The organism is Streptosporangium sp. NPDC023615 (assembly GCF_040640155.1).
In the GTDB taxonomy this organism is placed as follows: Bacteria; Actinomycetota; Actinomycetes; order Streptosporangiales; family Streptosporangiaceae; genus Streptosporangium.
Genome location: NZ_JBFABE010000009.1, coordinates 1 through 56,693, shown reverse-complemented (window position 1 = coordinate 56,693; position 56,693 = coordinate 1). Strand labels below are relative to the sequence as shown.

Sequence of the window (56,693 nt, the reverse complement as noted above, 5' to 3'; positions counted from 1 at the left end):
CGTACGGCTGGCCGGGATCCATCCCGAGGACCCGGCCTGCCTGGCGCCGCTGTTCCTGCGGCGCCACGACCTGCGGCCGGGTGAGGCGATCTTCCTCGGCGCCGGGGTGCTGCACTGCTACCTGAGCGGCTTCGGCGTGGAGATCATGGGTGGCTCGGACAACGTGCTGCGCGCCGGGCTGACCGGCAAGCCGATGGACGTGGAGGAGTTGCTGCGGGTCACCGATCCCTCGGTGCCGCCGCTGCGGATCGAACCGGAGGGCGGCCTCTACCGCACGCCCGCGCCCGAGTTCCGGCTCGGCACGGCCGTACCCGGTGCCGGCCTCACCCTCCGGGGCGGGGTGCCGCGCATCCTGCTCTGCACCGCCGGCGAGGTCGAGGGCGGCGGGCACGCCCTGCGCCCCGGCGAGTCCGCCTTCGTGCCCGCCTCGTACGGGCCGGTCGAGCTGCGCGGCTCCGGGACGCTCTTCTGGGCGGAGCCGGGCACGGACTGACCCGCCCGGGGTCGCGTCCCCGGGCGCGCGTCCCCATACCGGCCCGCTATGACGGGTAACCGCGAGGGCGGGCGGGGCGTCCCCACCCGCGAGTCTGGAGGTAATCGATGACACCGTCGGACGTCCTCGCGGATCCGGACCTTCGTCTGGAACTGATCCTGGTCGAGGTGCTGCACCACGAGGCCGAGCAGCTCGCCACCGGCTGAGCGGCCGGGCTCCGGCTCCAACGGGGGGAGCCGGGGCCCCGAAGGCCCGCGTGCGCGACGAGGTGTCATGACCACGCTGGGGGGCACGGACCGGGGATGTCGTCACCGCCTTCCGCCGTGCCCCGGCACGGCGACACCACGACCGGCCGTCTCGCCCGCGCCGTGGCCAGGACGCGCCGGGGAAGGGCGCTGCACCCCTCCGGCGTCACCCTGCGCGGGGTCCTGTCCGTCGAGGAGGAGACGTCCAGGCCGCTGGGGGTCGCCGTCCTCGACCGTCCGGGGCGGACGGAGGTCGTCGTCCGCCTGTCCAAGGCGACCTCGCTCCCCGGGGCCCTGCCCGACGTGCTCGGTCTGGCCGTACGCGTCCCCGACGGCATCGGACCGGGCCGCGACCTCGACCTGCTGCTCTCCACCTGCTGCCCGTTGCCGGTGCTGGACCGGCTGCCCTGGCCGCGTGCCGGTTTCACCACCGGGCGCTACTCCACCCTCGTCGCCTACCGGCACCGCAAGGGGAGCCTCCGCCTGGTCGCCGACCCGTCGGGCCCCGCGGTGCCGCCGGACCCGGCGCTGCTGACCGCCGGCCGCCGCCTCGTCCTCCACCTGGTGGCGCTGCCCTCGCGCGGGCGGTCGTGGACCCTGGCGACGCTGACGGTCGACGGCGGGCCCCCGCTCCCGGACGTCTCCTTCGACCCGGTCCTGAACGCCCACCCCGAACTGCGCCTGCCGGGCTGGCTGGCGCGGTTCCGGCGGCGGGCGTACGCGGGCTCCCGGGAGGGACGCGCGGGAGCCCCGCCGAGCTGACCTTCCCCCGCACGGGGCCGCCCCGTGCGGGGGGAGGGCGGATCTGCTTTCCTGGCGGGGAGCACCGGTCTCAGCGCCGGTCGCGCCCCCTCACGACCGGAGCAGAGCATGCCCATCATCCCGGTGGCCGAACGCACCTGGGCGGCCGTCACCCCGGCCTCCACCTACCTGTTCGGTGTGGAGACCGACACCGGCGCCGCCCCTGACACCGACGCCGGCGACGTCCGCGTCGTGCAGTGGTACTGGGGGCCGAGGCTGCCGGAGGCGGCCCTGGCCGAGGCCGCCCGGTTCCCGACGACGCGGCAGTGGTCGGGTTTCCTCGACCCGCGCGACATCGACGAGCTGCTGCCGGTGGACGGCGGGCGGCGGTGGGGGGTGCCGTCGTTGCAGGCCGTCTACGAGGGCGGGGTGCGTTCGGTCGAGCTGTCCTTCGTGGAGGCCGTCGCGGCGGCCGACGAGATCGAGCTGGTCCTGCGCGACGAGGCGTACGGCCTGAGGGTCGGGCTCCACGTGCGCTGCGCCGACGGCACCGACGTCGTCGAACGGTGGGTCACCGTGGCCAACGAGGGCACGGCCCCCGTGCGGTTCGGCAGGCTCGACTCCGGCAGCTGGGTCGTTCCCGAACGGCCCGCCTACCGCTGCACCACGGTCTTCGGCGGCTGGGGGCGGGAGACGCAGCTCCAGCGGGCCGAGCTGCCCGTCGGGGAGACGACGTTCACCAGCAGGACCGGGACCACGAGCCACCGCGCCAACCCGTGGATCATGGTCGACGCGGGCGACGCCACCGAGGAGAGCGGCGAGGTCTGGGCCGTGGCGCTCGCCTGGAGCGGCTCCTGGCGGCTCACCGCGCAGCACCGGCCCGAGGGCGACGTCGCCGTGACCTGTGGTTTCGGTCACGACGGGCCGCATGCGCACCTGGCGCCGGGCGAGCGCCTGCGCACCCCGTCGGCGCTCGGTCTCCACGGCGACGGCGGGTACGGTGCCGCGAGCCGGGCCTGGCACGCCTACGCCCGCGACCACGTGCTGCCCGCGCCGCGGGAGGAGCGGCCGGTCCTCTACAACTCCTGGGAGGCCACCGGCTTCGACGTCTCCGAGTCCGGCCAGCTCGAACTGGCCGCCAGGGCCGCCGCGCTGGGGGCCGAGCTGTTCGTGGTGGACGACGGCTGGTTCGGCGCCCGCGACCGCGACTCGCGCGGTCTCGGGGACTGGTGGCCAAGCCCCGGCCGCTTCCCCGACGGGCTCACCCGCCTCTTCGACGGGGTCCGCGCCCTCGGCATGGCCGCCGGGCTCTGGGTCGAACCGGAGATGGTCAACCCCGACAGCGACCTGTACCGCGGTCGTCCGGACTGGGTGCTGCACCACCCCCTGCGGCGCCGCGACACCATGCGCAACCAGCTCGTGCTCAACTTCGCGCGCGCCGACGTGCGCGAGTGGGCCGTCGGCTGGCTCGACGCCCTGGTGGGCGAGTACCACCTGGCGTACCTGAAGTGGGACATGAACCGCAGCTTCAGCCAGGCGGGCTGGCCCGAGGCCGGGGAGCGCGCGGACATGCTCTGGATCGAGCACACCGACGGCGTCCACGCCGTCATGGACGAGCTGCGCCGTCGCCGTCCCGGCCTGCGGATCGAGTCGTGCTCGGGGGGCGGCGGCCGGGTCGACCTGGCCGTGCTGCGCCGCACCGACCTGGTGTGGACCTCCGACAACACCGACGCCCGCGACCGGCAGACGATCCAGCACGGCTTCTCGTACCTGTACCCCGCCGGGACGATGTCGGCCTGGGTGACCGACAGCCCCAACCCGCACACCCGCAGGCGGGTGCCGCTGCGTTACCGCTTCCACGTCGCGATGGCCGGGGTCCTCGGCATCGGCGGGGACCTGACGGCGTGGAGCGCCGAAGAACTCGACGAGGCCGCCGGGCTCGTCGCGGCGTACAGGGCGATCCGCCCGGTCGTGCAGCACGGCCGCCTGTACCGCCTGGGAGGCACGCCCGGCCTGACCGCCTCGGCCGTGCAGTACGTCCTGGACGACAGGGTCGTGGTGCTCGCCTACAACCCGTTCACGCTGGACGCGCGGCCACCGAGGCGGCTGCGCCTGGCCGGGCTCGACCCCGAGGCCGTCTACGAGGTCGTGACGAGCGAGGCGGCGACGACCGCGCCGGTGGGCTCCCGCTGGCACGGCCGCACGCTGACGGCCCTCGGGCTCGTCCTGCCCTCCTGGCTCCCGAACGGCCCCGACTACCGCAGCGAGCTGCTGGAGTTGCGCCGGGTGCGGACGCCCTGACTCCTCCGCGTCTCGGCGGGGGCCGGTCGATGAACGTTTCAGCCCACCGCGCGCCGGCCCCCTCCCCCACCAGGGCAGGTCCTCACCCGCGCCGGGGCCGGGCGGGCGTGACCTGTACCGGCGTGATCACCGGTGTGATACTTCCGGTGCCCGCCCCCGGAGGGGCGGGCGGGGGTTTCCCGCCGAACGCCCTTCACCCCGCGAAAGAAGGACTCATGGCTAAAGTACGGACTCTGCTCGCCTCGGTGGTCCTGGCCGGTGGCCTGACCGTCTCCCTCGGCGCCGCGCCCGCCGAGGCCGCCACCCTCAGGAACGTCTACTTCTACGACTGGGACTGCCACCGGGTGGGGAACCTCGGCATCTCCAGCGGCTGGTGGACGTCGTACACGTGCAACCCCGAACACGGTTACTGGTTCCTGTACGCCTGATCCGCCGCAGGCTCCACGGCGCCGGCCGCGCGTCCTGCTCCCCCGGCGCCGTCCGCGCGTCCTCCGACGGCCGGACCCCTCCGGCACGAGCCGGCGCGCGCCGGTGACGGCGACGAGCACCGCGAGGCGGGGCGAGGCGCCGCAAAGCATGGCGAGACGGGGTGAGGCGGGGCGGGGCGGGGCACCCTATCCGCGGCCGGATATCTGCTGCACCGCCCAGCCGTTGCCGTCGGGGTCGCCGAAGAAGAAGAATCCGACGTTGTCGAGGGGGTCCGGTACGGGCCTCGGGTTCTCGCCCAGAACCTGTATCTCCCCGACCTCCACCCCGCGCCCGGCGAGTTCGGCCCGCGCCTTGTGGATGTCCGGGACCACCAGTTGCAACCCCTTGAGCGAGCCCGGCGGCATGTCGGCGACGGCCCCCCTCCCGATGACGATCGAGCAGCCCGACCCCGGAGGGGTCAGCTGCACGATGCGCACCTCGTCGCCGACCCTGGTGTCGTGGTCCACGGTGAAGCCGAGCCCTTCGGCGTAGAAGGTCTTCGCGCGGTCCACGTCCGAGACGGGGACCACCACCACTTCCAGCGTCCAATTCATGATCGTCTACCTTCTCGTCGCAGGTCCCGGGCCGGTACCGGCCCGAGGAGTCGTCATGTCCCGATCGCCGGGCACCGGCCCGGGGTCGTCGTGTCCCGATCGCCGGGCACCGGCCCGTCCGGGCGGCTCCGCGAGCACCTCGGTGAGCCGGTCGTAGCCCTCGGCGACACCGCGCGCCATCGGACGGCGGAGCACGATGTCGCGGCCCTCGCGGGTCGCGTAGAGCACCGTGCTGGTCAGCGTGGTCCTCGCGTCCCGCTCGACGAACTCGTGGGTGACCAGGGTCTCCCCGGGGTACGACTGGTCGTCGAACATCTCGGTGCAGACCAGGCGACCGGGCGGCGAGACCACGCGGTACACGCCGCCCTGCCCCATCTCCTCGCCGCCGGGGCCGCGGGACACGAAGCGCCAGCGGCCACCGACGCGCAGGTCGGCCTCGCAGACGACCAGGTTCCAGCCGCGTGCGCCGTACCACCGTCTGAGCAGCTCGGGCCTGGTCCACGCGTCGAACACCAGGCGCCGGGGAGCGTCGAAGACGCGGGTCAGCACGATCTCCCTGTCCGTCGGTGTCGTCACCTTCAGGGCTCCGGCGTCGTTCACGAGGGACTCCGCCGCTCCCCCTCGCGGGTGCCCTCCTCGGACGTGAGCTCGCCGAACAGCGCGTCGAGGCGCTGGTAGCTCTCCTCCCAGTACCGGCGGTAGTTCTCCAGCCAGTCGGTCGCCGCCTTGAGCGAGCCGGCCTCGAGCCGGCACGGCCGCCGCTGCGCGTCACGGCCGCGCGAGACGAGGCCGGCCCGCTCCAGCACCTTGAGGTGCTTGGACACCGCCGGCTGGCTCATCCGGAACGGCGCGGCCAGCTCCGTCACCGTGGCCTCCCCCGAGGCCAGCCGGGCGAGGATGGCCCGCCGCGTCGGATCGGCCAGCGCGGCGAACGTCGCGTCGAGCAGGTCCGTAGCCATGTACATAACCCCTTCGTTTAATAACCAAATGGTTTTATACATGGGTGCGCATCGATCGTCAACCGGGACGCGGGGGCGGGGCCCCGGCTCCCCTCGCCGGAGCCGGGACCGACGACCACGAGATCGCCCCGGCCGCCCCCCGGGTTACCGGCCATACCCGACCGGTATGGCGAGGCTCCACGCCGACCGGTCCGGGCGGGGTGCGGGGTGCCGCCCCGACGCGGCCGTGAGGGCCTGCCAGTGGACGACCGCGTCGCGCGGGAACGGTCTTCGTCACGGCCCGGCCGTGGCGGCCCGTCCCGTCCGCCCGCGAGCCCGGCGGCGCACGGCGTCCGAGATCTTGGGATACCCGTCCCTCCGGTCTACGCTTGAACGATGGACGAGCGCCAGTTCGTGATAGTCGGTTACGACGACGCCGAGCTTCTCGACATCGCGTGCGTCACCACGAGCCTGTCGATGACGAACGCGGTCGGGAGGGTGTCCCCCCCGTACCGGACGAGGACCGTCAGTCCCGGAGGGCATCCGATCGCGTGCAGCGGGGGCATGACGCTGCAGAGCCACCAGTCGCTCGAACGGCTCACCGGGCCGATCGACACGTTGATCGTCTCCGGCGGCTGGGGTCACCTGAAGGCCGCCGCCAATCCGCTGATCGTCGGCCACGTCCGGCGACTGGCACGCGAGAGCCGCCGGGTCGCGTCGGTGTGCACCGGGGCGAGCATCCTGGCGGCCGCGGGCCTGCTGGACGGCAAACGCGCCACCACCCACTGGCGGTTCGCCGGCGAGCTCGCCGCCCGCCATCCCCAGATCATCGTGGACCCCGACCCCATCCACATCCGCGACGGCGCGGTGGCCACGTCGGCGGGCGTCACCAGCGCCCTGGACCTGACGCTGGCCTTCATCGAGGAGGACCACGGCGCCGAGCTCGCCCGGTGGGTCTCGCGCATCCTGGTGACCTATCTGCAGCGGCCGGGCAACCAGGCGCAGATGAGCATGTTCACCGCCGCCCCTCCCCCGGAGCACGACCTGGTCCGCCACCTGGTCGGCCATGTCAGCGCGAACCTGGACGGCGACCTCACCACGACCGCGCTGGCGGACGCGGTCGGCGTGAGCCCCCGGCACCTCACCCGGCTGTTCCTCGCGCACCTGGGGCAGCCACCGGGCCGCTTCGTCCGGCACGCCCGCATCGAGGCGGCCGCCCACCTGGTGTCCACCACGTCCCTGCCGATGCCGAGCGTGGCGGCACGGTGCGGGTTCGGCACGGCCGAGGCACTCCGCCAGGCGTTCGTGAGCCGGTACGGGATACCGCCGTCGCGCTACCGAGCGGTCCACACCCGGTCCCCGGCCCCGGAGGGGGCCGGGCGCGCGGGGTCGCCGGCGGCGCGCGTCCCGGCCGGCCGGGCACCGGCCGCCGTGAAGGCGCCGGGTGCCGTGCCGACCAGTTCGGTGAAGCGGGTGGCGAAGCTCCCCGGAGAGGAGTAGCCGACCGCGGCACAGACCTCGGTGACGTCGAGGTCCACGCGGCACAGCAGCGCCATCGCGCGCTCGATGCGGCGCGCCGTCAGATAGGCGTGCGGTGACCGGCCGTAGGCGAGCCGGAACCGGTGGCCGAGATGCCCGGCCGGCATGTCCACGCCGCGGGCGAGCGCCTCGATGTCCAGCGGACGCGCGTACTCCCGGTCGATCCGGTCACGGACGCGGCGCAGTCGCGCGAGGTCGTCCAGGTGCCGCGCGGCGGTGAGCGCGCGCGCCCATCCGGGATGACACATGAGAGGTCTCCTTCGGTCGGTGTGCGCGAGCACCCGGGCTGCGTGGCGAGGCGCTCGCCGTGCTCGTCCCCACGGCGGTGATCACGGCCGGTACGGCGACCGGAGGGGGCGGCGCCCCTCCTGGACGCGCACCCGGACGGGTCAGCGCCCTTCCTGGATGCGCACCATGTTGCCCGCGGGGTCACGGAAGGCGCAGTCGCGGATACCGTACGGCTGGTCAGTCGGCTCCTGGACGACCTCGGCGCCGCCGGCCCGCAGCTTCTCGAAGGTGGCGTTGAGGTTCCCTGTGGCCAGCAGGATCCAGCCGTAGGTGCCCTTGGCCATCATCTCGGTGATGGTGCGGCGCTCGTCCTCGGTCATGCCGGGGTCGGCGGCCGGCGGAGCCAGGAGGATGGACGTGTCGGGCTGGCCGGCGGGGCCGACGGTGATCCACCGCATCTTGCCGTGCCCGACGTCGCTGCGCACCTCGAAGCCGAGGACGTCGCGGTAGAAGACCAGGGAGGCGTCCGGGTCGTCGTGCGGGAGGAAGCTCGTGTGAATCGTGATGTCCATGACCGTCACGGTATCCACGACCCGGTGAACGGTGCTTCTCGAATACTGACCGGTCCTGCCGGCGAGCGGAAGGCCCACGGCGTCCCCGAGGACGTCTCGACGACGCGTCCGCGAGCGCGTCCCCGGGAACATTCGTGAGCGTGCCCCCGGGAGACGTCCGCGAGGGCGTCCGCGGTGAGCGTCCGCGGACGGCTCGCCGCTCAGGCCGCGACGGGTGAGAAGGCGCCGGCGTCGCCCTTGCGGACCACGCTGGTGTCGCCGTTGACGCCGATCGGGATGTCACCGGCCAGCGTGATCCGGTGGAGACGCCGCGGCAGGTCGTCGTAGTCCGCGACGGCGTAGTGCTGGGTGGCCCGGTTGTCCCAGATGGCGATGTCGCCGTCGCGCCAGTCCCAGCGCACCGTGTTCTCCAGGCGGGTGATGTGCCGCTGCAGCAGGGAGAACAGGTCGTGGAAGTCGGTGCCGCCCAGGCCCGTGAACGACCTGACGAAGTGGCCGAGCAGCAGGGACGGCTCGCCGGTCTCCGGGTGGACGCGGACGACGGGGTGCTCGGTCTCGAACTCGTCGCTCCGGAACTGATCGCGGTACTCCTGTTCCCTGACGTCGATCCCGCCGATCCGCGGGTGCTGCGCCGCGTAGTCGTACAGGTTCGAGTGCACCGCGCGCAGCCGGCCCGCCAGCGCCTGCAGGCCGGGGTGCAGGCTCCGGTACGCCTCCACGGTGTTGGCCCACACCGTGGTCCCGCCGTAGGGCGGCAGCGTGACGGCGCGCAGCACGCTGATCGCCGGGATCCGGTCGACGAAGGTCACGTCCGTGTGCCAGCTGTTGGCCTTGCCCCGCTCGGAGTCGATCGGGAGCACGGCCTCACCGTCGCCGGTCACCGTCGGGTGCGGCCTGGTGACGGTGCCGAGCAGCCTGGTGAACGCGTGCTGGTCGGCGTCGGTGGCGTGCCGCTGGTCGCGCAGGAAGACCACCCGGTGGCGCAGCAGCGCGGCGCGCAGTTCGGCGACCGCCTCCGGGTGGGCGTCGCCGCCCACCCGGAGGCCGCCGACGACGGCGCCGATCACGCCGCCGACCTGGGTGACGTCGATGTGCCGGTAGGAGTCGCCGGTGACGACGGCGGTCTCGTGGTCGTGGAGCTGGGTCATTTCCCTGCACCTCTCGGTGGGCGATACGGGCGGGTCGTATCCCAGCGTGTGCCAGGCGAGGGGTAATGTCAACTATTCCTACAGGTTTAGTGGGTAATACTCCTCGTCCGGTCGGGGACGCGTCTTCCCCGTCACGCCCGGCCGATCGGTCTCGGGCGCTCCTCCCGTGAAAACCGTTCCGTGCCGGTGATGTTCCGCCGCGGCGGGGCAGAGGGTGGCGCATGGTGAACCCCCTGGACATCGCACTGGTCCTCCTCTTCCTGGTCGTCGCGGGCTTCGCCGTCCGCCGTTGGGCGCGGCAACACCGCTGACACGATGGGACCGCCTTTGACACAGCGGGACCACCGGCCTGTGACGGGCGGGGATCCGGCGGCCCGGGCCGATCCGACGAGGTCGAACGGAAGCCTGCCGCGGGCAGGCGTCGCCCGCACGGCCGAGTGCCGTCGGAGAGGGCCCGAAGCCGTCGCCTCCCAGGCCGGTCCCTCCCGTGCGATCACGCCCTCGGGGGCGCGAAGACCGGCGAGGAACGCCCACCTCGTCCGCGTCCCCGATCGGCAGGGCACCTGGACCCCGTCGAGTCGCTCAGGTCATCCGCGAACGGCACGGGAATCCACGAGCTCGCCTCCACCGATCGGGCACACGGGCCTGATCGAACCCGGACGCTTCGCGTCGCCGGCCGTCGGCCGAGCCCTTTGTCGGTGACCACTGCGATCATGCCGCTACCCGGCCGAAGGAGCGGCGATGACAGAGACCCCCGGAGACTTCCCCTGGCTCTCCGAAGACGGGGCGATGGACGAGATCTATTGTGTGTCCTTCGTCCGGGACCTCTCTCCGGAGGAGGTGCTCCGCCGGTTCGGCGTGGACGGGAGCACCGTTGAGGAGGTCACGTACGCCGAGCTCGAAGAACGCTCCGCGGAGAGCACGATGGGCGGCGGGGCCGGTTGGGTCGGTGCCGTGAGGACCGGTGACTGGACCTTGGTCGTCGAGCCGGAAGGATGGAGGCTCGCCGCCGATTCCGAGGTCATGGCTCGGGTCGGGCGGGGAACCGAGATCGTGTCGGTCTGCTGTCACGACTACGCCTCGGACGCCTTCGCCTACATCGTCGACGGGCAGCCGGTCGTCTGGTTCGATCCCATGATGCCGGGCGCGCGGTCGGGCAACGATCCGGACCGCTTCATCAAGGAGATGCGCGAAGTCGGCCTGGACCCCGACTACGACAGCGACCACTCCCCCATCGACTTCCCGATGGAGCGCTCGTTCGCCCTGGCGAGCAGGATCACCGCTCTCCCCTTCTCTCCGGAGATGCTGGAGCTGCGGTTCCTCGCCGCGGAACCCCTGCGGGACTGACGAAGAAACCGCGCGCCCCCGGCCGGGGAAGGACCCGACGGCCGCGGTTCGTGATTCGCCACCGAACGCGGCAACGCCAGTGACACAAGGCATCCCCGGCAGCAGGCGAAAACCTTCGGCCGCGCACAGGTCGGACGCACTTCACAGGTCTCACGTGGCCGGTCGATACCGGCCGCGCGAGATTGCCGATCGATCACGTCGGGCACACCGGCGAGGCGACTCTCACGACCACCGTGAAAGGATCTCTGCGCCCTTCTCCTGCAGCGTCCTCGTCCGCGCCACAATCCTTGTCGCCGTCATCGGCACGCTGCTCTTCGCCCCGCCGCAGCACATGCGGGCGACTCCTCCACCTGCGACAGAGGACCCGCGATCCTGTCGTCCCTCTCCTCGCCCCCGGCTTCCGTCGATTCGAAGGAAGCTACCGCCACAACGAGAAAACAACCCGTTTCATCTACTATGAGGGTCGCAGGATGAACAGGAGTGCATGAGTTCTGCGATCTGGTCGGGATGCTCGTCGAGCACGGCCATGAATGCCTCCCCCATCCGAGGATCGAGCTGGCTTCCTGCTGCCCTGCGTATCTCGGCCACGGCTTTCTCGAGGGTATAGGCCGGTCGGTAGTCACGGGCGGACATCATCGCGTCGAACACGTCGGCGACCGCCACGACGCGAGCGATCTTCGGGATCTCGTGGCCGACCAGACCCATGGGATAGCCATGGCCGTCGAAACGTTCGTGATGGTGCAGGATCCCTCGTAGGGTCTCACCGACGAGTAGGTCACGGGCGGTCGACTCATGGGTGCCGTCGAAGAGTTCCAGTGCCTGACGGACGATGCTCACGCCGTACGTGACGTGCGACTGGATGAGGGTGAACTCCTCGTCGGTGAGGGCCCCGGACTTACGGAGCACGATGTCCGGGATGGCGAGCTTACCGATGTCGTGCAGGAGCCCTGCGAGGCGTGCCGCCTCGATCTCACCGTGCCGCATCCCGAGCTGGCGGCCGATCATGAGAACCAGTTGAGAGATGCGTTCGCTATGCCGGCGGGTGTAGAAGTCCTTGACCTCCATCGCCGCCATCAAGGCCTCGGCGAGAGCGTCGGTGGCGTCTCCGGCCGTGCGCGGGCCGGTCGACCGTACGGCAGCGGACCCGTCCCCGGCGTCCGCCCGCGCCCGCCAGATCGCCAGCGCCTCCTCCACCCGCCCCTGTCCGACCAGCAGACCGGTCGACCGTACGGCAGCGGACCCGTCCCCGGCGTCCGCCCGCGCCCGCCAGATCGCCAGCGCCTCCCCCACCCGCCCCTGCTCGTCCAGCAGACTCGCCAACCGTACGGCAGCGAACTCGTCCCCGGCGTCCGCCCGCGCCCGCCAGATCGCCAGCGCCTCCCCCACCCGCCCCTGTCCGACCAGCAGACCGGCCAGAAGGGCGGCCGCGTGCCCCTCGCCGGAGTGCATGGCCTGGCGGTAAAGAAGCTCGGCATGGTGATGCAGCAGGCGATTTTGTGCGGCGCCGGCGACGCGGACCTGATCACCGGGGTCGGTGAGGTTCTCGACCAGGGCCTGCCAGCAGGTGGCGGGAACCTCCGCCAAGCGGCGTTGCCGGCCGGCGTGTTGCTGGAGATAGTCGGCGACCAGGTAGCCGGCAGCCTGTCCCATGGCGCCGGGATCGGCGACCGGAGCGAGTGCGGCGGCGGCGCCGTTCAGGGTGCCCGCCGCATAAGCAAGGGCGGTTTCGAACCAGTCGGCCGCAGCGGCCCCGCGCTGGCGCGCGTCACAGTAGCCGGGCGCGGCCACTCGCAGCAGATTCGCGCTGAGTGGCGACACGACGCCAAGGCGAGTCGCGTCGATCGCGGCGTTCAGTACTGCGGCGGCGTAAGGGTCGGCACCACACCACCGATCCACCAGTTGTGGGGCCGCCGCGATCGTCTGGGTCAGCCCGTAGTCGGCTGATCGAAGTGCCAGGGTGATCCGCTGATCTCCAGCGGCCGCCGCGGCGCGGGCGCGTTCGTACTCGCCGGCGCTGAAAGAGGCCGGCAGGTGAACGATGTCGGCCAGATCGAGAAGCTCACGTTCGACCGCGTACAGATCCGGCTGGCTGGACACGGAAAGCGCCGTATAGGTGGTGTAGCGTTCGGGCCACACCGTGGCGATCAACACCGCCCCCGCGCGCAGCAGAGTGCGCACAGTCGCAGCGGTCAGTCCGAGCGGCCCTCCCAGATAACGCTGCAGTTCGTCCAGCCACACCACCAGCCGGGCGGGTGCCTGCTCGGCGACCTGACGGACCTGCTCGGCATCGGCGGGATGAAGCAGCCACCATTGCGGCATCACCGCCCGGATCGCCTCGTACGCACAGCGGGATTTACCCACCGACGAACCTCCGACCAGCACCACCATCCCTCCCTGGTCACTGCTCTTGGCCAGCAGTGCCCGCACCCCACGCGGAGCCGTATCGGTGTCACGAGAGACGTAGACGGGCAGGTCGTCGAATGCGCCCGGGGCGTCGATCGCAGCGTGCACACCCAAGCGCCGGGGATCGGCCCGCTCGACCCGGATCAACTCCGCCGACCTCGTAACGGCAGCCGCCAGGGCCCGCTCCCGAGCCGCCTGCCAGGCTGGCCACCGCACACGTGGCACCATGCACGCCCGCAAGAACAACTCCAGTGTTTCCACACTCGGTCGTCCTTTGGCGAACACATCCGACACGGTGGACTTCGGGAGCTTGCCATCGGCCGCCTTGTTCAGATCGGCGTACGACCGCGTTCCGGCGAGCAGCTTGAGCCCGGCTGCCAGATCATCGACGGTTTGGACGGCCGTGGGGTCCGGTTCATCGGCCGGACCTCCCGGAAGGGACGACCACGACTTGGCGACCATGCGACACCCCCCGGCAGGAATTCGGTCCGCCATGGCCTGTCCGAGGCCTTGGCCCGGACGCGCCGAACCATCTGACCCCTCCTCGGCCCGGAATCAGCCATCTACGCGCCAGCCTGCCTCAATTCGACGTCCACGTCATGTGATGCGGGCTTTTCGTACGAGCCGGTACGGAAGTACTGCCGGAGGGCCACTCTTCAAGCTGTCGTGGATACAAGCAAGCCCGCTACACGACTGGAGCCGGACAGTGCAACCAAGCGAGTGGATCTCTCTGGCCATCGCCGCCATCAACCTGGTCACCGCCTCGATCGGCTGGGCCGGATACCGGCGGTCTCACATCACCACCGCACGCGACTCCGACCAGTTCCCGGGATTCGAACCGCGACGGGATCGCCGGAGGCCCTGACGTACGCGTGCACGATCCTTGTCGCTCGTTGCCCTCAGCGGCCCTGCGGGTGACTTCTCATGACGCAGGGAGACATCATGGCGATCGCGGAGGTAAGCGATAGCGTCCACGGTCCTTCTTCGGGACGTAGTGGTCGATCTTCTCACCGGGACCAAACCGTGCGTGGCCTGGAAGCGACCCGCAGGCACTTCGGTGGCGCTACTTCACACGGAGGGTGAATCGCGGCCGGCAGCGAGCGCACATGCGAACTCCGTCTCCGGATGGCGGTGAGCCTCCCGGCCCGATACCGGCCCTGCACGGCAACATGCCCACCGAGGACGCGAGCCGGCCGTTAGGGTTCGCAGATGCTGCTGACGATCCTGGGCGGATGCGGTGCGTGGCCGGGAGCGGGCCAGGCCTGCAGTGGTTACCTGGTGGAACACGACGGGTTCAGGCTCCTCGTCGACCCCGGATACGCGACCGTGCCACGGCTGCTGGAACGGGTCACCGCCGATCGGGTCGACGCGGTGTTCGTCACCCACGGACACCCCGATCACTGCGCCGATCTGAACCCGCTGTTGCGGGCGCGTGCGTGGAGTGACGATCCGCCGGCGCCGTTGCCGGTGTACGCGCCGCCCGGCGCCCTGGACGCGGTGCTCGCGCTGGACCGCCCCGGAATGCTGACCGACGCCCATGTCCTGCGCGAGTTCACGGCCGGCGACCGGCTCGACATCGGTCCGTTCCGCGCGCGGACCCGGCTGTTGCCGCACTCGGTGCCCAATGCCGGCGTACGACTGACGGCGGGCGGGCGGACGCTCGCGTACACCGGCGACAGCGGCCCGAGCCCCGAGGTGGTGGAGCTGGCGCGCGGCGCCGACCTGCTTCTGGCCGAGGCCACCTATGTGGACCGGGTCCCGGAGAGTTCGCGGCGCAGCCTGTCGAGCGCCCTCCAGGCAGGCCGGCAGGCCAGGGAAGCCGACGTGCCGCACCTGTTGCTGACCCACCTGCAACCGGGCACCGACGCCACGGCCGCACTGGCCGCCGCCGGGACCGAGCACGACGGCGAGATCGGCATCGCCGCTCCCGGCCTCGCCGTCGATCTTTCCTGAGCGGCGAACCGGCCGACTTCGTGCGCGGTCCCCGTCAGCGGAGGGGGTCGAGGTCGGCCAGGGCGGCGGGTTGCTTGCCGGTGGTGATCTGCTCGGCCAGCAGCCTGCCCGTGATCGGGCCGTGGGCCAGACCCCACATGCCGTGGCCACCCGCCACGTAGACGGTGGGAGCCACCGTCGCGCCGACGAGCGGACGTCCGTCCGGGGTCACGGGGCGGGGCCCCACCCAGGCGTCGGTACGCTCCTCCCAGCGCACACCCCGCAGGAGCGGCCGGGCGGAGGCGACGACGGCCTCCAGCCGGGCGGGCACCTGCGGGGCGTCCGGGTCGCGGAACTCCATGGTGCCCGCCACCCGCAGCCCGTCGCGGTACGGCGTGCACGCCACCCGCTCCTCGGGCAGGTAGACGGGGCCGGGGACGGGACGGTCGACCGGCACGGTGAAGGAGTAACCGCGACCGGCCCGCACCGGGACACGCACGCCCCACCGCCGGGCCAGGCGGGGCAGCCAGGCACCGGTGGCCAGCACCACCGCGTCGGCGGACAGCACGGTGCCCTTGGCCGAGCGGACGATCACCTTCCTGTCGTCGGTGCGCACCTCGTCGACCTCGACGGCGTACACGGTCGCGCCGCGTCGCATGACGGCCTTTCCCAGGGCGTGCACGAAGGCGCCCGGGTCGACGTAACGCTGGCCGTCGATCCGCACCCCCGCCGTCAGCGCCTCGCCGGCGAGCGGGACCTGCTCGGCCAGCCCGCGGCCGTCCAGCACGGTGTGCTCGACCCGCTGCCCGGCCGCCCGCAACCTGCGCAGCTCGCGCAGCAGGCTCTCGGCCTGACGGGGCGTACGGAACGCCGCGGTGATCGGCGCCGAGACGACGGGTGCGGACACGCCGTTGGCGGCGAGCACCTCGTAGGCCTCGACGCACTCGTCGTTGAGCGGCAGGCCGGCGCGCACGGCGCGGGTCCACGACCGCCAGTTGCTGTTGGCGGCGAAGCGGGCCAGAAAACTCCACAGGCCCGGGTCGAGGGTCGCGGGCACGTGCAGCGGCGCGGCCGGGTTGAGCAGCGAGCGCAGGCCGTAACGCAGGACGGCGGGTTCGTTGAGCGGGATGGCCAGGCCGGGCGCGATCCAGCCGGCGTTGCCCCAGGACGCGCCGGCCGCCACGCCGCCGCGATCGACCACGTCGACCCGGACGCCACGCTCCTGCAGGAACCACGCGGTCGACAGGCCCACGATGCCCGCGCCCACCACGATCACCGATTCCGGCCGGTCGCCGATCATGTCACCCTCCGACGGGTCGAATGCCGATGTCCTGACCAGCATGGCCCGGGCGGTGACCGGCGGCGTTGTGGGCGGACGACAATCGCGGCGTCACCGTTGTCGGTCCGGCACAACGCCGCAACCGGAAACGGTGACGGGTCTCGAACGGATCAATGGCGGGGTTCGTCCTCCAGGGCGGCCAGCATGATGGTCATGGCCAGGCGCCGGCGGGCGTCGTACAGGTCCAGCGGACCGAGTTCGCCCATTTTGCGCAGCCGGTTGCGGACGGTGTTGGGATGCACCGCGAGTCGCTCGGCGGCCAGGGTGAGGTCGCCCTGGCTCTCCAGCCAGGCTCGCAGCGTGGCGACGAAGTGCGTGCCGTGACGGGTGTCGTGCCGCAGCAGCGCGCTCACCGGCCCGCGGGCCGGAGCCCGGCCGGTTCGCGCGGCCGCGCGCAGCCTCCGCAGCAGGATGTCGTCCCAGGACTCGTCGTAGGCGGGTGGCGCGGTGCCGGGTCCGGCGCTCTCGTGCAGCGCCAGGCACTCGTCGGCCTCCTGACGGCCGGCGGCCAGGTCCGCCGCCTCGGCGGGCGCGCCGATCCCGGCCGCGACGCGCACCCGGGCGGGCAGTTCGGAGTGCAGGGCCGAGATCCACTGCCTGGCCGCCTCGGCCCGCTCGGCCGGCAGGACGGTGTAGAGGGTGTCGCCGAGCAGCGCGCTGCGCCCGGGCCGGGACCAGCCGAAGCCGGTGGTGGCCTGCTCGAGGGCCAGCAGCAGTGCGGCGTGGCGATCGTCGGGGGTGTACGCGCGGACCGCGATGACGCGTATCGCCTGCGGGACCAGCCCCAGCCGGCTGATCACCGTCGCGGCGTCGGCGCTGCCCTCCAGCAGCCGGATGACCAGGTCGGACTCCACCTGCCGCTCAAGGTCGGCGCTGGCCCGGGAGCGCAGCAGATGCAGGGCGACGGTGCGCGCGCCGTCGGCCAGCGCGCGGCGGTGGTCGCCCGTCAGCGGGCCGGCGCAGCCGACCCACACCGACCCCAGCAGCTCCCGGCCGGCCCGCACCGCCACCGCCATCCGCCCGGTCAGGCCGTGCTCGGCGTCGGCGGGGACGAACACCGGCTCGTCCGTCGCCGCCAGGCGGGCGAACACCTGCTGTTGCCGGAACAGCTCGCGCAGCCGTTCCGGGACGCGCCGCCCGAGGATGGTCTCCAGCCGGGCCGGATCTCCCCCCTGCTGGGAGCGGGAGTAGGCCAGTACCCGCGAGTGCCGGTCCTCGATGGTCACCGCACCGCCGATGACGTCGGCCAGGTTGTCGGCCAGCGCGAACAGGTCGGTGGGGCCGCGTCCCGAGGCGGTCTCGCGGCTCTCCAGCACCAACCCGTACACCATGCCGGCCAGCTGACTCCAGGAGACGGCGGGGTCGGCCAGCAGCACGGCCACTCCGTACCGGTCGGCGATCTCGGCGGCTTCTCGCTCGACGTCCGCGCCGCTCCTTCCCCCGCTCTCGCCGCCGGTATCGGTGCCGGTGCCGGTGCCGGTTCGAGCGGGGCGTACCAGGACGGCCTCGGCCTTGGCCGCGGCCGCCCACCGGACCGCCTCGGCGAGTGAGGAGGTTCCGACGGCGAGGAGCACGTCGCCCGCGACGTGGTGATCGGCGGCGTCCGGTATCGCCACGCTGCGCAGCCACGTCGAGCGCGACTCGGGACGGCCGCACAGCCGCACGCCGTACCCGCCGAGCACGTTCACCAGACGGTCCAATGTGATCATGTTCAGCTCCGGGTGGTCGAAAGGGGGCAGATCGCTCCGCCCCCTTTCACGGTGTCAGGCGGCCTCGTGCCGTCGTTGGCAGTCGATGCAGGTGCGCGCCAGCGGCCGGACCTCGAGCCGTTCGAACGGGATGGGCCCCTGGCAGTGGGCGCAGCGGCCGTAGGTGTCGGCCGCCAGCCTGTCGCAGGCCTGGGACAGCTCCGCGACGGTCCGCTCGGCGGCGGTGATCGAGACGACCAGCTCCCGCCAGGTGCCGTCGGCGCCGCTGCCCTCCTGCTCCTGGATCCGCAGGCCGTGCAGGTGCCTGCTGCGCTGCTCCAGCTGCTCGCGCAGATCCCGGTGCAGCGAATGGAGCTGCACACTGCTGAGGTGTGATGTCATGTGACTCTCGGTCATGATCATACGATCCTTTCCGTGATGGATCGGGAAGGTGCCGGGAAAGGAGCCCTCCCGCGGGGTCTCCTTTCGCTCCGCGACGCGTCAGCGGGCGGACAAGGCGAGGCCGGCCGCCGGGGCGGGCCGCAGGCACAGCCGCATCGGGCCGCGGACGGTGGCGTGCGGCGCCCCGGCCCGAGGGCTCCGGACGCGGGCGGGTCTGGACTGATGCGACGCCGGCCATGACGACGATCGGCTCCTGGCCGACGCCGACGGGAAAGACGGCGAGGCGAAGGCGGTTCGTACGAAGGGGCCGCTTCAGACGGAGACGGCCTGCCGCCTCTCCTGCCGCGGGGACGGTCGCAGGACGTCTTCAGGGCGCGACGGCACGCCCGGGCCGGTACCGGGAGAAGACCCGATGCGGGCGCGGGGGGTGCGTCGGGTACGCGTCGCCGGACTCCGCGGCGCGCGTGGCCGCGGAGCCCGACGGGAGGACATCGGTCAGGTCAGCGGCGGGCTGCGCGATCCCGTGGTGCGGTGGGCCAGTTGCTGAGGTTCGCGCAGCGCGTCCGTGTCCGAACCCGGCGACGGCAGCAGCACCGGCTGCGCGGATTCGCCGTGGCGTTCGCCGCGCATGGGCGGCCACAGGGACAGCACGTGGTGCTCACGGGCGCTGCCCGTCTGCGGCGGCAGGCCGGACAGGTCGGCGTCCCATGCGCCGAGCTCCCACGCCGGGCCGGAGGCCGAACCCTGCGCGACCGCCGGGCCGCCACAGCTCACCTTGCACGAAGCGCCGGCCAGTATCAGGGACAACAGAACCAGGGCCATCACGCCGGCGAACGCGATGGACCCCTGTGGAGCTCTCCACGGTCCCCTCATAGGGCCGACCATAGCTCACCCCACCGGAAAAGGCATTTCACGCATCACCGGTGGTGAGAGCCCCCGTGACGGCTCGGGAACGATGGCCGCCGGCACCCGCCACGCCCCTGCCCGGCCGGGAGGAGACCTGCCCACCCTTGTCCGGGGTCGTTGTCACTCGGTCGGTCACTCGGGAACATCACTCGGCGTTCCTTCGCCGGCCGGGGGCCGAACCTTTTGTCGGTGACCACTGCGATCCTGCCGCTCACTTGATCAAAGGAGGGGCGATGACAGAGATCCCCGAAGAATTCCCCTGGCTCTCCGAACACGAAGCGCTGGACGAGATCTACTGCGTGTCCTTCGTCCGGGATCTCTCCCCGGAAGAGGTCCTCCGCCGGTTCGGCGTGGACGAGAGCACCATGGAGGAGGTCACGTTCGACGAACTGGACGAACGCTCGGCGGAGAGCATGATGGATGACACGGCCGGTTACGTCGGCGCCGTGAGGGTCGGTGACTGGACCCTGGTCATCGAACCCGGAGGTTGGAAGCTCGCCGCCGACCCCGAGACCATGGCTCGGGTGTCGCGGGGAACCGAGGTCGTGTCGGTCTGCTGTCACAACCACGCCTCGGACAGCTTCGCCTACACCGTCGACGGACAGCCGGTCGTCTGGTTCGACCCGATGCTTCCGGACGCGCGGTCGGGCAACGATCCGGACCGCTTCGTCAAGGAAATGCGCGAAGTCGGCCTGGACCCCGACCACGACATCGACGGTGACGACTCGCACATCGACTCCCCGATAGGACGCTCGTTCGCCCTGGCGAGCAGGATCACCGCCCTTCCCTTCTCTCCGGAGATGCTGGAGCTGCGATTCCTCGGCGCGGAACCCCTGGGGGACTGACGGAGAAGAGGCGGAGTACGCCACCACAGGATGACCGTTTAGATAGTTTTGCGACCTCCGAAAAGAACGAGATCTTTGGAGTGCTCGCCCGTCACCCCGCGTGCCCTATACCCTTCGCGACGTCACGTTTCGGAGGAGTGTCCAAAGGGGGCCGGTGTGCCGTTGTCGTGGGGCGATCTCCCGGTCGGGAGGCTGCTCCGCCTTGCCGGAGCCGATTTCACCATCGACATCAATGTGATGGAATCAATGCTGAATCCCCTCCCGGAGACCGGCCCCGCCGTCATCACCTATGCCGTGGCCGAGGCGGATTCCGTCTCGGGAATGGTGGACTCCGTTCTCCGCGATCTGGAAACACTGGCCATCGGGCTTTTCCCGGCCTGGTTGCCCGGAGGGGAGAAGCTTTCCGGCCCCGGCGGTGGCGGAGTGACGGCGGCGAGGATCCTCGCGACGCGCCTCGCGTCAGGCAGCCGTCATTTCGGACCGTTCCTGGCCGACCTCGCCGCCCGGGCCATCCAGCACCGCGGCACGTTGGTCCCCGGACGCCCCGGCCCGAAGGGACGACCGTTCCCCGCGGAGTCGCGGGCGGCCGGTCTGGCCCGGGTCATCGCCTCCACGTTCGGCCGCGAATCGGCGGCGCTGGTCGTCTACGTGCCGGAGAAGCTGACCTCCCACGGGGAGACGACCCTGGTCGCCGGATGCGAATGGCTGGCACACCGGAGCGGCATGGGGATCTGGCTCGTCGGCCCCGAAGTACGCCGCGTCGAAACCTTCTGCCTGGAGGTACCCGCGGCGGTCAGGAGATCGGCCGAAGAGATGCCGGCACCGCCCCTCACCGCGACGGTGGGAGTGCCGCCGATCGCCGGAAGGCCGCACGCGGGGAGCACGGTGGAGCGGACGCTGGAGGCGGCCCTGGCGGAATGCGACTGGGCTCACGGCCGGACCTGGAATCAGACGTACCAATCCAATGACCCGTTGTTCATCGTGATTCGCACGGATCTGATATGGGTCCGGGAGAAGTGCGTCGTGGAACTCGACGGGCCGGAACACGCCACGTCCGCCCACATGGAGCGTGACCGGATCCGTGACCGGCACCTGGAACGTGACGGGTTCACGGTGTTGCGATTCACCAACCAGCAGGTGATGAGCGACCTACAGGGAGTTTTGCACCACATCAAGGAATTCCTCCGGGCGCGACGCCTCGGAACGAACGAAAGAGCAGGCTGATGTCCGAAGAAAGACTCACGTACCGGCAGGTCGCAGCTCTGCTCGTGCTGAGGGAGCTCGGAACCGCGTTGCCCCACAAGAATCTGAAGGACGAATGGGGCTTGGATCTCGACACCAAGAACCGTGCGGGTCTCGTCGACGCCAAGTTGATCGAGTCGGAGACCAAGGCCAAACGAGCTCTGTGGTACACGATCACACCGGCCGGTGAAGATCGCGCGATCGAGGAGGTACGCAAGGGAGTCCCAGTGTCCTCCCGGTCGGGCAAAGCTCTGGCTCTTCTGTACCTGCGGTCCCTCTCGGTGCCCGAAGCGGCGGCCCCGATCATCGAGGAACCCGTTCGGGCACCGGTGACGACGCTGTCGCCGGAGGAGGTGGAGGACCGCATTCGCACGGCCTACGCGAAGATCACGCCCGGTGCCGGACGGTGGGTCTCGATGACCGAGCTGCGAGCCGCCCTGGCCGACATCGATCGGGATGTCCAGGACGACGTCCTGCGCGCCATGATGCTGGCGGGGCGCGCGGACATCGAGCCCGTCGCGATCGTGAGCGACCTGAGGCCCGAGGACCACGCCGACGCGATCGTCATCGGCAGCACACCCAACCATCAGTTCCGCGTCGGAGCGTGACGATGGTCACCGAGTGGTACGCGCTGAAAAGCCTCAAGAGCTTCTCGACCGTCAACGCCAGCGAGGACGTCTGGCAGCCGGTTCCGTTCCACGTGCCCGGGATGCACCCGGCCGCTTCCCACGTTCTTCGCTCAGGACTGGACGCCGCCGCCGACTCTCCCGTGACCAGCCCGATCGGGGTGGTCCTCGAGGGTGGCGCCGGAAGCGGGAAGACGCACCTGATGAGCTGGCTGCGTGAGCAGACCGTCCAGCGCGACGGCTACTTCTTCCTCATGGGCGTCCTGGACGCCCGCAACTTCTGGGAAAGCGCCGTCGTGTCCATCCAGGACGGTCTGGCCCGGGTGGGCATGGACGAGGAGACCCAGCTCAAGCGGTTCCTGCGCAACCTGACGGGCCTGATGCAGCTCCCGCGGAAGACCCAGCAGACGATCATCGGTAACCAGCCTCTCACCCGCGACGACCTCGATCGGTTCATCGAGGCCCTGTACGGGATCGATCGCCGGGTCGGCAGAGACGCACAGGACGTCGCCCGGGCCCTCGTGCTCCTGGGGGCCAACGACGACGCCCTGGTGGACATCGGCGAGTCCTACATCTGCTCGATCGAGGACGGCGAGAGCTACCGGCTGGGATGGGGCTTCCGGAAGGTCCGCAAATCCCCGCAGGAGATCGTCCGTGACATCTCGCGGCTGCTGGCGCTGACCGGCCCGAGCGTCATGGCCTTCGACCAGCTCGACGCGTTCATCACGCAGAGCAGCCTCTTCGCCGAGGGCGGCTCCAGCAGTCCGGCGTCCTCGGCGGTTCTCCAGTTCGCTCACGGGCTGACCAACCTCCGCGAGGTGTCCAGCCGGACCCTGACGGTTCTCTCCTGCCTGCCGGAGACGTGGACGATCCTTGAGGATCTGGCCGTCAGAAGTTTCAAGGACCGCTTCCGGAAGGCCACGTTCCTCCGGCGCATCCCGACCCCCGAGGTCGGGGCGGAGCTCGTCACCGTGCGGCTCGCGGAGCACTTCAAGGAGATCGGCTTCGACCGGCCGTACCCGACGTGGCCGATCAAACCGGAGGCGTTCGCGCAGGCTCCGTTCTACACCCCGCGTGAGGTCCTGGCACGTCTCCACGAGCACATCCAGCGGTGCCTGCACCAGGACGGCGAGATCACCGAGCTGGACAGCCTGGACGCGCTCGTGAACAGGGACGATCCTCCCCCAAGGCGTAGGCCCGAGGAGGAAGCGCTTCGGGCGATCGACATCAAGTTCGCGATGCTGGCCGACTCGGCCGACGTCGGTGGAGCGCTGGACGCCGAGCTGGAGGACACCGTTCTTCCCGGCCTGATCTCGGCGGGCCTCCAGGCCTGGATCGTGGAGCAGCGCGGGACGTCCGCGCGCTACCGGGTCGACCCGCCGATGGGCCGGAAGACCTCCCTTCACGCCGGTCTCAAGCAGGTTCTGAACGAGGCGACCGAGGACGAGATCCACTGGGCGTTCCGCGGCATCGCCGCCACGCACCATCTCGCGGCGCTGACGCGACTCCGGAAGGCGGCGCTCAAGGCCGGTCTCGCCGAGGAGAGTCCCAAGCGCCGGTTGATCATTGTCCGGAACATCCCGTGGAACTCCGGGCCGGTCACCCAGGAGGCGGTCGCCGGCTTCCACGCCAGGGGCGGCCGGGTGATCGCGGCCGACGAGGAGGATCTCAAGGTGCTGTGCGCCCTGCGGGATCTGTTCGCGGAGAGTGTCGCGCACCTCGACCAGTGGATCGCCAGCAGGAAACCCGTCGGCGGCCTCAGGTTCCTCAAGGACGCCCTGGGTGACTGGCCGGATCCCACCGCTCCCCAGGAGCCTCGGGCCCCGAGGGCCCCCGAGGAGCCACCCGCGCGGGCGAAGCCGCTTCCGGCCCACGAGACCGGCGCCTTGGACGGCTCCGCGGAAAGCGGGCCGGCCGGGGTGCCGTCGCTGACCGTGGGGCACTCGGACGATGACGGGCAGCCGGTCTCCGTCGAGTTGGAGGCGCTCCGCAAGCACGTTTCGATCTTCGCGGGGTCCGGCTCGGGAAAGACCGTCCTGATCAGGCGGATCATCGAGGAGTGCGCCCTTCAGGGCGTGTCCTCGATCGTGCTCGACCCGAACAACGACCTCGCCCGTCTCGGCGACGCCTGGCCACAGGAGCCTTCCGCCTGGGGCCCGGGTGACGGGGACCGGGCGGCTCGTTACATCGCGGAGACCGACGTCGTGGTCTGGACGCCCCGCAGGGAGAAGGGTCGTCCCCTGGCCTTCCAGCCGTTGCCCGACTTCTCCGGCGTCCGGGACGACGTCGACGAGTTCAACGAAGCCGTTCACGCCGCCATGGCGGCGCTCACCCCGCGGGCGAAGGCCGAAGGCGGCACCAGCAAGTCCCAGGTCGCCCGGGCGGTGCTCATGGAGGCGATCGTCCACTTCGGAAAGTACAGGAACGACGGCCTCGACGGGCTGATCCATCTGCTCGCGGACTTCCCCGAGGACATCAGCCGGATCAGCGGAGCGGCGAAGATCGCGGATGGGCTCGCCCAGGTGCTCCGGGCCGCCGCCGTGACCGATCCACTGTTCGGAGGAGAAGGTGAGCCGGTCGATCCAGGGCGGCTTCTCACTCCGGCCGCGGGGAGGCGTGCCCGGGTCTCGGTCATCAGCTTCGTGGGGCTCCAGGGGGACTCCGAGCGGCAGTCCTTCGTGAACCAGCTGCAGATGGCGCTGTTCGCCTGGATCAAGAAGAACCCCGCCGGTGACCTGTCCCTCGGCGGGCTCTTCGTCATGGACGAGGCGCAGACCTTCGCCCCCTCGGGCGCCATGACCGCGTGCACGCAGAGCACACTCGCGTTGGCCGCCCAGGCCCGGAAATACGGGCTCGGGCTGGTGTTCGCGACCCAGGCGCCCAAGGGCCTGCACAACCGGATCCCGGGCAACACCGCGACACAGCTCTACGGCCTGCTCAACGCGGACGTACAGATCGAGGCCGCGAAGGCGATGGCCCGCGTCAAAGGCGGCAGGATCGACGACATCGGTTCGCTTCGCAGCGGCCAGTTCTACGTCGCACCCGAGGGCGCGGGGTTCACGAAGGTGCGCACACCCCTGTGCCTGACCCATCACCCGAGGGCGCCGCTGACGACCGAGGAGGTCATCGCCCGGGCGAACCGATGACCTCCCAGGCCGGCCGTACTCGTCCGGGGCTGATCAGGAGGCGAAGACGATGGACCGGATCCTCACGTGACGGGAACCGCAGTCACCCGGTCGGTGATCCGGGACGAGGAAAGGGGCGCCTCCCTTTCGGGTAACACCCTTGCCGACCAGCTGAGACCTGGCCTGAGCGCCCCGCGTCCGGAAGCGCCCGCTAGCATCGGGGTCCCCCGGTCCCGCGTCGCGGATGCATCCACCGCGACGGACGCCCGGCCGACTCGCGACGGAGCCCGCGTGCCCACGATCGACCCCCGCCGTCTCCTCGTCCTCCGTGCCTTCGTGCTGTCCGACTCGGTCACCGCGACCGCGGCGGCGCTGCACCTGACGCCGTCCGCGGTGTCGCAGCAGCTCGCGGCGCTCGAACGCGAGGTCGGCCACGCGCTCGTCGTACGCACGGGGCGCAAGCTGGCGCTCACGCCGGCCGGGCGCATCCTCGCCGGGCACGCCGAGGAGATCAACTCCCAGCTGAAGATCGCCGAGGCCGACCTGGCCGCGCACGCGGGCGGTGTCCTCGGGCAGCTCCGCATCGGCGCCTTCCCCACGGCGATCAGCTGGTTGGTGGCACCCGCCATCGTCGAGCTGCGCCGCCAGGCGCCGGGCGTCGACGTCACGGTCGTCGACGCGGAGGCGCACATGAGCCACCGGATGCTGATGCGCGGCGACATCGACGTGACCGTCAGCCTGGAGTACGAGTCCGCCCCCGAGCGCGATTCCCCCGACATCGTGAAGTTCTCGCTCTACATCGAGCGGTTCAAGGCCGTCCTCCCCCGCGCGCACCCGCTGGCAGGCGAGGAGGGCATCGGGCTCACCCAGCTCACCGAGGAGGGCTGGATCATGCCCTCGCCCGGTAACCCGTGCCGCACGATGGTGCTGCAGGCGTGCGCCGAGCTCGGCTTCCACCCGCCGATCACCCACGTCTCGGACGACTACCGCGCCGCGCTGGCGCTGGTCGCCGCCGAGGCGGGGATCTGCCTGGTGCCGGAGTCCGCGCTCTCCGCCCGCGACGCCGGCTGGGTGACGATCCTGCCGACACGCGGCATCGCGCCGCTGCGCAAGGTGATCATGACGACGCGGCGCGACAACCAGGGCCACCCCGTCGTACGCGCGGGGCTGGAGGCGATGCGGGCCGTTGTCGCCGAGCCCGACTCGGAGATCTACGGCCCGCTCGCGCGGTCCGACACCTTCAGCGTCGAGTGACGGCTCTGACCGACGGCGCGTTCTCGCGGAGGAAGGCGTCGACGTGCCGGTGGTACTCGTCCGGCCTGTCGCGGCGCACGCAGTGGTGGGCGCCCTCGATCACGACGACGTCGAAGCCGGGCGCGACGGCGGTGAGGCGCTCACGGGAGTGCTTGTCGACGATGACGTCGCCGGTGCCGGTGACGAGCAGCGCCGGTACGCCGGCCGGACCGACCGTGATCTGCCGCGCGGTCGGCGTCCAGATCCGGCGCTTCTCGTGGACCCGCTGCTCCATGTAGTCGATGTTGACGGCCTTCATCGCCTCGGCGAGCGGGCGCAGCTCCTGCTCCGCCCAGTGGGGCTTGAGCTCGCGCTGCATGTCCATGAGCTCCTCGACCGACGCCGTGCCGGCGTAGTCGAAGGGGTCCTTGGTGGTCTGCTCGACGCTGAGCCACGGGTTGGGACCGGCCTCCGGCACCCACCACGGCGGGTCCTCGAGCACGACGCCGGCCACGAGGTACGGGGCGTCGGCGGCGACGAAGGCGGCGATCCGCGCGCCCATGGAGTGCCCGACGACGAGCGTCTTGCGCCCGGTCTCGTCGAGCATGTCCTTGAGGATGTCGATCGCGTCCTGCACCATCACGTCGGTGGACGGAACGCCCTCGTGCTCGGGCAGGCGGCTGGGCGACTTCCCGTGGCCCCGGGCGTCCGGCGCCACGATGTGGTAGTCGCCGCACCAGCGGTCGACGGCGTCGCCGTAGCACGCGCCGGACTCCACGGCGCCGTGCAGGATGAGAATGGCGGGCGCATCTGCTGCGTCCCGCCCGTACTCTCGGACGAACAGGTCGGTTCCCACGTGTCCTCATTCAGTACTCTGTCGTGCCGGCCTCCAGCCGGCTCACGACGGGGTGGCCGTTCGGTGAGTCATGGTCGTGATCGTGGCACGCCCGATCGGCGTCGCGCAACGCTCCCGCGGGTCAGGCCGGCAGCCCCGCCTCCGGCGTCGCCTCGACCAGCGCGCGCGTGCAGGGGTGCCGCGGGGAGCGGAAGATCTCGTCGGACGGGCCGGTCTCGACGACGCGGCCGCGCTGCATGACGGCGACGCGGTCGCTGTAGAGCCGGATCACCGCCAGGTCGTGGCTGACGTGGAGGAACGAGATTCCCTGGTCGCGCTGCAGGTCGGCCAGCAGGTTGAGGATCTGGGCGCGCACCGACACGTCGAGCGCCGAGGTCGGCTCGTCCGCGATGATCAGGTCCGGCCTGAGGGCGAGCGCGCGTGCCACGGCGACGCGCTGGAGCTGTCCGCCGGAGGCCTCGTGCGGGTAGCGCCCCAGGTAGTCGGCGCCGAGGCCGACCGACTCCAGCAGCGCGACCAGCTCGGCGGTCGACGTCGTCTCGCCGTGCGCGTGGAAGACGTTCTCCAGTGTCTGCCGCACGGTCTGCAGCGGGTTCAGCGACGCCAACGGGTCCTGGAAGACCATGGCGACGCCGCGCCGCAGCCGCCGCAGTCCTCGCCGGCCGAGGCGGCCGACGTCCTGCCCGTCCGTACGTACGGTGCCGGACGTCGGCACCACCAGGCCGTTGGCCATCCGCGCCAGCGTGGACTTGCCCGAGCCGGACTCGCCGACCAGGCCGAGCGCCTCGCCCCGCTCGACGTGGAGCGAGACGCCGTCGACGGCGAGGAAGCCCTTGCGCCCGCGGCCGAAGCCACCGGCGGTGCGGTAGCGCTTGCTGACGTCGGTCATCTCCAGGATCGGCTCGCTCACCGGGCGACCTCCTGCTGTGCGGGGAGACGATCGAGATGGCAGGCCGCGAGGTGCGGGCCGCCGCCCTCGCCGGCCGGGCGGGCGGTGGGCAGCGGTACCTCGACGACACAGCGCTCGCCGACCAGGTCCGCGAGGCCGCAGCGCGGCGCGAAGGCGCACCCCGGTCCGGCGTCGCGCAGCGATGTGGGCACGCCGGGGATGGCGCGGAGCCGGGTCCGCTCCCCCGCGGCGCCGAGCCGGGCGTCCAGCCGTGGCGTGGCCGCGCGGAGACCGGCGGTGTACGGGTGGGCGGGCCGGTCGAAGATGTCGCGGAGGCTGCCGTACTCGGCCTGGCGGCCGGCGTACAGCACGAGGACGTCGTCCGCCGCGCTCCCCACCACCCCGAAGTCGTGGCTGATCAGGAGCATCGCCATGCCGTACTCCCGCTGGAGCTCGCGGAGCAGGGCCAGGATCTGCGCCTGCACCGTCACGTCGAGCGCGGTGGTCGGCTCGTCGGCGATGAGGAGCGCCGGCCGGTTCACCAGGGCCATCGCGATCACCGCGCGTTGCCGCATGCCGCCGGAGAACTCGTGCGGGAAGCGGCGTACCGCGTCCGCGGGCCCAGGGATGCCGACCCGGTCGAGCATCTCGACCGCGCGGGCCCGCGCGGCGCGGCGGGTGACCGACGGGTCGTGCAGGCGGACCGCCTGGGCGATGTGCGCGCCGATGTCGAGGTAGGGACTGAGCGCGGACATCGAGTCCTGGAACACCATGGCCACGTCGGAGCCGCGGGCCTGACGCAGCTCGCGCTCGCCGGCGGAGAGCATCTCCCGGCCGGCGACGACGATCCGGCCCCGGGCGCTGGCCCCGCGCGGCAGCAACCGCATGATCGCCCGGCCGGTGATCGTCTTGCCCGACCCCGACTCGCCGACCACGGCGAGCGTGCGGCCGCCCTCCACCCTCATGGAGAGGTCCCGGACGACATCGGCGGTGACGCCGCCGCCGGTGAACGAGACGCACAGGTCCTCGACCTGGAGTACGGGGTCAGGCACGGCGGATCCTCGGATCGAGAAGCGGCATCAGCAGGTCGGTGATCAGGTTGCCGATGATGATGAGGAAGGCGGAGAAGAGCGTCACCCCGACGACGATGCTCAGGTCGGACTCGTTCACGCCGGACAGCAGCAGGTCGCCGAGCCCGTGCAGGCTGAACACCTTCTCCGCGATCACCGCCCCGCCCAGGAGCGCGGTGACGTCGAGCGCGAACATCGCCGCGACCGGCACCAGCACGCCGCGGACGGCGTGCCGGTTCACCTGCCGGGCCGATGCGCCGCGCGCGGTCATCGCGACGAGGTGGTCGGCCGAGAGCTCGTTGAGGAGCTGGGTACGGGTGACCCGGATGTAGCCGGCGGCGAGGATGAACGACAGCACCATCCACGGGCCGATCAGGTGCCAGGCCCAGTCCGCCGGTGACTCCGAGAACGACACGAAGCCGGAGTACGGCAGCGCGTTGAGCATGAAGCCGAAGACCTGGAGGACGAGCAGGCCGACGAGGAAGGTCGGCACCGACAGCCCGAACATGGCGAAGCCGGTCGAGAACCGGTCGACGATCCCGCCCTTGCGTATCGCCGACAACGCGCCCAGGCCGATGCCCACGACGAGGCACAGGACGGCCGCGCCGAGCGCGAGCGACAACGTGACGGGCAGCCGCTCGGCGATGAGCGTCGTGACGTCGCTGCGGTTCGGGAACGAGTAGCCGAAGCAGGGCGCGTGGCAGTGCACCCGCTGGGCGCCCTCGCCGTACGTACGGCCGGCGAAGAGGCCCCTCACGAACTCGGTGTACTGCCACACCGCGCTCTGGTCGGTCTGCATGTAGGCGCTGACCTTGGCCCGGGTCTCGGGCGGGCACGGCTTGCCGCACATGGCGCGGGCCGGGTCCTTCGAGGCCCCGAAGAAGAGGGATATCGTCACGAAGGCGATCGCGAGGAGCATGAACACCGCGGTGACGACGCGGCGGGCGATGTAGACGATCATGCGGCCTCCTCCGTGCGCACGTCGAGGATGTCGCGGAGCGCGTCACCGGCCAGCGTGGCGCCGAACACGATCAGGAACACCACGGCGCCCGGGAAGAGCATGTACCAGACGTCCGCGCCGCTGTAGATCCACGGCAGCGAGTCCGAGAGCAGCTTGCCGAGGTCGGGGACGTCGCCACGCAGGCCGACGCCGAGGAACGACAGCCCCGCGACGACGCTGACGTTGCCCGGCAGTGACATCGCGAACAGGACGATGACCAGGCCGAAGAGGTGCGGCAGCATCTCGCGGCGGATGATCTGCCAGGGCGGGGCCCCGGTCGCGCGCGCCGCCTCGACGAAGGCACGGGCGTTGACGGCGCCGGCCTGGGCGCCGATGACCCGGGCCGGGACGACCCAGCCGAAGAAGGCCAGTACCAGCACGAGCACCAGGCCCCGCGGCATCTCGGGTGGCACGATCGCCATGATCGCGATGATGAACATCAGGCCCGGGAAGCCGAACATGAAGTCGATCACCCTTCCTGCGACGGCGTTGAACCAGCCGCCGAAGTAGCCGATCGCCGTACCGAGGACGGCGGCGAAGGCGATCGACAGGATGCTCGCCCCGAACGCGATGAACAGCGACGAGCGGATGCCGTAGACGATCTGGGCGAACAGGTCGACGCCCGTCACCGGGACGACGCCGAGCCAGTGGTCGGCGCTGACGCCACCGAAGGCGCCCAGCGGACGGCCGCCGTCCGGGTCGAGCAGGTCGGTGTGCAAGGTGCTCGGGTCCTGTCCCTCGATCCGCACGAGCAGCGGGGCGCAGAGCCCCGCGACGAGCGGCACGGCCAGCATGACCAGGCCGGCGACGCCGGACCGCTTGCGGAGGAAGCGGCCGAGGACCGATGTGCCCCGGCCCTCGGCCTGCCGGATCTCAGCGATCGACACCGACGACCAACTCGTTCGCGAACGGCGGGTAGGCGGGGACGAAGTAGTTCAGGATCTTCGAACCGGCCAGGGCCTGCGTGCGCTGCACGAGGATCGGCACGACCGGGGCGTCCTGCATGATCTGCTTGTCGATCGCGGCCCACATCGTGGCGGCCTTGCCGAGGTCCGGCTCCGCGATCGCGGCGTCGATCGCGGCGTCCACCTCGGGGTCGGAGAACTTCGAGGCGTTGCCGCCACCGTTGTCGATCTCGCTTGACGCGAACAGCGGCTGGATGGTGCTCATGCCGCTCGGGAAGTCCGCCCCCCAGCCGTTCGTCGTCATGTCGTAGTCGCCGTCGGCGGACGAGGTGAGCTCGGACCAGCTGTCGGCGTCGAGGCCCTTGAGCTCGACCTTGATGCCGGCCCGCGCCAGCGAGTTCTTGATGCTCTGGGCTTCCTTCTCCTCGATCGCGCTCACGTCGCTCGGGTAGGTCAGCGTGAGCTTCAGGTCGGAGACGCCGGCGTCGGCGAGCAGTTCCTTCGCCTTGTCGACGTCGCCGGTGTCACCGCCGTCGTACAGGTTGTACTCGGTGTAGCCGGGGATGCCGGGCGTCATGATGGTCGAGGTGATCCGGCCGCCGAACTTCGGGCCGCCGTAGACGCTCTGCACCTCGGCCTTGTTGATCGCGTAGTTGATCGCCTGCCGTACGCGGACGTCGGACAGACCCGGGCGCTTGACGTTCATGGCGAGGTAGCGGAAGTAGCCCGACGGGCTGTTGGCCATGCGGTCGGAGATCGACGGGTCGGACTCGATCCGCTGGAACTGCGACGGCGAGATGAGCGCGTTGCTGACCGCTGTCTCGTCCTCGCCCCTGTCGTCGATGAGGCGCTGCACGATCGTGTCGTTGTTCAGGCCCATGTCGAGGACGATCTTGTCGGGGCCGGCGAGCCGTGCCTGGTCGGTGTCGGCCTTCCAGTGCGGGTTGCGGACCAGCACCGCCTGCGAGCCCTTGCGGAAGCTCGTCACCTGGTACGGGCCGCTGGCGACCGGGTGCTCGCCGTACGTCTCCGGCTTGGTGTCGGCCGCGGTCGGCACCGGCGCGAAGGCCGGCATGCTGACGATCCACGGCCAGTTGCCGAACGGACGCGTCAGGTGGAAGACGATCCTGTGGTCGTCGACGACCTCGATGGAGTCGAGCCTCTTGCCGTCGTACGGGCCGTCGTAGTCGGTGCCGCCGACCAGCAGCGTCTTGTGGTAGCCAAGGCCACCCTGGAACATCGGCGCGAACGACCGCTCGATGCCGTACTTCACGTCCTGCGCGGTGATCGGGCCGCCGTCGGAGAACTTCAGGCCCTCCCGCAGCGTGAAGGTCCACGTCTTGCCGCCGTCGTCCGTCGTACCGGTGTCGGTGGCGAGGTCCGGCACGAGGATCGTGTCCTTGTCCGGGAACGTCCGCCACGACGTCAGCCCGCGGTGCACCCACCGCAGCCGGCTGGTCGGCACCATCTGCGCGTTGGCGGTCTCGAAGGACTCGTTCGCGCGCCGCGAGAGGTAGTGCAGGGTCCCGCCCCTGGACACGGACTCGAGCGCCGTCGTGTTCTTGTCCTTCGCCGGCTCCGTGGATCGAGAGTTCGCGTTGCAGCCCGCCGTCACGAGGGCCAGGACGAGCGCGAGCCCAGCGGGCACCACTCTCCGGGATCGATTCGCCATAGATCGCGCTTCCTGTGAGGCGGTCCCGATCGGCCGGGTCCGCTGCTTGAATCTCAGGAAGGGAGTCTGTTGGCGGGCGAGAGCGCGCGTCCATCGAGGAGTTCTGCAGGAGATCTTTCAGAAAAACTTAAAGATCGCGGAGATCTGCAGGCGCAGCGTCCACGATAGCCCAGCGGGCCGAGGAACACCCCCACGGTCGATCGCCCCGGCCGCCGACCTCGCCCGGGCGCTCCACGTCGACGCCGATCGGCTTCAGCGACGACCCGAGGGCCGGGTCGCGTCGCGCGCCGCATCACCGACCGGTGCGTGGCCGATCGAGCGCGGAGACCGATTCCCGTCGCCTGGCGCGACCAGCCCGGCCTCGTAGGCGACGATCACGGCTTGGACCCGGTCGCGTACTTCGAGCTTGGCGAACAGCTCGCTCACCCGGTTCTTCACCGTTGACAGCGACAGCCCCACATCCTCCGCGATCTGCGCGTTGGACAGGCCGCGCGCGATGAGCTCCAGCACCCGCAGCTCGCGCTCGCTCAGCAGGGACAACTCCGCGGGGGCCACGACCGCACGCGGGCGGACCGGGCGCACGAACGTGCCGATCAGGCCGAGCAGCAGCCGAGGTGCCACCGTCGCCTCACCCCGGTGCACGATCCGGACGCCCTCGATCAGCTCCTCCGGTGACACGTCCTTGGGCAGGAATCCGGACGCCCCGGCCCGCAGTGCCCCGACCACGTGCTCCTCCAGGTCAAATGTGCTCAATGCCAGCACCCTGACCTCCGGCAGCTCGGAGACGATCCGCTCGGTGGCGGCCACCCCGTTCAGGCCCGGAAGATGCAGGTCCATCAGCACGACATCGGGACGCAGGCTGTGGCTGAGGCGTACCGCCTCCAGCCCGTCGGCCGCCTCGCCCACCGTGATCAGGTCGGGCACGGTATCGAGCAGCAGGCGCAGACCCACGCGGACCACCGCGTGGTCGTCCACGAGCAGTACTTTGATCACATCTTCTCCGGTAGTGGGATGCGGGCGTGTACGGTGAAGCCTCCCTCACTGGAGGGCCCGGCGTGTATCTCGCCGCCGCACAGCGACACTCGCTCGGACATTCCCGCCAGCCCGAGCCCCGGCCTGACGGCGCCGGGACGCGATCGCCCGTCGTCGTTGATCTCCACCTCCACCAGGTCGGGCAGGTAGGCAAGCCGTACCTGTGCCCGGGCCCCGTTCGCGTGCTTGCGCGTGTTGGTGAGCGCCTCCTGAACGATGCGGTAGACCGCGTGGTCCACGCTCGTCGGCAGCTCGACCGCCTCTCCCGAGACCTCCAGCGTCGCGCTGCCCGATCCCTCGATCAGCACCGGCAGTCGCGCTATCCCGACACCCGCCTGGTTCTCGATCGGCTCGCCGTCGGTACGCAGCACGTCCAGCAGGTGGCGCATCTCCGTCATCGCCTGGCGGGCGGTGTCCTCGCCGGTGAGCAGGGCGAGCCGGGCGCGTTCCGGGTCGGCCGGGATCATCCGCCGGGCCACACCCATGTAGAGGCCGACCACGCTGACGTGGTGGGCGATCACATCGTGCAACTCGCGGGCGATGCGGCGGCGTTCGGCGCGTACCGCGTCCTCGACGATCTGCTGCTCATGCCGGTGGGACAGTTCGGCTTGCAGGCGCACGATGCGCCCGGCCGCCATCGGCAACACGGGGGTCAGTACGAGGGCCGCCGCCATCACGGGTGGAACGGCCGCCCACGGCAGGTCTTGGACCACCCAGCCGCCGAGCACGGCCAGTGCCGCCGTGACGATCGAGGCCGGCGCCGGGGCATGTCTTCCCACGCTGTACAGAGCGATGAGCATGGCGCTGACCGGTGTGTCGTAGGGGGGCGGCTGTGCGCCGATCAGGTAGAGAACGCCGACGAGCCCGGCCACGACGATCGGATGCCGCCGCCGCACCAACATCAATCCCGCGGCCCCCACCGCGATCGACACCACCTTGACGCCCAACCCCGTGTAGGGGTGGCCAAGGAGCTCCGCCGCCAGCACCAGCGCGGCCGTCGCGGCGTCTCGCACCCGGGGGTGGTTCCACCAGATCACGCTGATCATTCTTCCAGGGCATCACAGGTGGCGGCCGCGGGCAATCGCCGCCGGGGCCTCGGCGGGCGTGCCAGCACCAGCAGCCCGATCAGTGCCATCGCGCAGACGGGCATCCAGGCGAGCCGCAGTGCCAGCCAGGCCACGCCGGTCGGCGGGCTGGTGAGCCCGGCGATCGGGCCGAGCCGGAGCGTGACCAGCGAGATGAGGGCGAGCGCCGTCAGGTGCCAGAGGTAGAGCGGGAACGCGGCATCGCTGATCACGGCCGTGAGCCTGGAGCCTGCGGCGCGGCGGCCGAGCCGGTCGCCCGCCAACGCGGCGAGCCCGCACTGCGCGCAGCCGAAGGCGAGAAGGGCCGCGGTCGGCGGTGCGACATTCGACATCGGCGCACCGGGCACGTCCATCATGCCGGTGGGGTAATCGCCGAGGGCGACCAGCGCCCCCGTGAGGATCCCGCCTGCGCCGAGCAGCCATGCCCCGTTGACGCGGCCCTGCCTCCACGCCAGGCCCAGGAGGAACGGCACCGCCCAGGCCGAGACCGCGTTGACGTAGCCCAGCCATCCCGGCGAGGGCCAGGTGAAGCGGACGAAATCGACCAGGGCCACGCAGACCGCAGGAACGAGGGCCGTCGTCCAGCCGTAGCGCAGCACCGCCCTGCGCAGCCATGGAGCGATCGCGGTCAGCAACAGGTACGGCACCAGGAACCACAGCGGCTGGAGCGCGGGCCCGAGGAATTCCCCGATGGTGACGAGGGAGAACCCGTTGACCGACAGAACGGCCGCGCCCGCGGTCCAGGCGAGCAGGAAAGTCAGCATCGTTCTCAGGCGCGGCGCACTTGAGGACTGCTCGTGCGCGTATCCGCTTGCGAAGAAGAACACGGGCAGGGTCTGCAGCAGCCAGGTGGCGGGCGCCCACCCCGGCAGGTCCATGAGCGGACTCGCCACGTGTATGCCGTCCATGACGACGTAGGAGGTGACGAGCCACTGCCCGAGGACACCGACCGTGACCGACGTGGCGAGCAGCACGTCGATTCGCCGCTCACGCCGCATGCTCGGTCCCCGTCACCGCGATGTGGGCGATCCGCGCCAAGGTCGAGCTGCCTGGCGCAAGGTACATGTGATGCCGGGCATCACCGCCATCGATGACCCGCGCGCCGAATCCGGCACTCACCGGATCGGTGCCGAACCCGAACGGTCCGATGAGCACACCGGGGCGGAACACGTCGTCGTTGCTACCGAGCGCCGCCCAGACCCGTGCCCGCGTACGCAGGTCCGAGACCTTTCTGACGCCCAGGCCGGGACTGCCGGTGACGACGAGGTCGTGGACCGGTAATCCCGCGACGGCGCGACCGCAGACCACGGAGCCATAGCTGTGGCAGACCAGGCTGATCCGTACGTCCGGTGGCAGCGCGGAGAGGAAGGACCTCAGCCGCTCTGCCCCCCGGTCGGCCGGCCAGATGGTGACGATCTGCGGGTTGACGAGGTCCGGCGTGTCGTACCCCAGCCAGCCGATCACCGCGGTCCCCGGCCCCGACCTGGCGGCCTCGTCGTAGAGCGCGTGGGCCGCTCGCCCGGGACTTTCCGGGGAGTGGTCGAAGGAGGCCAGGCTCTGCCCGGAGCCGGGCACGTAGACGATGACCCTCGCCGCGCCGGCGAGATCTCCCACGACCTCGATCGCCTGGCCGTCGCCCTTGCGGCTCAACGCCAGGAACTGGCGGCCGGGCCACGCGTGGCGTTCGTAGCGGTCTTGGAGCGCGGGAGCGCTGAAGGCCGGAAGAGGCAGTTCGTCCATCACCGGCCGACCGGCGGCAGCTGTTCCCACGGCGAGCGCGACGGCCGGCAGCAGCGCCCGGAAGGGCAGCGTACGCAAACGAGGGGCATGCGCCGCCGGGGCCGAGCGGCGCTCCACGCGTTCGTACACGGTGACGGCGTAGGGGCGCGCCGGGTGCTCGTAGGGGTGCTCGCTCACCTTGCGGAAGCCCGGGTCCTCGTCGAGGTGCCGGTAGAGGCGGCGGGCCTCGGGCCATTCGTGCACCAGGACCAGGACCGCACCCGGCTCCATGAACGAGCGGAACCGCCCGAAGATCGAGCGTAGCCGTTCGCCGCGGCCCGCGCAGTACAACATTTCGGCGCAGACAACCAGGTCGAAGGTGCCGCCGGGGTCCTCGTTGAGGAGATCCAGCGCCGCGAATCTCACCGCCCCGCTTGCCTTCGTCGCCGCCCGGCTGACCGCCCGGTCCGAGATGTCCATCCCCCGGCACTCCGCGCCCGGGTATGCGCCCGCCAGTCGGCGGGTGAACGCCCCTTCACCGCATCCCACGTCCAGGACCCTGCGGTAGGCACGGTGTGGCACATGCCGCAACGTCCTCTCATACTTCTCGATCTCATTTGGCCCTGTGTCATATCGCCCCGGGTCGGAAACGCGATGAACCCACTGGAAGTAGTGGCGGAGGAAGCGCCCCTGTACGGAGGCGGGAGGAAGCGAAACGAGTCGGAAGAGCATCCGGTGCAGGTGATCGTGGATGGTGGACATGTACCTAAGCCTGCTGATGCCCACGCTTGAGTTCATCAACGGTAGGAACGATCTCTCGCCGAGACCACGTTCCCGGCGCTGCGGCGTCTTCAGTACTCCAGTACCGGAGGCACTGGGCCTTCTGGCCGAGGCCAGGCGTGAGGAGGGCGCTTGCCCCTCCGGTTGAACCACGGGGAGCCTCCCGCCATATCCGCCCGATTCCCGGCCGGTACTGCGGCCTGTCAGGTGGCCAGGTCGACCGCGGTGAGGTCGACCTCCTTCAGGAGGGGGCGAACGGGTCGGGGTGGTGGCGCAGGTCGTCGGTGGCGTAGGCGCCGAAGCGGCTGATGCCGGTGCGTAGGTAGGGGCGATCCGGCCGAACGGGTCGGCGGTGATGTGCCGGCCTTCGGCGACCAGCTGCCGCACCATGTCGGAGAGTCCCGCGCGTTATCGACCTCGATCCGCCGACTTGATGAAGGCCACAGGCAGGATGAGAACACTCCGAGCTGGCCACAGCAGAAGCAGGATCCGGCCGGTCGGCTATGGGTCGGACTCGTTGGCGGGCTCTTCGATGTCGTAGACATCGGCTCCTTCGAGTCCCGGATGTGGCTGGTCTCGAAAGTCGCCCAGAACGAGGAAAGGGCGCCTCCCTTTCGGGTGACACCCTTGCCGACCAGCAAAAACCTGGTCGGGACGACAGGATTTGAACCTGCGACCCCTTGACCCCCAGTCAAGTGCGCTACCAAGCTGCGCTACGTCCCGGTCGTCCTGCGCCCTCTCGGGCGGGACGTCATAACCTTAGCGCAGATCCAGCGGGCTTGCGCACACGAAGAGGCCCGCGGGGACAGGCGATCGCGAAGGGTGAGGGACAGGTGGGACGTAAGGCGTTGATCGACCCCGAGGAGCTTCGGCGGCTGGCCGGGCAGGGGTTGTCGAACGCGGAACTGGCCTCGCGGTTCGGGGTCAGCGAGTCGGGGATCCTGCAGGCGAAGCGGGCGGCGGGCCTCTCGAAGCCGATGCTCGATCACTCCCGGGCCATCCCGTGGAAGCTGGACCGCTCGCACAACCAGTCCGGGCCCGCGACGAACCTGCGGAACCTCTCGGCCGTGGCCCAGGGGCGGGTCATCCCCGCCGAGAAGCTGAACACCGCGCTGCGCTGGGCCGCGCGGCTGGTGGACGGCGGGCTGGACGTCTCCTACGAGCCCGGCCGGGGGTTCGCGGAGATACCCGCCTCGCCACAGGACTGGCTGCTCGCCAGGGTGCTAACCGAAGCGCGGCGGGCCCTCGAGAGCACCGAGGAGCACGCCGGAGGATGACGCGGACGCCGTCGCGACCGCGGACACGGGCCGCAAGGGGCCGGGGAACAGGAACGGGTCACGGAACCGCCCCCTCGGCCCTGGGTCCGCGACGTACGGGAGCGGGGACGGGACGACCCCACCTCCGGGAGCGGACCGGTAGGGCGGGTGACGGTCATCGGATCCGCGACGACCTGCACGTCAGAGCAAAAACAGTTAAATAAACGACAAAACGTGAGAAAACGTTACATATAGCTCACGACCTGGGAATCCGTAAATGTCGGCGGCCGGTTTCGAGGCCTGTACCTGGGGCAGCGCACCGGAACAAGCGCCTAAACAACCGGAGGCAGACATGACCACCGTGCTCTGGGTGGCCGTCGTCGTGGTCGCGGTGGTGGTGATCGCCGCAGTCGGCTATTTCTTCGTGCAGCAGCAACGCCGGCACCGACTGCGTGACCGTTTCGGCCCCGAATACGAACGTACCGTGCAGGAACGGGAGAACAGGCGCGAGGCCGAGCAGGAGCTCATCGCCCGTGAGCAGCGTTTCAGCTCCCTCGACATCCGTGCCCTGGACGCCGGGACGCGCGAGATCTACAGCAAGAAGTGGATGGAGGTCCAGGAACGCTTCGTGGACGCTCCCGGCTTCTCGGTGACCGAGGCCGACCATCTGGTGACATCGGTGATGGCCGAGCGCGGCTACCCGACCGAGAACTTCGAGCAGCGGCTCTCCGACCTGTCGGTCGCGCACGGCCGCACCCTCGACCACTACCGGCAGGCTCACGAGATCAGCAGCCGGGCGGCCCGCAAGGAGGCCTCCACCGAGGAACTCCGCCAGGCCATGGTGCACTACCGCGCCCTGTTCGAGGAGCTGCTCGCGGCCCCCGCCAGCCCGGCCACGGGTGAGCGGGATTCCCGGCGTGCCGACGCGGACGACACCGTCCACGGCGCCGACGACGATCAGTCCCCCCGCCGCGACACCGAAGGACGGTGATCCAGATGAACGATCGATCTTCTCCGGACGGCGACCGCCTGGTCCACAAGGCATCCGAGAACGACGACCACGTGGTGCGCAAGTTCGACGAGGACGACCTGAACGCCTCGCGGCACGCTCAGAACGCGAGCCACGAGGCCAGGGACCCGCGTCCGGACGACGCTCCCGGGCCCCGGCGGGAAAGCCCGCGCACCGGCCCGGAGGCCGGGGACGGGAAGGACGTCGCAGACACCGGGCCGCATGACGACCGGCACGCCGCCACAGGTGACGAGCTGGTCAGCGACCAGGACGCCCCGCTGGGCGCCGGCAGGCGCGACGTGCGGGACGACCTCGACGACGAGCGCGGCGGCACACTCCCCCGGGACGCGGCCGCGAGCACGCCGGTCACGGACACCTCGGTCCCGCGCGCCTCGGCCGCGGACACGTCGGCCGTGGGCACGTCTGTCCCGGGCGCCTCGGTCACGGACACGCCGGCCGCCGGTTCCGCGCCGCACGAGCGGGTACCGGGCACCGTTCCCACGGACGGCGCCGGTTTCCCGGACAGCACCGCGGGCAGGCCGGACGACGTGCTCGACGAGGGATCGGGCTTCACCGACGCCGAGCGGCCCGCCGCGCACAACGCACCGCCCATCGCGTCCGCCGCCGGGGCCGCAGCCCTGTTCGAGCAGGACTCCGACGGGATACGGCGGCGCTGGCAGGAGGTCCAGGCCGGCTTCGTCGACGACCCGCGCCAGGCCGTGGAGCGCGCGGACTCCCTCCTCGACGAGGTGACAAGCTTCTTCCGGAGCGCGCTGGAGGCTCGGGCCAACGAGCTCCAGGGCCGCTGGAAGAACATCGATAAGAACGACACCGAGGACCTTCGGATCGCCCTGCGCGACTACCGGGCGACCCTGGAACAACTCCTGAACATCTCCGCTGGGACGAGGTAACAATGCTTGCAATCGCCGCCGCCATCGTTTTCGGTCTTGGGCTCCTGCTCGACCTGATCGGCGCCAACATCCCCGGGCTCAACGGCACGTCCTTCCTTCTGCTCGGTCTCCTGCTCCTCGCGCTGCACCAGGCCGGTATCGGCTCGGCCGGCCCGCGTACCGGTGGCGGGGGTGGGGGCTGGCGTCGCAGGCGCTGATCTCCCGGGGCTCCTCCGGATCGGCAGCGCCGAGGAGGATCGGCCCCCAGGGTGAGACCGCCGAACGAACGGCAGAGGACCCCGGCCATATGGCCGGGGTCCTCTGCCGTTACCGGTTGTGGCCGGGGTCCCTCACCGTTCACCCGGCAGGCGGACACCGGCGGCGCGGGCCACACGGGAGCACGACATGGTCCTGCGGTGCGTCGGCATCGGCATCGGCGGATCGCGGGCCGCCAAGGGCACGTGGATCTCCCGCCGCGGAGCGGACGCCGGAGCGGGTGGCCTGAATGAGTCCCGAAGGGATGAGCCGGGAGTGCCGTCCGAGGGAGCGTTCTCCGTTCGGGGACGGGCCTAGAGGACGGCGAGGACGGCGAAACACCATGAAGGCCGAAAGGGACCACGAAGGACCACCAGGGGCCGTGGAGTGCCGCGAAGAGATCAGGACACCCGGTCCGCCACGGAGCGCTCTGAGCGGCCCTGAGCCGGAGCGACGTCGTACGAGGCGGTGACCCGGTGGGACGGTTCGTGCCGACGGATCGACCGGCAGGGCGGTGTCCGTCCGCGGAAAGGAGTCGCCGGAAAGCGGTCGGCGGGACGAGGCCCGCGGGACGGGACCGGTGGTGCCCGGTCTCACGGCGACGACGGGAAGAAAACGGCCCGAGGCTCGCTCCGGGATGCGGGTGATGCTCCACGGCCTCGTTCCGGCGGGGCGCGCGCCGGGCGTGTGAGGCGGCTCACCCGTCGTGGTGCGGGCCGCCGGAGGGGACGGCGGGCCGACGGGTGGATCAGAGGCCGAGGTGGATCAGAGGCCGGACGGATCGAAGACGGGGGGATCAGACAGCGGGTGGAGCGCAGACGGGGCGGATCAGAACTTGAACGACATGGTGATGAAGGTGCCCGAGGCCCCGGTCTCGAACTTGATGTCCGAGCTGACCATCCGGGCCACCCACAGCCCCATGCCACTGGTCGCATGGGGCCCGGGGGGCGTCTCCCCCGGCGCGGGGCCGGGGTCCCACCGGCCCTCGTCGTGGACCTCCACGACGAGGGTCCGGCCGACCGTCCACATGCGCAGGACGGCCTTCGCGGTGGTGTGTCCATGGGTGACCGCGTTCGTGGCCACCTCGTTCAGCGCGACCAGGAAGTCGGCCAGGCCCTCCTGCGACATCCCGCTCCGCACCGCGTGGGCGGCGGCGAAGTCACGTACGTCGGGCAGGTCGGGCAGACAGAACGCCAGTTCGGCCACGGCGGCACCCGCGGGAGGAATCCGGGAACGGTCGCCGCTCGCCATGAAGCGAGCCGGACGAGCACCGTCCTCGTTCACCCGAGATCCGCCTCCCCTGTCCCAGTCCGCCGTCGTTCTCAGCATCCGGGGTCCATTCAAACGCACCTTACGCCACGTCCGTTGTCGCCGACTGGGGTGCCCTGTAGCGGGCGATGTATTCAGCATTCGGCGACAAGTTCCTCACGGAGCTGATCGAGCACCTTCCGCAGGATACGGGAGACGTGCATCTGGGAGATCCCGAATTCGGCCGCGATCTCGGCCTGGGTCATGTTCCCGAAGAAGCGGAGCAGGAGGATGTTCTTCTCCCGGGCCGGCAGCTTGTCGATCAGCGGCTTGACCGCCTCGCGGTCCACCAGGGTGCCCAGCGCGTCGTCCTCGTCGGGGATGACGTCGCCCAGGGCCGCGGCGTCGTCGTCGGCGCCGAGGGGGGCGTCCAGCGAGAGCGCGCTGTAGGCGGCGGAGGCGTCGAGGGTGAGCAGGACGTCCTCTTCGGAGATCTTCATCTTGGCGGCCAGCTCGGTGACCGTGGGGGCGCGGCCGAGGTCCTGGCTGAGGTCGGCGACCAGCCGGTTCAGCTCGGCCCGGCGCTCCTGGAAGACGCGGGGGACGCGGATGGCCCAGGTGCGGTCGCGGAAGTGGCGCTTGACCTCACCGGTCATGGTGACCACGGCGTAGCCGCGGAAGGGGTGACCCAGGGACGGGTCGAAGCCGTTGATGGCCTTCATCAGGCCGACGTACGCGGCCTGCAGGAGGTCCTCCATCGGCTCGCCGCGGTAGCGGTAGCGGCGGGCGATCTCCATGGCGAGGTGGCGGTGCATCTCGACGATGCGCTCACGCAGGCGCTCGGCACGGTAGTCGGAGATCTCAGGCAGCGACATTTCGGCGAGGAGTTCCTCGGCGGTCATGTCGGTGATTTCGAGTGCCTGAACAGACATTGCTGCTCCCTGGTATTACTGTCGGGCGAGCCGACCACGGAAGCAACATCCGGGCAGACGGCATCGCCTCGACCAAGTTTCGAGGCGAGGCCCTCTGCTGGACCTCTGCTTCTAATATTGCCATGAATCCCGGAGTATTACTCGCTCGCAGGTAACAGTAAGGTTGCTAATCGAATGGTGCGAGGAGGCCCTGAGTGACGGTGTCGGAGAACGGCGAGAGATCGGCGGCCCTGACTCTCACGTCGGCGCTCGTCGGTGGGATCAACGTGATCCACGTGACGGGTCTGCTGGACGCGACGACGAGAGATCAGTTCGCCGACTACCTGGCGGCGGAGACCGGTGAGCACGGTCCGGACATGGCGATCGACCTGAGCGGCGTGACCTTCATGGACTCGCGCGCGCTCGGCCTCATCGTCCACCACTGGCAGGTCAGCACCACCGCCGGTGCGAGGTTCGCCCTCATCGGGGTGGAGTACGCCAAGACCAAGGTGATGTGGATCACCGGCCTGGCCCAGCGGCTGCCGTTGTACGACACGATCGAGGACGCCCTGGCGGCCTTCGACGACCCCTCGGGAGCCGGCGGCCGCTAGGAGCGGCCCCAGCCCCGGGGGTGGGACGGGGCGCGTCTCAGGCTCCCGTGAGGTCCTCCAGGGAGCCTCCCGCGGAGCCCTCCCGTGCCTCGCGGTTGCGCTGGTGCTCGTCGACCAGCAGCCGGGCCAGGTCGGCGACCTTCACCTGGTGGTGCTGGGAGATCCGGCGCAGTTCGTCGAAGGCGGCCTCCGCCGAGCAGCCGCTGGACTTCATGATGATGCCCTTGGCCTGGTCGATGATCGCCCGGCCGGCGAGCGCCTCCTGCATCTGGGCGGCGTCGGTGCGCACCTCGTCGTAGTCCCACATGTTGGCCAGCGCGACGCCCACCTGCTCGGCGAGCATGTCGGCCAGCGGGGGGACGTTCCTGGCGGCGAAGACCCCGGGGCGCACGCCGTACATGCCGAGCACCAGGACGGCGCGCTCGACGGTGATCGGCATCGTCAGGATCGAGCGGACGCCGCAGCGGACGGCCATGGCCACGTAGCCCGGCCAGCGCGACTCGCGCAGGACGTCCTGGACGATCACGTGGCGCCCGGTGGCGCGGGCCTCGGCCGAGGGCCCCTCGCCGAGCCGCTCCTCGCTGTCGGCGAGGACGACGAGCTCGCTGTGGGAGGCCGAGACGACCACCCGTTCCCCGCGCCACAGCTCGGCGGAACCGCCCGCGCAGCCGGGGACGCCGCCCGCGAGGGTGGCCGTGAGCCCGCGCAGCACGCTCTCGCTGGATGTCTCCTCGCTGACCCTGCCGAGGACCGCGAGATCCCTGGCGAGGACGGGAGTGACCATGTCCATCCGCGGGCCCCCTTTCCTGTGCCACCAACCTAACCACTGTCCGACCACGCGCCGATCCGGCCTCGGGTGGCGTACCGTCTACGACGGGATAACGCCCCATCCCCGCCCCCTGACGAGGACGACCATTGACCGACGGTATTGGCCTTCAGACCCTGGAGCAGGCGCTGAGCGCCCTGACCGCCAGGGTCTCCTCCCTGCGTGAGGCGAAGTCCGCCTACCCCGCGGACCCCAGGTCCACACTCGACGCGGCGCTCGCGGAGCTCGACACCGCGCGGGAGCTGCTGGACGCCTCCGTGCGCGAGCTGCGCAAGGCGCCCAAACGCTCCGGTGAGCGCGAGAGCGGGTCCCAGCGGGAGCTCAAGCTGCTGCGCCAGGTGTTCCGCACCTTCCCCATCCCCGTGGTCGTGCTGGACGCCTCGGGGGTGGTCCGGCGGATCAGCGCCGAGACCTCCAGGATGCTGGGGAGCCCGGCGGGATACCTGATCGGCCGCTCGTTCCCGCTCTTCGTCGACGTCTCCCGGCGGGCGGCGTTCCGCTCGCACCTGACCGCGGTCCAGCAGGGCGGCCAGACCGCGACCCTGCAGACGCGCCTGGCCCACCAGGGCCGGGCGCACACGGTGCAGCTCGCCGTCACCCGCCTGACGATGCCGGGCGAGCCGCAGGAGATGGTCGCGGTGATGATCCTGCCGCTGGAGGCGCAGGTGCCGGGCCCTCCCCCGGGGCCGGCCGACCGCTCCGACGCCGTCCTGGTGATGGCCGCGGCGCGCCGGCAGGAGCTGCTGTCCAGGATGACCCGGCTGCTGCTGGACGAGGAGAGCCTGCGCCAGCCGGTGACCGTGACCAGGGCCGCGCGGCTGCTGGCCGCCGAGTGGGCCGACTGGGTGTTCGCCGACATGATCCGGGACGGCATGCCCAAGCGGGCCAGCGTGCTCGGCCCGAGCGACAGGCCGGTGACCCAGCTCGTCCGCCTCGCCGAGCAGATGAACCCGCTGACCGCGCCGGGCGTCGCGCACGTGCTGACCGGCGGCTCGGGCGTGGTGCACGAGATGCTGGAGGACGACGGGCTGCTCGGCGACGTCCCGGGCGGGCCGCCGCTGCTGCGGGTGATGGGCGCCGCCTCGGTGCTGATCGTGCCGATCGGCGGCGGGGGTGACGTCCTGGGCTCCCTGACGCTGGTACGGCTCCGCGACCGCGAGCCCTTCACCCTCGCCGACCTGGGGCTCATGGAGGAGATCGGCGCCCACCTGGGGCTCGCGGTGCGGGCCCGGCGCAGCTTCCAGACCCGCTCGCGAGCGGCCGACGCGCTGCGTACCAGCGTGGTGCCGCGCAGCCTGCCCGACATCCCGGGATTCGAGGCGGCGGCGATCTACAACGCCGGTTCGAGCCCGGTCGGCGCCGAGTTCTACGACGTCTTCCCCTCCCGCGACGGGTGGGGGTTCGCCCTGGGCGGCGCCGCGGGCAAGGGCGAGGAGGCCGCGTCGGTCAGCGCCATGGTCCGCAACGGCCTGCGCGTGCTCAGCGTCTGGGAGTCCGACCCCGGCGAGGTGATGCGCAAGCTGAACCAGGCCCTGACCGCCCAGAACAACGGCATGTTCGTGATGGCCGTGACCGGGTTCATCCGGGCGCGCAGGATCAGGCTGGCCAGCGCGGGTCACCATCCCGCCGCGCTGTTGCAGCCCGACGGCGGGGTGCGGTTCACCGCGGGCGGCGGCGTGCCGCTGGGCATCGCCCCGGAGGCCGAGATGTTCACCGAGGAGATCGCGCTGACCTCCGGGCAGACGCTGGTCTTCTACTCGGACGGCCTGGTCGCCTCGCAGAACGAGCTGGGCGAGTCCTACGGCGAGACCAGGCTGGCCGACGTGCTGGCGCGCTGCGTGGCGCAGACCCCGGCGACGGTCGTCAAGACCGTGGAGGAGGACCGGCACGCGTTCTCCGGCGGGAGGGTATGGGATGAGATCGTGATACTCGCCCTCCGTGTCGTGTAGGGGTCGTACGGCGTGACCGGCGGGGCGTGGCCGACCGGGCGTCCCTGCTGGCCGTCGCCGCCTACGAGGTGGCGGCCGCGCTGGAGCCGCCGACGACCGTACGGCTCTGGGAATTGAACGCCCGCTTCGGGGTAGGTGGGTTTGGCTCAGGCGCGGATCAGGGTATGGTTGTCCCCATACAGACGTGTGCCTAAGACGCAGGCACCCCTGAAGGAATCACAGGCTTTCCATGCCTATCTCCTCCCAGAGGTGTGCCGTGAACATTGCATTCGTCTCCTCCGAGGCTCTCTCCTCCAACCAGGACGAGTCCGACCTCGCAGCCCAGCGCGCTCACCTGATGGCAGTCGCCCGTGAGCTCGGCCGGGAGCACAAGGTCACCATCTACACCCGCAGGAACTCCGACTCGGAGAAGTCCCGGGTTCGCGTGTCGCAGGGCGTCACGATGGAGCACCTGACCGCCGGCCCCACCAAGGACCTTCCCGAGGACAGCGTCCTTCCCTTCCTGTCCGACCTGGGCGAGCAGTTGATGGACCGCTGGGGCCAGGACCGCCCGGACGTGATCCACGCCCACTCCTGGACCGGCGGGCTGGCCGCCATCGCCGGCGCCAACGGCCTCAACGTCCCGTTCACCCAGACCTTCAGCAGCGAGAGCTCCCGCGACGCCAAGGACGCCAAGAAGGTACGCGTGCAGCGGGCCATCGGGCGCCGGGCCAGCGCGGTGATCGCCGGATGCGGCGACGAGGAGAGCTCGCTGATCCGGCTGGGCGTGCCGCGCCGCAACATCTCGGTCATCCCGTGCGGCGTCGACGTCGAGCGGTTCCGCCGCCAGGGTCCGGCCGCTTCCCGCGGCACCCGGCCCCGTCTGCTGCACGTGGGCCCGCTCACGGCCGACAAGGGCGCGCACACCGCGATCCGCGCCCTGGAGGGCGTCCCGGACGCCGAGCTGATCATCGCCGGTGGCCCCTCGGCCACGGAGCTGGAGCACGACGCCGACGCGCACCGCATGATGCTGCTGGCCAAGGAGATCGGCGTCGAGGACCGGATCACCGTCCTCGGCCACGTCCCGCACACCTCGGTGGCGAAGCTGATGCGCAGCGCCGACGTGGTCTTCTCGCTGCCCCGTGAGGCTCCGGCCGGTGTCGTCGCGCTGGAGGCCATGGCCTGCGGCGTGCCCGTCATCGCCTCGGCGGTGGGCGCCCACCTCGACTCCGTGGTGGACGGCGTGACCGGCCTTCTGGTTCCGGCCGACCGTCCGGCCCAGACCTCCCGCCTCACCCGCGAGCTGCTCGCCGACCCGACCCGGCGCACCGCCCTCGGCTTCGCCGGTGCCGACCGCGCCCGGTCGCGCTACTCGTGGGAGCGGATCAGCCAGGAGCTCGTCCACGTCTACGAGAACGCGCTGTCCGGCTCGGCCGTCACCGTCGCCTAGCCGTACCGCCCGCGGCGCCCGTGCGGCGCCGCCGGCCACGCCGACCGGCATCGAGACCGGGGACCCGTCGGGGTCCCCGGTCTTCTCGTTGCGCCCCCTTCTCGCCGGGCCTTCGTCTTTCCGGCCCTTGGATCCCCCGGCCCTTGGATCCCCCGGGCGTTGGGGCTCCCGGACATCGGGGTCCCCACGCCTTCTTCTCGCCCGGCCTTCGGTGCCCCGGGTCCTCGTCCGCCGGAGGGAGCAAGAGGGACGGATGCGAAATCGCGATACCTCTGTTACTGGAGTGCAATCGTTGCTTTGATGGGCGCATGTCGATTCGTGGCACGTTCCTGGGTTTCCTGGCCGCGGCCCTGGCGCTCTCCGCCCTGCCCCCGGCGCACGCGTCCGCGGGGGCGGCCGTCACGGCCGCACCGGGCACCCCCGCCGGCGCGGGCACGTCCGCCGGTACGGGCGTGTTCCTCGGCGCGGGCGCGGCCGACGTCGCGGGCGCGGCCGACGGGCGGGCCTGGGGCGCCCCCGTCCTGGTGGAGAACTTCGACGGCGGCCGGGTCGACGGCCGCAGGTGGGTCGTCTACCACTCCCCCGGCGCCGAGACCAACCCGCGTACCGGCCGGGCCACCACCGTGAGCGGCGGCGCCCTGCGGCTCAAGGGGGGCATCGTAGGCGGCAAGGACCTGTCCGGGGGCATCGCCACCCGGACCGCGCAGCGCTACGGGCGCTGGGAGGTGCGGCTGCGCGCCGAGCGCGGCGCCGGGTACACGCCGGTGGCCCTGCTCTGGCCGTCCGACCAGGGCGGCGGGGAGTACGCCGAGGTCGACTTCGCCGAGATCATCGATCCCTCCCGCAGGTCGGGCGGGATCTTCGTGCACCGTGGCGAGCGACCACAGGCCCAGCGGCAGATGCGCGCCGACTTCACCCGCTGGCACACGGTGGCGGTCGACTGGCTGCCCGGCCGGCTGACGTTCTGGCTGGACGGCAGGAAGGTGTGGGACTACCGGGGGCCGAACGTGCCCAGGAGCCGCTCCATGCACCTGACGCTCCAGAACGACGTCACCTGCAACCAGTGGTCGCCGTGCCGCAACCGGTCCACTCCCCCGACGGTGAGCATGTACGTGGACTGGGTGAAGATCTACCGGGCGAACGTCTGACCGCCCGGTGGAGTCACCGGGACCGCCAGAACCGCCCTGGCCCCGCGCCCGGGCCGCCCGATCGCCCGGGCCGCCCGATCGCCCGATCGCCCGGGCCGTCCGGGTCGCCCGGGCCGTCCGGGTCGCCCGGGCCGTCGAGCCGCCCGGGCCGTCCGGGTCGCTCAGGTGGTCCGGGTCGTCCTCAGAGCAGGTGGGCCGCCTTGAGGGCGAGGTGGACCAGCAGGCGCTCCTGGCCGTCGGCCAGGTCGCGGCCGGTGAGCCGTTCGGCCTTGGCCAGCCGGTAGTAGAGCGTCTGGCGGTGCACGCCGAGCGCCGCCGCGCTCTCCTGGGCGTGGCCGGCCCGGTCCAGGTAACCCTCCACGGTCCTGGCGAGCTCCGGGTCCTGGGCCAGCCGTCCGGCCTCCCCGGCCAGTTCCCGCAGCCGCGCGGGGGACATCCGGGCGAGCAGCCGGTAGACGCCCAGGTCGGGCCAGGCGGCCACGGGCGCCAGGGCGGGCACGCGGACGGCGACGCCGAGCGCGTGCACGGCCTCCTCCCAGCTCCGCCAGGCCCGCGCCGCCTCCTCGCGGGGGCCACCGAGGCCCACCGCCGTGCCGTACATTCCCTGGACGCGCGCGGCCAGCTCCCGTGCCTGGCCCGCCGGGACCAGCAGGGCGGCCAGCGGCTCTCCCTGGCCGTCCCGGGCCGGGAACGCCGGATCGGCGAGCACCCCGCGCGGCAGCGTCCACAGGGCCGCGACCCGGTCCTCCGAGCCGCGCACGGCGATCGCCGCCACCGGCCCGCGCACGTCCAGCCGGGACAGGGCGCCGGAGCGCTCCTCGGCGTCGGAGGAGAACAGCTCGCGCAGCCCGGCGCCCAGGTCCTGGCGGGTGCGGGCCTCCTGGGCGAGGGCGGCGGCGGCCCGGGAGACCAGGCCGGCGACGGAGGCGAGGGCGTCGTCGCCGAGCGTGCCGTCGTCGAGGAGCCACAGGTAGCCGTAGGTCACCCGGTGGTGCCGCAGCGGCACGCAGACCCGGGCGAGCACCCCCAGGTCGGCGTCGGCCGGGATGCGCACGGGCCCGGGGGCGGCGGCGATGCCGTACCCCTCGAAGTAGGCCCGCACCTGGTCCGTGGCGCGGCGCCGCAGGATGGACTCCTGGCGCACCACGTCGATGTCGCCGCTCTGCGCCGCGTACGCCAGGAGCTGGAAGGAACGGTCCTCCAGGGTCGCGGACGCGCCGAGCCTCGCGGCGATCTCGTCCACCGTGTCCTGCAGCACCCCACCATTGTCGTACATCTGTATGAACACTCCCGTCGGCGGTCGTGGCAGATGCACATGACGGCCGGTCGGGGGCGGGTTCTAGGGTTGGGACATGCTCGGTTCCCTGCTTCTCGGTGCCTCCCGGTCACCCCTGGTACGGCGCGCGGTGTCCGGCGTCCCGGTGACCCGCAAGGTCGTCGACCGCTTCGTCGCGGGCGAGACGCCCGCCGACGCGGTCGAGGCGATCCGCGGCCTGACCGCCGCCGGCCTGACCGTCACCGTCGACCATCTGGGTGAGGAGACGCGGGACGCCGACGCCGCCGCCCGCACGGCCGGGGCGTACGTCACGCTGCTCGGCGCGCTGCCCGAGCTGGACCTCGGCGACCGCGCCGAGGTGTCGGTGAAGCTGTCGGCGGTCGGCCAGGCCCTCGGGGCCGACGGCGCCAAGATCGCGACGGAGAACGCGCGGCACATCTGCGAGGCCGCCCATGCCTGCGGGGCGACCGTGACCCTGGACATGGAGGACCACACCACGGTCGACTCCACCCTGGAGACGCTGCGCACCCTGCGCGAGGACTTCCCCTCCGTCGGCGTCGCCGTGCAGTCCTACCTGTTCCGCAGCGAGGCCGACTGCCGCGACCTGGCGTACGAAGGTTCGCGGGTCCGCCTGGTCAAGGGCGCCTACGCCGAACCGGCCTCGGTGGCGCACCAGAGCAGGAGCGAGGTCGACCTGGCCTACGTGCGCTGCCTGCGCATCCTGATGTCGGGCGCCGGCTACCCGATGGTGGCCACGCACGACGACCGGCTGATCTCCATCACCGAGACCCTCGCCGACCGGTTCGCCCGGGCGATCGGCGACTACGAGTACCAGATGCTGTACGGGATCAGGGTCGACAAGCAGCGGGCCCTGGCCGGAGCCGGCCACACCGTGCGCGTCTACGTCCCCTACGGCGACGACTGGTACGGCTACTTCATGCGCCGGCTGGCCGAGCGCCCGGCGAACATCGCCTTCTTTCTGCGTGCCCTTGGAGGCAAGTGATGGATGCCATCTCCACCGTTCCCGCCCCGGTCAACGAGCCGGTGCTCGGCTACGCGCCCGGCAGCGCCGAGCGTGCCGCGCTGGAGGCCCGCGTCAAGGAACTGTCCGGGGCGCAGCCGGAGCTGACGATGACGATCGGCGGCGAGCGGCGGATGGCCGCCGGCGCCTCGATCGACGTGGTGCAGCCGCACAACCACGCCTCGGTGCTGGGCCGCACCGCCGACGCCGACGCCTCCGACGTGCGGGCGGCGATCGACGCGGCGCTGCGGGCGGCGCCCTCCTGGCGGTCCCTGCCCTTCGACGAGCGGGCCGCGATCTTCCTGCGGGCCGCCGACCTACTGGCCGGGCCGTACCGGCAGACGCTGAACGCCGCGACGATCCTGGGGCAGTCCAAGTCGGCGCAGCAGGCGGAGATCGACGCCGCCTGCGAGCTGATCGACTTCCTGCGCTTCAACGTGGACTTCGCGCGCCGCCTGCAGGCCGACCAGCCGATCTCCTCGCCCGGGGTGTGGAACCGGATGGAGTACCGGCCGCTGGAGGGCTTCGTCCTGGCGATCACGCCGTTCAACTTCACCGCCATCGCCGGGAACCTGCCCTCGGCCCCGGCCCTGATGGGCAACGTGGTCGTCTGGAAGCCCTCCCCCACCCAGCAGTTCGCCGCGCACTTCACGATGCGCCTGCTGGAGGAGGCCGGGCTGCCGCCGGGCGTCATCAACATGGTGACCGGCAACGGCAAGGCCGTCTCCGAGGTCGCCACGACGCACCCGGACCTGGCGGGCATCCACTTCACCGGCTCCACCGCGACGTTCCAGCACCTGTGGTCCACGGTCGGGGCGAACATCTCCTCCTACCGCTCCTACCCGCGGCTGGTGGGCGAGACCGGCGGCAAGGACTTCGTGCTGGCCCACCCCTCGGCCGACCCGGCCGTGCTGGTCACCGCGCTGGTGCGCGGCGCGTTCGAGTACCAGGGGCAGAAGTGCTCGGCGGCCTCGCGCGCGTACGTGCCGCGCTCGCTGTGGTCGGCGATCCGCGACGACCTGGTGAGCACCGCCGAGTCGCTGACCGTGGGGGACGTGGCCGCGGACCTGTCGACGTTCATGGGCGCGGTCATCGACGCGCGGGCGTTCGCCAAGCACCGGGAGGCGATCGACCGGGCCCGTTCGCTCGATTCGATCGACGTGCTGACCGGCTCCTACGACGACTCCACCGGCTACTTCGTGCGGCCGACCGTCCTCGAGGCGTCCGACCCCACCGACGAGATCTTCTCCAAGGAGTACTTCGGGCCGATCCTCGGGGTGCACGTCTACGACGACGCGGACTTCGAGAGGGTCATGGACGGGGTGAACGACGCCTCGCCGTACGCGCTGACCGGCTCGATCATCGCCCGGGACCGTCACGCGATCACCCAGGCGTCGGAGCGGCTGCGGTTCGCGGCGGGCAACTTCTACGTCAACGACAAGCCGACCGGCGCGGTCGTCGGCCAGCAGCCCTTCGGCGGCGCCCGCTCCTCGGGCACCAACGACAAGGCCGGGTCCATCCTCAACCTGATCCGCTGGGTCAACGCCCGCACGATCAAGGAGACGTTCGTCCCGCCGACCGATCACCGCTACCCGCACATGGGGTGACGTCCCGCAGCCCGGCGGGGCCCTGCCTCACGTCGCCGGGTTTCCCGAGCGATCCCTCACGGCAGAGCCGACGGCGGTCCGGTCTCAAGCGACTCGGCTCTTCCGAGTAGCTCGCGACAGATGACGACGCCCGGGTCTCGCATTCGAGACCCGGGCGTCGTCCGTCGCGCAGCGGCGTCCTGAGGACCTCACCAAAAGCCGCGTCGGCGGGTCACGGGCTCAGGAACTGCCTGCGCAGCGCCGCGATCGGATCGCCGGCACGGTCTTGTACCGCTTGCCGACGGTGAGCCGCTCGCTCGATCGTTGCATCGCGTCATCGGGAGAATGGCCCGGACTTTGGCTGGTATCTCGGCCAAAGAGGTACCATGAGGTCCATGGAGATCATCCCGATCAGCGAAGCGAAGGACCGGCTGACCGAGCTGGCCGACCGGGCCGCTCGTGAGCACGATCACTTCACGCTCACCCGGAACGGGCGGCCTCATGCGGTCATCGTGTCCGTGGCCGAGTGGGAGTCCCTGCAGGAGACGCTGGAGATCCTCACTGACCCTGAGATGCGGGCCGACCTGGTCGAGGCCGCTGCCGCCGAGGCAAGTGGCGACATGACCACCGAGGAGGAGATGGCCGCCATCATGACGGCCCGCCTCGGCAAGGCGCGCGCGTGAGCGACCGGTACACCGTCCTCCTGGATCCGCCCGCCCGCCGCGCACTCGCCTCGGGCCTGCCCGAGACCGTGGCGGCCGCAGCCTGGGAGTTGATCACCGGTGCCATCGCACGCGAGCCGTGGCGCGTCGGCAAACCCCTCCAAGAGCCGTACGAGGGACTGCACGTCGCCCGGCGCGGAACGTATCGCGTGGTCTACCGCATCGACGAGGACAAGCACACCGTGACGATCCAGACGATCAAACACCGCCGAGACGCCTACCACCCATAACAGCTGATGGGCCGCACTCGTCGTGCGGTGACCGCCGTGCCGCCGACCGATCACCGCTACCCGCACATGGGGTGACGTCCCGCAGAGCGGGTGGCAGCAGCCCAGCCTCAAGTCACCGGGCTTCCCCGAGTACTCCCTCACGGCAAAGCGATGCCCGGGTCTCGCATTCGGGACCCGGGCGTCGCTCGTCACCGATGTCAGATCAGAAGTCGTCCGGCGAGTTCACGCCACTGGCGCAGGGGCGGGGTCCGTGGTGTGGCCGTGACGACGAAGAGGCTCACGTGGTCGGCTCCGGCCTCCAGGTGCTCCTCGACGCGGCGTGCGATGAGATCGGCGGGCCCGCGGCTCACCAGCGCGTCGACAAGCCGGTCGTCGAGGGAATCGACGTCCTCGAACCCCAGATCCTGCAGCAGTGCACGGCGGTTGGGAAGGAGCGCGGCGGCGTAGGAGCGGGCCAGGTCCGCGGTGGCGGAGCGGTCCGGGTCCAGGACGACGAGCTGGGTGACGGCCAGCAGCACGTCCGGACCGAGCAGGGCCCTGGCGGTCCTGGTGTGCTCGACCGGCATGCCGAGCGGATGCGCCCCCCAGGCCCGCTCGCGGGCGAGGGCGAGCAGATCCGGACCCAGCGCGGCAAGCACTCGGCGCGGGGCGACCTGCGAATCGGGCGGACCGAACGGAGCGGCGTCCATCGCGTCCAGGTAGCCGCGCATGATCTCCGGCGGAGGGCCGAAGCGGTGGCCACGGACGTCCTCGGCGAGGCTGGGGTGACTCTCCCAGAGCCCGAGCAGGAAGCGCCCGGGGAACGCCTCGTCGAGGGTGCGTTGCGCGGCCGCGGCGCTCACCGCGTCGCGCGCGTAGATGTCGGCGGCGCCGGCGGCCACCACGATCCGCTGGGTGGCCGCCAGCAGGATTCCGGCCTGTGCCATGGCCTCCCGCCCCGCCGTCTCGGGGAACCACAGCGTCCCGAAACCGGCATCCTCGATCGCCGTCGCCGCCTCGCGGAGAGCGGCGGCGGGATAGCCGTCGAGGTCTCCCGCCCATATCCCGATGCGCCCGAGATCGAGTTCATGGCCGTTCACATGTCCCGCCGAGCTTCGAAGAAGGCTTCGATCTGAGTCGCGCCGGCCCGCTCCAGCCAGGTGCGCAAGTCCGTCAGGCCGGGGTGGATCCGCCGCGCCGCGGCGATGTCGGCCCGCCAGCCGAGCGTGTTGAGCCACTCGTAGGCGAAGGCGAACTCCTCGCCGGCCTGCCGGATCGTCTCGATCGGGATCTGCACGTACGGCACGGGCCGCCCGATCGCCGCCCCGACGGCCTCGGCGATCTCCCGTGGGGTCACCTCGTCGCCGGCCAGGTCGATCGCCCTGCCGATCCACTCGTCCGGACGGGCGAAGGCCAGGGCGGCGAACACGCCGGCGTCGTCGACGGCCATGATCTGCTGCGGCACGTCCGGCTCGAACGCGGCGGTCACCGTGCCCTCGTGCAGGTGGTAGCCGCCGGTGTAGTTCTCCATGAAGGAGACCGGTCGCAGGATGGTCGCGGGCAGGCCGAACTTGGCGATGTGCTGCTCGATCCGCCACTTGCTCACGATGTTGCGCGGCAGCGCCTCGTCGTCGTGGCGGCCCGCGCCGGCGACGGAGGTGAAGACGAAGTGCCGGATGCCCGCGGCACGAGCCGCTTCGGCCACATTGACGCCCCAGCGGACCTCGTCCTCGGCCGTGAAGTCCGGCGGGGTGCCGGGTGAGCCCACGGTGGGCTGGACGCTGAACATGCCGTAGGCGCCCTCGGCCGCCGCGACCAGAGAGTCAAGGTCCTCCATCTCGGCACGTACGAGCTCGGCTCCCGCCGCGGCCAGGGCCTGCGCCGACGCTCTGCCCGGATCACGGGTCAGCGCTCGCACCCGCCAGCCGCCGGCGAGCAGATGTGCCGTCACGGCCCGCCCCTGGAGTCCTGTCGCGCCCACCACCACAACGGTCTTCTGCATGTCCGTGCCTCTCCTGAAGCGTGCCACCCACAGAAACGGGGTGGTCCCCCACTTATCTTCGGCTAACATATGGGGGGCAACCCCGTTTAGCAAGTCGAGTGGAGAGCCAGTGCCTCGCGAAGACCGCACGATGCGCGCCGACGCGCGGCGCAACTACGACCGGATCCTCGTCGCGGCCCGCGAAACCATCGCCCGACACGGAGCCGGGGCCTCCCTGGAGGAGATCGCCCGGCACGCCGGCGTCGGCTCCGCCACCCTGCACCGGCACTTTCCCTCTCGCCAGGCACTGCTGGAGGCCGTCTTCCGCGACCGGGTGAAGACTCTCTGCGCGAAGGCGTCCGAGCTGACCGCCGACCTCGATCCCGGCCCCGCACTGGTCACCTGGCTCCGCGCCGTAGGCACGCACGCCACGTCCAACCGCGGCCTGGCCGCGTCGCTGATGCGCGGCGCCCACGACGGCGATCCGACGCTGGGCGCCACCTGCCACACGATGATCGTGAACGCCGGCGGCGAGCTGCTGGAGCGTGCTCGCCAGGCGCACGCCGTCCGCCCCGGCGTCGCCATCGTCGATCTGCTCAAACTCGTCAGCGCCATCTCACTGGCCACCGAGCAGGAACCCGGAGGAGCGGCCGAGGCCGACCGGCTACTCGCACTCGCCATCGACGGCGTGCGCCCTCATGAAGGACCTCACGTCCACGGCGAGCAGTGAGACCGCATGTGTCATGCAGTGACCACCGTCCCGCCGACCGACCACCGTTACACGCACATGGGGTGACATCTCACGAAACGGGTGGGCCCGCCCTCGGGTGGGCGGGCTTCCCCGGGTGACCGCCTCCTCAGGGCAAGGCGATGCCCGGGGCTCGAATCGGAGGCTCGGGCATCGGCCGTATCGGCCGTATCGGCCGTGTCGAACGTGGCGCCGCTCGTCCACGATCCGCCCTCGACATGTCAGGCCCGGCCGGGCCGTGATGACCGAGATCACGGAGAACCCGGTGGTACCCGCCGTGGCCCGTCCAGGCCGA

At 71.2% G+C, this 56,693-nt stretch carries 51 protein-coding genes, 1 tRNA gene and 1 pseudogene (1 of these 53 running past the window's edge); 25 read left to right on the top strand and 28 right to left on the bottom strand.

Going from position 1 to position 56,693, the window contains the following annotated elements; all coding sequences use genetic code 11:
• The 4 genes from manA to AB0G16_RS09805 form a co-directional block, all read left to right on the top strand.
• Nucleotides 1–493, top strand: partial view of a mannose-6-phosphate isomerase, class I gene (manA, locus tag AB0G16_RS09820; RefSeq protein ID WP_362801451.1) — the final stretch only. It extends 611 nt beyond the left edge of the window; 493 of the gene's 1,104 nt are visible here — the last part of the coding sequence; its start codon lies off the left edge, out of view; it ends in the stop codon at nt 491–493.
• Nucleotides 494–795: 302 nt separating this feature from the next.
• The gene (locus tag AB0G16_RS09815; RefSeq protein ID WP_362801448.1) at nt 796–1,500 is read left to right on the top strand and encodes a hypothetical protein; all 705 of its coding nucleotides are present in this window, start codon (nt 796–798) and stop codon (nt 1,498–1,500) included.
• Nucleotides 1,501–1,608: 108 nt separating this feature from the next.
• Complete coding sequence (locus AB0G16_RS09810) at nt 1,609–3,780, top strand: alpha-galactosidase (protein WP_362801445.1); 2,172 nt, start codon at nt 1,609–1,611, stop codon at nt 3,778–3,780.
• Between the two features lie 215 nt (nt 3,781–3,995).
• Nucleotides 3,996–4,208 carry a hypothetical protein gene (locus AB0G16_RS09805; RefSeq protein ID WP_362801443.1) on the top strand — a complete coding sequence of 71 codons (213 nt, stop codon included), beginning with the start codon at nt 3,996–3,998 and terminating at the stop codon, nt 4,206–4,208.
• 186 nt (nt 4,209–4,394) lie between these two features.
• Here AB0G16_RS09805 and AB0G16_RS09800 read toward each other — a convergent pair whose 3' ends face one another.
• Genes AB0G16_RS09800 through AB0G16_RS09790 form a run of 3 tightly spaced genes read right to left on the bottom strand, consistent with a single transcriptional unit; the run spans nt 4,395 to nt 5,761 of the window.
• The gene (locus tag AB0G16_RS09800; protein WP_362801440.1) at nt 4,395–4,802 is read right to left on the bottom strand and encodes a VOC family protein; all 408 of its coding nucleotides are present in this window, start codon (nt 4,800–4,802) and stop codon (nt 4,395–4,397) included.
• A 6-nt stretch (nt 4,803–4,808) separates the two neighbouring features.
• Nucleotides 4,809–5,402: an SRPBCC family protein gene (locus AB0G16_RS09795; RefSeq protein WP_362801437.1), complete on the bottom strand. Its 594-nt coding sequence runs from the start codon at nt 5,400–5,402 to the stop codon at nt 4,809–4,811.
• Nucleotides 5,399–5,761 (bottom strand): metalloregulator ArsR/SmtB family transcription factor, encoded by a 363-nt coding sequence (locus AB0G16_RS09790; protein ID WP_362801434.1) that lies wholly within the window; start codon nt 5,759–5,761, stop codon nt 5,399–5,401. The genes AB0G16_RS09795 and AB0G16_RS09790 overlap by 4 nt, the downstream gene beginning before the upstream one ends.
• 375 nt (nt 5,762–6,136) lie before the next feature.
• On the opposite strand from AB0G16_RS09790, the pseudogene AB0G16_RS09785 reads away from it, so the two are divergent.
• A pseudogene (locus AB0G16_RS09785) lies at nt 6,137–7,024 on the top strand (DJ-1/PfpI family protein); the annotation flags it as partial.
• 50 nt (nt 7,025–7,074) lie between these two features.
• Here AB0G16_RS09785 and AB0G16_RS09780 read toward each other — a convergent pair.
• The 3 genes from AB0G16_RS09780 to AB0G16_RS09770 all read right to left on the bottom strand — a co-directional run bounded on the left by AB0G16_RS09780 (nt 7,075) and on the right by AB0G16_RS09770 (nt 9,227).
• Nucleotides 7,075–7,527 carry an AraC family transcriptional regulator gene (locus tag AB0G16_RS09780; RefSeq protein ID WP_362801431.1) on the bottom strand — a complete coding sequence of 151 codons (453 nt, stop codon included), beginning with the start codon at nt 7,525–7,527 and terminating at the stop codon, nt 7,075–7,077.
• 141 nt (nt 7,528–7,668) lie between these two features.
• Nucleotides 7,669–8,079 (bottom strand): VOC family protein, encoded by a 411-nt coding sequence (locus AB0G16_RS09775; protein ID WP_362801428.1) that lies wholly within the window; start codon nt 8,077–8,079, stop codon nt 7,669–7,671.
• 200 nt (nt 8,080–8,279) lie between these two features.
• Entirely contained in the window at nt 8,280–9,227 is a 948-nt protein-coding gene (locus AB0G16_RS09770) for a TauD/TfdA family dioxygenase (RefSeq protein ID WP_362801425.1), read from the bottom strand.
• Between the two features lie 741 nt (nt 9,228–9,968).
• Between AB0G16_RS09770 and AB0G16_RS09765 the strand changes: the two genes are divergently transcribed.
• On the top strand, nt 9,969–10,574 hold the full coding sequence (locus AB0G16_RS09765) for a DUF6461 domain-containing protein (RefSeq protein ID WP_362801423.1): 606 nt from the start codon (nt 9,969–9,971) through the stop codon (nt 10,572–10,574).
• A gap of 447 nt (nt 10,575–11,021) precedes the next feature.
• Here AB0G16_RS09765 and AB0G16_RS09760 read toward each other — a convergent pair whose 3' ends face one another.
• The gene (locus AB0G16_RS09760; protein ID WP_362801420.1) at nt 11,022–13,439 is read right to left on the bottom strand and encodes an HD-GYP domain-containing protein; all 2,418 of its coding nucleotides are present in this window, start codon (nt 13,437–13,439) and stop codon (nt 11,022–11,024) included.
• A gap of 747 nt (nt 13,440–14,186) precedes the next feature.
• Here AB0G16_RS09760 and AB0G16_RS09755 point away from each other — a divergent pair.
• Complete coding sequence (locus AB0G16_RS09755; RefSeq protein WP_362801417.1) at nt 14,187–14,930, top strand: MBL fold metallo-hydrolase; 744 nt, start codon at nt 14,187–14,189, stop codon at nt 14,928–14,930.
• 34 nt (nt 14,931–14,964) lie between these two features.
• On the opposite strand, the gene AB0G16_RS09750 is transcribed toward AB0G16_RS09755, so the two are convergent.
• The 4 genes from AB0G16_RS09750 to AB0G16_RS09735 all read right to left on the bottom strand — a co-directional run bounded on the left by AB0G16_RS09750 (nt 14,965) and on the right by AB0G16_RS09735 (nt 19,211).
• Nucleotides 14,965–16,209 (bottom strand): FAD-dependent oxidoreductase, encoded by a 1,245-nt coding sequence (locus AB0G16_RS09750; RefSeq protein WP_362801802.1) that lies wholly within the window; start codon nt 16,207–16,209, stop codon nt 14,965–14,967.
• Between the two features lie 149 nt (nt 16,210–16,358).
• Nucleotides 16,359–17,957 carry a helix-turn-helix domain-containing protein gene (locus tag AB0G16_RS09745; protein ID WP_362801414.1) on the bottom strand — a complete coding sequence of 533 codons (1,599 nt, stop codon included), beginning with the start codon at nt 17,955–17,957 and terminating at the stop codon, nt 16,359–16,361.
• 54 nt (nt 17,958–18,011) lie between these two features.
• Entirely contained in the window at nt 18,012–18,353 is a 342-nt protein-coding gene (locus AB0G16_RS09740) for a TraR/DksA C4-type zinc finger protein (RefSeq protein ID WP_362801411.1), read from the bottom strand.
• A 480-nt stretch (nt 18,354–18,833) separates the two neighbouring features.
• The gene (locus AB0G16_RS09735; protein WP_362801408.1) at nt 18,834–19,211 is read right to left on the bottom strand and encodes a hypothetical protein; all 378 of its coding nucleotides are present in this window, start codon (nt 19,209–19,211) and stop codon (nt 18,834–18,836) included.
• 266 nt (nt 19,212–19,477) lie between these two features.
• Here AB0G16_RS09735 and AB0G16_RS09730 point away from each other — a divergent pair, with 266 nt between their 5' ends.
• The 5 genes from AB0G16_RS09730 (at nt 19,478) to AB0G16_RS09710 (ending at nt 26,336) form a co-directional block, all read left to right on the top strand.
• The gene (locus AB0G16_RS09730) at nt 19,478–20,089 is read left to right on the top strand and encodes a DUF6461 domain-containing protein (RefSeq protein ID WP_362801406.1); all 612 of its coding nucleotides are present in this window, start codon (nt 19,478–19,480) and stop codon (nt 20,087–20,089) included.
• A gap of 156 nt (nt 20,090–20,245) precedes the next feature.
• A complete protein-coding gene (locus AB0G16_RS09725; protein WP_362801404.1) occupies nt 20,246–21,313 on the top strand; it encodes a DUF559 domain-containing protein in 1,068 nt (355 codons plus the stop codon).
• Nucleotides 21,313–21,939, top strand: coding sequence for a hypothetical protein (locus tag AB0G16_RS09720; RefSeq protein ID WP_362801401.1), 627 nt, complete (start codon nt 21,313–21,315; stop codon nt 21,937–21,939). The genes AB0G16_RS09725 and AB0G16_RS09720 overlap by 1 nt, the downstream gene beginning before the upstream one ends.
• A gap of 2 nt (nt 21,940–21,941) precedes the next feature.
• Nucleotides 21,942–25,103 carry a DUF87 domain-containing protein gene (locus AB0G16_RS09715; protein ID WP_362801799.1) on the top strand — a complete coding sequence of 1,054 codons (3,162 nt, stop codon included), beginning with the start codon at nt 21,942–21,944 and terminating at the stop codon, nt 25,101–25,103.
• Between the two features lie 270 nt (nt 25,104–25,373).
• Nucleotides 25,374–26,336: a LysR family transcriptional regulator gene (locus AB0G16_RS09710; protein ID WP_362801398.1), complete on the top strand. Its 963-nt coding sequence runs from the start codon at nt 25,374–25,376 to the stop codon at nt 26,334–26,336.
• On the opposite strand, the gene AB0G16_RS09705 is transcribed toward AB0G16_RS09710, so the two are convergent.
• The 11 genes from AB0G16_RS09705 to AB0G16_RS09655 form a co-directional block, all read right to left on the bottom strand.
• On the bottom strand, nt 26,323–27,171 hold the full coding sequence (locus AB0G16_RS09705) for an alpha/beta fold hydrolase (protein ID WP_362801395.1): 849 nt from the start codon (nt 27,169–27,171) through the stop codon (nt 26,323–26,325). The genes AB0G16_RS09710 and AB0G16_RS09705 overlap by 14 nt on opposite strands.
• 121 nt (nt 27,172–27,292) lie before the next feature.
• Nucleotides 27,293–28,081 (bottom strand): ATP-binding cassette domain-containing protein, encoded by a 789-nt coding sequence (locus AB0G16_RS09700; RefSeq protein ID WP_362801392.1) that lies wholly within the window; start codon nt 28,079–28,081, stop codon nt 27,293–27,295.
• Nucleotides 28,078–29,112 (bottom strand): ABC transporter ATP-binding protein, encoded by a 1,035-nt coding sequence (locus AB0G16_RS09695; protein ID WP_362801389.1) that lies wholly within the window; start codon nt 29,110–29,112, stop codon nt 28,078–28,080. Before AB0G16_RS09695 ends, AB0G16_RS09700 begins: the two co-directional genes overlap by 4 nt.
• Nucleotides 29,105–30,091, bottom strand: a complete 987-nt coding sequence (locus AB0G16_RS09690) for an ABC transporter permease (protein ID WP_362801386.1) — start codon at nt 30,089–30,091, stop codon at nt 29,105–29,107. Before AB0G16_RS09690 ends, AB0G16_RS09695 begins: the two co-directional genes overlap by 8 nt.
• Nucleotides 30,088–31,017, bottom strand: a complete 930-nt coding sequence (locus tag AB0G16_RS09685; protein ID WP_362801383.1) for an ABC transporter permease — start codon at nt 31,015–31,017, stop codon at nt 30,088–30,090. Before AB0G16_RS09685 ends, AB0G16_RS09690 begins: the two co-directional genes overlap by 4 nt.
• Nucleotides 31,004–32,683, bottom strand: a complete 1,680-nt coding sequence (locus AB0G16_RS09680) for an ABC transporter substrate-binding protein (RefSeq protein WP_362801381.1) — start codon at nt 32,681–32,683, stop codon at nt 31,004–31,006. The genes AB0G16_RS09685 and AB0G16_RS09680 overlap by 14 nt, the downstream gene beginning before the upstream one ends.
• A gap of 276 nt (nt 32,684–32,959) precedes the next feature.
• On the bottom strand, nt 32,960–33,700 hold the full coding sequence (locus AB0G16_RS09675) for a response regulator transcription factor (RefSeq protein WP_362801378.1): 741 nt from the start codon (nt 33,698–33,700) through the stop codon (nt 32,960–32,962).
• Nucleotides 33,697–34,785 carry a histidine kinase gene (locus AB0G16_RS09670; RefSeq protein ID WP_362801375.1) on the bottom strand — a complete coding sequence of 363 codons (1,089 nt, stop codon included), beginning with the start codon at nt 34,783–34,785 and terminating at the stop codon, nt 33,697–33,699. The genes AB0G16_RS09675 and AB0G16_RS09670 overlap by 4 nt, the downstream gene beginning before the upstream one ends.
• Nucleotides 34,782–35,822 carry an acyltransferase gene (locus tag AB0G16_RS09665; protein ID WP_362801372.1) on the bottom strand — a complete coding sequence of 347 codons (1,041 nt, stop codon included), beginning with the start codon at nt 35,820–35,822 and terminating at the stop codon, nt 34,782–34,784. The genes AB0G16_RS09670 and AB0G16_RS09665 overlap by 4 nt, the downstream gene beginning before the upstream one ends.
• Nucleotides 35,812–37,275, bottom strand: coding sequence for an alpha/beta hydrolase (locus AB0G16_RS09660; protein WP_362801796.1), 1,464 nt, complete (start codon nt 37,273–37,275; stop codon nt 35,812–35,814). The genes AB0G16_RS09665 and AB0G16_RS09660 overlap by 11 nt, the downstream gene beginning before the upstream one ends.
• A gap of 694 nt (nt 37,276–37,969) precedes the next feature.
• Nucleotides 37,970–38,046 (bottom strand) — tRNA-Pro (locus AB0G16_RS09655).
• 110 nt (nt 38,047–38,156) lie between these two features.
• On the opposite strand from AB0G16_RS09655, the gene AB0G16_RS09650 reads away from it, so the two are divergent.
• The 4 genes from AB0G16_RS09650 (at nt 38,157) to AB0G16_RS09635 (ending at nt 40,696) form a co-directional block, all read left to right on the top strand.
• Complete coding sequence (locus AB0G16_RS09650) at nt 38,157–38,600, top strand: hypothetical protein (RefSeq protein ID WP_362801370.1); 444 nt, start codon at nt 38,157–38,159, stop codon at nt 38,598–38,600.
• A 331-nt stretch (nt 38,601–38,931) separates the two neighbouring features.
• Nucleotides 38,932–39,570, top strand: coding sequence for a hypothetical protein (locus tag AB0G16_RS09645; protein WP_362801367.1), 639 nt, complete (start codon nt 38,932–38,934; stop codon nt 39,568–39,570).
• A 5-nt stretch (nt 39,571–39,575) separates the two neighbouring features.
• On the top strand, nt 39,576–40,499 hold the full coding sequence (locus AB0G16_RS09640) for a hypothetical protein (RefSeq protein WP_362801364.1): 924 nt from the start codon (nt 39,576–39,578) through the stop codon (nt 40,497–40,499).
• Between the two features lie 2 nt (nt 40,500–40,501).
• The gene (locus tag AB0G16_RS09635; protein ID WP_362801361.1) at nt 40,502–40,696 is read left to right on the top strand and encodes a hypothetical protein; all 195 of its coding nucleotides are present in this window, start codon (nt 40,502–40,504) and stop codon (nt 40,694–40,696) included.
• Nucleotides 40,697–41,561: 865 nt separating this feature from the next.
• On the opposite strand, the gene AB0G16_RS09630 is transcribed toward AB0G16_RS09635, so the two are convergent.
• The gene (locus AB0G16_RS09630) at nt 41,562–42,062 is read right to left on the bottom strand and encodes an ATP-binding protein (protein ID WP_362801358.1); all 501 of its coding nucleotides are present in this window, start codon (nt 42,060–42,062) and stop codon (nt 41,562–41,564) included.
• Nucleotides 42,063–42,136: 74 nt separating this feature from the next.
• Nucleotides 42,137–42,913 carry a SigB/SigF/SigG family RNA polymerase sigma factor gene (locus tag AB0G16_RS09625; protein ID WP_362801356.1) on the bottom strand — a complete coding sequence of 259 codons (777 nt, stop codon included), beginning with the start codon at nt 42,911–42,913 and terminating at the stop codon, nt 42,137–42,139.
• Between the two features lie 194 nt (nt 42,914–43,107).
• Here AB0G16_RS09625 and AB0G16_RS09620 point away from each other — a divergent pair, with 194 nt between their 5' ends.
• Nucleotides 43,108–43,503, top strand: coding sequence for an STAS domain-containing protein (locus tag AB0G16_RS09620; protein ID WP_362801353.1), 396 nt, complete (start codon nt 43,108–43,110; stop codon nt 43,501–43,503).
• 37 nt (nt 43,504–43,540) lie between these two features.
• On the opposite strand, the gene AB0G16_RS09615 is transcribed toward AB0G16_RS09620, so the two are convergent.
• A complete protein-coding gene (locus tag AB0G16_RS09615) occupies nt 43,541–44,293 on the bottom strand; it encodes an ANTAR domain-containing protein (protein WP_362801351.1) in 753 nt (250 codons plus the stop codon).
• Between the two features lie 125 nt (nt 44,294–44,418).
• Here AB0G16_RS09615 and AB0G16_RS09610 point away from each other — a divergent pair, with 125 nt between their 5' ends.
• The 3 genes from AB0G16_RS09610 to AB0G16_RS09600 all read left to right on the top strand — a co-directional run bounded on the left by AB0G16_RS09610 (nt 44,419) and on the right by AB0G16_RS09600 (nt 48,855).
• On the top strand, nt 44,419–46,278 hold the full coding sequence (locus tag AB0G16_RS09610; protein WP_362801348.1) for a SpoIIE family protein phosphatase: 1,860 nt from the start codon (nt 44,419–44,421) through the stop codon (nt 46,276–46,278).
• A 256-nt stretch (nt 46,279–46,534) separates the two neighbouring features.
• Entirely contained in the window at nt 46,535–47,707 is a 1,173-nt protein-coding gene (locus tag AB0G16_RS09605; RefSeq protein ID WP_362801345.1) for a glycosyltransferase, read from the top strand.
• Between the two features lie 308 nt (nt 47,708–48,015).
• Nucleotides 48,016–48,855 (top strand): glycoside hydrolase family 16 protein, encoded by an 840-nt coding sequence (locus tag AB0G16_RS09600; RefSeq protein ID WP_362801343.1) that lies wholly within the window; start codon nt 48,016–48,018, stop codon nt 48,853–48,855.
• A gap of 181 nt (nt 48,856–49,036) precedes the next feature.
• On the opposite strand, the gene AB0G16_RS09595 is transcribed toward AB0G16_RS09600, so the two are convergent.
• The gene (locus AB0G16_RS09595; RefSeq protein ID WP_362801340.1) at nt 49,037–50,113 is read right to left on the bottom strand and encodes a helix-turn-helix domain-containing protein; all 1,077 of its coding nucleotides are present in this window, start codon (nt 50,111–50,113) and stop codon (nt 49,037–49,039) included.
• A gap of 94 nt (nt 50,114–50,207) precedes the next feature.
• On the opposite strand from AB0G16_RS09595, the gene AB0G16_RS09590 reads away from it, so the two are divergent.
• The 4 genes from AB0G16_RS09590 (at nt 50,208) to AB0G16_RS09575 (ending at nt 53,690) form a co-directional block, all read left to right on the top strand.
• On the top strand, nt 50,208–51,134 hold the full coding sequence (locus tag AB0G16_RS09590) for a proline dehydrogenase family protein (RefSeq protein WP_362801337.1): 927 nt from the start codon (nt 50,208–50,210) through the stop codon (nt 51,132–51,134).
• A complete protein-coding gene (gene pruA, locus AB0G16_RS09585) occupies nt 51,134–52,759 on the top strand; it encodes an L-glutamate gamma-semialdehyde dehydrogenase (protein ID WP_362801334.1) in 1,626 nt (541 codons plus the stop codon). The genes AB0G16_RS09590 and pruA overlap by 1 nt, the downstream gene beginning before the upstream one ends.
• 374 nt (nt 52,760–53,133) lie before the next feature.
• On the top strand, nt 53,134–53,421 hold the full coding sequence (locus AB0G16_RS09580) for a type II toxin-antitoxin system Phd/YefM family antitoxin (RefSeq protein WP_362801331.1): 288 nt from the start codon (nt 53,134–53,136) through the stop codon (nt 53,419–53,421).
• Entirely contained in the window at nt 53,418–53,690 is a 273-nt protein-coding gene (locus AB0G16_RS09575; RefSeq protein ID WP_362801328.1) for a type II toxin-antitoxin system RelE/ParE family toxin, read from the top strand. The genes AB0G16_RS09580 and AB0G16_RS09575 overlap by 4 nt, the downstream gene beginning before the upstream one ends.
• 197 nt (nt 53,691–53,887) lie before the next feature.
• Here the strand turns inward: AB0G16_RS09575 and AB0G16_RS09570 are convergent, their stop codons facing one another.
• Both AB0G16_RS09570 and AB0G16_RS09565 read right to left on the bottom strand, forming a co-directional pair.
• Nucleotides 53,888–54,769, bottom strand: a complete 882-nt coding sequence (locus tag AB0G16_RS09570; RefSeq protein WP_362801325.1) for a TIGR03620 family F420-dependent LLM class oxidoreductase — start codon at nt 54,767–54,769, stop codon at nt 53,888–53,890.
• Nucleotides 54,766–55,671 (bottom strand): NmrA/HSCARG family protein, encoded by a 906-nt coding sequence (locus AB0G16_RS09565; protein WP_362801322.1) that lies wholly within the window; start codon nt 55,669–55,671, stop codon nt 54,766–54,768. Before AB0G16_RS09565 ends, AB0G16_RS09570 begins: the two co-directional genes overlap by 4 nt.
• A 109-nt stretch (nt 55,672–55,780) precedes the next feature.
• On the opposite strand from AB0G16_RS09565, the gene AB0G16_RS09560 reads away from it, so the two are divergent.
• A complete protein-coding gene (locus AB0G16_RS09560; protein WP_362801319.1) occupies nt 55,781–56,380 on the top strand; it encodes a helix-turn-helix domain-containing protein in 600 nt (199 codons plus the stop codon).
• Nucleotides 56,381–56,693 lie beyond the last annotated feature (313 nt).

Coding starts and splice junctions, on each gene's coding strand:
- AB0G16_RS09815 (WP_362801448.1), top strand. CDS start 796: ATGTCGTCACCGCCTTCCGCCGTGCCCCGGCACGGCGACACCACGACC.
- AB0G16_RS09810 (WP_362801445.1), top strand. CDS start 1,609: ATGCCCATCATCCCGGTGGCCGAACGCACCTGGGCGGCCGTCACCCCG.
- AB0G16_RS09805 (WP_362801443.1), top strand. CDS start 3,996: ATGGCTAAAGTACGGACTCTGCTCGCCTCGGTGGTCCTGGCCGGTGGC.
- AB0G16_RS09800 (WP_362801440.1), bottom strand. CDS start 4,802: ATGAATTGGACGCTGGAAGTGGTGGTGGTCCCCGTCTCGGACGTGGAC.
- AB0G16_RS09790 (WP_362801434.1), bottom strand. CDS start 5,761: ATGGCTACGGACCTGCTCGACGCGACGTTCGCCGCGCTGGCCGATCCG.
- AB0G16_RS09780 (WP_362801431.1), bottom strand. CDS start 7,527: ATGTGTCATCCCGGATGGGCGCGCGCGCTCACCGCCGCGCGGCACCTG.
- AB0G16_RS09775 (WP_362801428.1), bottom strand. CDS start 8,079: ATGGACATCACGATTCACACGAGCTTCCTCCCGCACGACGACCCGGAC.
- AB0G16_RS09770 (WP_362801425.1), bottom strand. CDS start 9,227: ATGACCCAGCTCCACGACCACGAGACCGCCGTCGTCACCGGCGACTCC.
- AB0G16_RS09765 (WP_362801423.1), top strand. CDS start 9,969: ATGACAGAGACCCCCGGAGACTTCCCCTGGCTCTCCGAAGACGGGGCG.
- AB0G16_RS09760 (WP_362801420.1), bottom strand. CDS start 13,439: ATGGTCGCCAAGTCGTGGTCGTCCCTTCCGGGAGGTCCGGCCGATGAA.
- AB0G16_RS09755 (WP_362801417.1), top strand. CDS start 14,187: ATGCTGCTGACGATCCTGGGCGGATGCGGTGCGTGGCCGGGAGCGGGC.
- AB0G16_RS09750 (WP_362801802.1), bottom strand. CDS start 16,209: ATGATCGGCGACCGGCCGGAATCGGTGATCGTGGTGGGCGCGGGCATC.
- AB0G16_RS09745 (WP_362801414.1), bottom strand. CDS start 17,957: ATGATCACATTGGACCGTCTGGTGAACGTGCTCGGCGGGTACGGCGTG.
- AB0G16_RS09740 (WP_362801411.1), bottom strand. CDS start 18,353: ATGACCGAGAGTCACATGACATCACACCTCAGCAGTGTGCAGCTCCAT.
- AB0G16_RS09735 (WP_362801408.1), bottom strand. CDS start 19,211: ATGAGGGGACCGTGGAGAGCTCCACAGGGGTCCATCGCGTTCGCCGGC.
- AB0G16_RS09730 (WP_362801406.1), top strand. CDS start 19,478: ATGACAGAGATCCCCGAAGAATTCCCCTGGCTCTCCGAACACGAAGCG.
- AB0G16_RS09720 (WP_362801401.1), top strand. CDS start 21,313: ATGTCCGAAGAAAGACTCACGTACCGGCAGGTCGCAGCTCTGCTCGTG.
- AB0G16_RS09715 (WP_362801799.1), top strand. CDS start 21,942: ATGGTCACCGAGTGGTACGCGCTGAAAAGCCTCAAGAGCTTCTCGACC.
- AB0G16_RS09690 (WP_362801386.1), bottom strand. CDS start 30,091: ATGATCGTCTACATCGCCCGCCGCGTCGTCACCGCGGTGTTCATGCTC.
- AB0G16_RS09670 (WP_362801375.1), bottom strand. CDS start 34,785: ATGATCAGCGTGATCTGGTGGAACCACCCCCGGGTGCGAGACGCCGCG.
- AB0G16_RS09665 (WP_362801372.1), bottom strand. CDS start 35,822: ATGCGGCGTGAGCGGCGAATCGACGTGCTGCTCGCCACGTCGGTCACG.
- AB0G16_RS09660 (WP_362801796.1), bottom strand. CDS start 37,275: ATGCTCTTCCGACTCGTTTCGCTTCCTCCCGCCTCCGTACAGGGGCGC.
- AB0G16_RS09645 (WP_362801367.1), top strand. CDS start 38,932: ATGACCACCGTGCTCTGGGTGGCCGTCGTCGTGGTCGCGGTGGTGGTG.
- AB0G16_RS09640 (WP_362801364.1), top strand. CDS start 39,576: ATGAACGATCGATCTTCTCCGGACGGCGACCGCCTGGTCCACAAGGCA.
- AB0G16_RS09635 (WP_362801361.1), top strand. CDS start 40,502: ATGCTTGCAATCGCCGCCGCCATCGTTTTCGGTCTTGGGCTCCTGCTC.
- AB0G16_RS09630 (WP_362801358.1), bottom strand. CDS start 42,062: ATGCTGAGAACGACGGCGGACTGGGACAGGGGAGGCGGATCTCGGGTG.
- AB0G16_RS09625 (WP_362801356.1), bottom strand. CDS start 42,913: ATGTCTGTTCAGGCACTCGAAATCACCGACATGACCGCCGAGGAACTC.
- AB0G16_RS09615 (WP_362801351.1), bottom strand. CDS start 44,293: ATGGACATGGTCACTCCCGTCCTCGCCAGGGATCTCGCGGTCCTCGGC.
- AB0G16_RS09600 (WP_362801343.1), top strand. CDS start 48,016: ATGTCGATTCGTGGCACGTTCCTGGGTTTCCTGGCCGCGGCCCTGGCG.
- AB0G16_RS09590 (WP_362801337.1), top strand. CDS start 50,208: ATGCTCGGTTCCCTGCTTCTCGGTGCCTCCCGGTCACCCCTGGTACGG.
- pruA (WP_362801334.1), top strand. CDS start 51,134: ATGGATGCCATCTCCACCGTTCCCGCCCCGGTCAACGAGCCGGTGCTC.
- AB0G16_RS09580 (WP_362801331.1), top strand. CDS start 53,134: ATGGAGATCATCCCGATCAGCGAAGCGAAGGACCGGCTGACCGAGCTG.
- AB0G16_RS09565 (WP_362801322.1), bottom strand. CDS start 55,671: ATGCAGAAGACCGTTGTGGTGGTGGGCGCGACAGGACTCCAGGGGCGG.